Source organism: Geodermatophilus sp. SYSU D01106, from assembly GCF_054049995.1.
Genome location: NZ_JBJGYM010000002.1, coordinates 109,886 through 164,918 on the forward strand (window position 1 = coordinate 109,886; position 55,033 = coordinate 164,918).

The window sequence follows — 55,033 nt, forward strand, 5'->3', positions numbered from 1 at the left end:
CGGGAACGCGAGCCGCAACCCGCGCCGGACGGCGGCGACGGCGACCGCGCTGTTGATCGGCGTCACGCTGACCACCGCGATGGTCGTCGGGGCGGCCTCCACCCGGGCGACCGCGCAGGCGGGGCTGGACTCCGCCTACCCGGCCGACGTGGAGATCGGCGCGTACGGCGAGCTGCCGTCGTCGCTGCTGCCGCAGCTGGAGGAGGTCGACGGCGTGGCCGGCGGCACGGCGCTCGCCGGCGCCGACCTGACGGGCCCCGACGGGCAGCCGACCTGGGTCCAGGGCGTGGACCCGGCCGACGCGGGCGGGGTGGTGCGCAGCACCGCCGACCTGCCGCTGCCCGCGCTCGGCGAGGTGGTGCTGCCGCCGTGGGCGGCCGAGGTGTGGTCGGTGCGCGACGGCGACGAGGTGACGCTCACCGCCGGGGCGAACAGCCGCACGCTGACCGCCACCGTCGGCGGGGACGCCAGCACGCCGCTGCTGTACGCGGCCGACCTGCGCGGCCTGGTGCCCGACGCCCCGGCGGCGACGCTGTGGCTGCGGCTGGCCGACGGCGACGGCCAGCGGGACGCCATCGCGGAGGTCACCGAGCTCACCGGCGCGGCCGCCCCCGACGCCTACGTCACCGGCCTGGCCAGCGAGCGCGCCGCGATCGACCAGGTGCTCGACGCGATGCTCCTCGTGGTCACCGGCCTGCTCGGGGTCGCGGTGCTCATCGCCCTGATCGGGGTGGGCAACACGCTGGCGCTATCGGTGGTCGAGCGGCGGCAGGAGAACGGGCTGCTGCGGGCGCTGGGACTGACCCGCGGGCAGATGCGCGGGCTGCTGGCGTGGGAGGCGCTGCTCGTGGCCGGCGTCGCGGCGGTGCTCGGTGTGCTGGTCGGCGGGGCGTACGGGCTGATCGGCACCGCGTCGCTGCTCGGCGGCCAGGACGTCGTGGTGGTCGACGTCCCGTGGGTGCAGGTCGGCGGGATCGTCGTGGTGGCGACGGTCGCCGGGCTGCTGGCCAGCGTGCTGCCCGCGCGCCGGGCGGCCCGCACCGCGCCGGTCGCGGCGATCGCGGCCGTGTAGCTACACCGGGTCGGTGACGTCGCCGGGGGGCGCGGGCCAGCGCGCCACCCCGGCGACGTCGCCGTCGCCGAGCGGGGCCCGGAAGTCGGGGGCGCGCTTGTCGAGGAAGGCGGCCACGCCCTCGGCGGCGTCGGGTCCGCCGGCCAGCTCGGCCAGCGCCCGGGACTCCGCGCGGTGCGCGTCCCACGGCGAGGGCTGCCCGAGCATCGACCACAGCAGCTGACGCGCGGCGGCCACCGCGACGCCGGAGGTGTTACCGGCGATCTCGTCCGCCAGCGCGTACGCGGTGGGCAGCAGCTCCTCGTCGGGGACGACGCGGGAGACCAGCCGGCCGCGCAGCGCCTCGCCGGCGTCGAACACCCGCCCGGTGGCCACCCACTCCATCGCCTGGCTGATGCCGACCACCCGCGGCAGGAACCAGGACGACGCCGCCTCCGGGGTGATGCCGCGGCGGGCGAAGACGAAGCCGAAGCGCGCGGACTCCGCGGCGATCCGGACGTCCATCGGCAGCACCATCGTGGCGCCGATCCCCACGGCCGGGCCGTTGACCGCGGCGATCACCGGCTTGCGCAGCGCGGCGAACGGCAGCGAGGCCATGCCGCCCCAGTCGCGCGGGACGCCACCGACGGCGCCGCGGGCCGGGGCGTCCTCCCGCCCGCGGCCGGCGAAGGTGCCCGCGCCCGCCCCGAGGTCGGCGCCGGCGCAGAAGCCCCGCCCCGCACCGGTGACGACGACGACCCGCACCCCGTCGTCGGCATCTGCCGCCGCGGCGGCCTGCGCGAGCTCGACCGCCATCCGCGGCGTGAAGGCGTTGAGCCGCTCGGGGCGGGACAGGGTGATCGTGGCGACGCGGTCGGCGACGTCGTACCGAAGCTGCTCGAACGTCATCCCAGGGCGCCGGCCTCCGCGAGCCGGGCGACCGCGTCGAGGTGCTCGGCGGCGTCGCCCAGCAGCAGCCGGTCGGTCTTGGCGCGGCGCCAGTACAGCTGCGCGTCGTGCTCCCAGGTGAACCCGATCCCGCCGTGCACCTGCACGACCGTCTCCGCGGCCCGCTCGAACACGTCGGCGGCGTAGGCCTTCGCGGCCGCGGCGGCCAGCGGCAGCTCCTCCGGCGCCGAGTCGGCCGCCCACGCCGCCCACCACACCAGGGAGCGCAGCTGGTCCACGCCCACCCAGGCGTCGACGAGCATGTGCTTGACCGCCTGGTAGGAGCCGATGACCCGGCCGAACGCCTCGCGCTGCCGCGCGTACTCCACGCCCATGAGCACCGCGCGGTCGGCGGCGCCGAGGTCCTCGGCGGCCATCACGACGGCGCCCACCCGGCGGGCCCGCGCCCACAGCGCGCCGGCGTCCTCGGCGAGCACGCGGCGGGAGGTCAGCCGCACCCGGGCGAGGCCGCGGGTGGCGTCCAGCGGCCTGCCGGGCACCACCTCGCCCTCCCCCGCGACGAGCGTGTCGCCGTCGAGGGCGAGGAACAGCGTCGCGTCGGCGGCGTCGACCGACGGCGCCGAGCCGGTCGGCGGGCCGTCGAGCACGGCGACCGCGGCCGACCCGTCGGCGAGCTGCGCGGCGAGGTCGGGCGCGCCCTCGAGCAGCACCGCGGCGCGCGCGGCGGTGACCAGCGAGGGCCCGGCCAGCACCGCGCCGCCCTGCTCGGCGACGACGGCGAGGTCGAGCACGCTGCCGCCCGCGCCCCCGGCGGACTCGGGCACGGTGATGCCGAGGAAGCCGATGTCGGCCAGCGCCTTGCGGCCGGGCGCGGGGGCGCCGTCGCCGTCGAGCGCGCGGCGCGCGGCCGACAGCGGGACCGAGCCGGTGAAGAACTCGCGGGCGCCGGCGGCGGCGTCGCGCTGGTCGTCGGACAGGTCGAAGTTCACCGGCGGCCTCCGGAGGAGGAGAAGGGGGCGGTCTTGTCGGTGCGCGGCTCCGCGGGCAGGCCCAGCACGCGCTCGCCGAGGATGTTGCGCAGCACCTGGTCGGTGCCCCCGGCGATGGCGATGCCGGGCACGTACGCCTGCGCCTTCTGCCAGGTCTCGTCGCCGTCGGCGGTGGCACCGAGGACGGCGTCGTCGCCGAGCAGCCGGACGCCGGCGTCGGCCACCAGCCGGGCCGCGGCGGTGCCGCCGAGCTTCCCGGCGCTGGCCTCCGGCCCCGGCACGCCGCCCTGCGACAGCGTGGTGAAGCGGCGGTAGCCGGTGTAGCGGGCGGCGAGCGCGGCGACCAGCGCCCGCCCCACCGCCTGGCGGGCCAGCGCCTGCCGCTCGGGGTCCAGGTGCGGCAGCCGGTCGCGGGCGTGCGCGGCCAGGGACTCGGCGGACTGGCCGATGTCGCTGCCGGCGCCGCCGATGGCGACCCGCTCGTTCATCAGGGTGGTGAGCGCGACCCGCCAGCCCTCGCCGGGCTCACCGAGCCGCTCGGAGTCGGGGATGCGGACGTCGTCGAAGAACACCTCGTTGAAGTCCGCGCCGCCGCTCATCTGGCGCAGCGGCCGCACCGTGACGCCGGGCGCGTGCATGTCGACGACGAACATCGTCAGCCCCGCGTGCTTGGGCCTCTCCGGGTCGGTGCGGGTGAGCAGGATGCCGAAGTCGGAGACGTGGGCGAGCGTCGTCCAGACCTTCTGCCCGTTGACCACCCAGTCCTCCCCGTCGCGGACGGCGGAGGTGCGCAGCGCGGCGAGGTCGGAGCCCGACGCCGGCTCGCTGAACAGCTGGCACCAGACGTCGTCGGCGCGCAGCAGCCGGGCGAGGTAGCGGGAACGCTGGTCGTCGCTGCCGTGCGCGATGACCGTGGGGCCGCACATGCCGATGCCGATGTGGTTGATCAGCGTGGGCACCCGGGCGCGGGCGAGCTCCTGCGCCACGATCGCCTGCTGCACCAGCGTGCCGCCCTGCCCGCCGTACTCGCGCGGCCAGGTCACGCCGACCAGGCCCTCCTCGGCGAGCACGCGCTGGGTGGCGCGCAGGTCGGCCTCCCGGCTGCGCGCGTCGACCGGCTCGCCGGGCGCCACGTGCAGCAGGTCGCCGGCCCGGTCGGCGAGCACGGTGCGCACCCGCTCCCGGTAGGCGGCCTCGTCGGGGGTGTCGTCGAAGTCCACGCCGGTCCTCCGCGTCGTCGGGGTGTGGGTCGGGCGGTCCGGGCGCAGCGTGGCACCGGTCACCCGGAACGGTCAACGGTGACTGTTCGGGGCGGGCGCGGCGGCCTACCCTGCGCCGGGTGACCGCCGATCCCGTGGACAGCGCCGCCGTGCACGGGCCGCGCACCCGCTCCGCGCGGACGGCCGACAGCCGCGCGCTCATCCTCGACGCCGCCGTCGCCTGCCTGGTCGAGGACGGCTACGCCGGCGCCTCGACGCTCGCCGTCCAGGCCCGCGCCGGGGTGTCCCGCGGCCGGCTGCTGCACCACTTCCCGTCCCGCGCCGAGCTCCTGGTGGCCGCGGCGGGGCACCTGTCGACGACGCTGCTCGCCGAGGTGGAGGAGCGCGCCGCGGCGCTCATGGCCGACCAGCCGCCGGGCCAGGAACGGGTCGACCGCGCCATCGACCTCATGTGGGCGACGTTCCAGGAGCCGCCGTTCTGGGCGGCGATGGAGCTGTGGACCGCGGCCCGCACCGACCCCGGGCTGCGCTCGGCGCTGCGGGTGGAGGAGCGGCGGCTGCGCGCGGCGATCCGGCGGGTGGCCGACGGCATCTGGGGGCCGGAGATCGCCGCCGCCCCGCTGTACGCGGAGCTGTGCGAGCTGCTGTTCACGAGCATGCGCGGGGTGGCCTGCGTGTACGCCTTCACCGAGCGGCCGGCGGCCACCGACCCGCACCTGGCGCTGTGGCGGCGGCTCGCCGCGCGGATGCTCCTCGCGCGCCCGGAGGACTGACGCCGGGCGGCCGCGCGGGCCACGATGACCGGGCATGGACGACCGTGCGGCCGCCGCCCCCACCGGCTACGTGCTCGGCGACGACGACCCCGAGATGGCCCGGCTCGACGCCCTCTCCTCGCTCTACGGTCCGGCCACGGGGGCCTGGCTCGACACCGCGGGCCTCGCGCCCGGCATGGCGGTGGCCGACCTCGGCTGCGGCCCGGGCGCGGTCACCCTCGCGATCGCGGACCGCATCGGCGCGGGCGGGCGGGTGACCGGCGTCGACGCCGCGCGGCGCCCGCTGGAGGTGGCCCGGCGCCGCGCCGCCGGGCGGCCCGGCGTCGCCTTCGTGCAGGCCGACGTCACCACCTGGGAGCCGCCCGGCCCGCTCGACGCGGTGGTCGGCCGGCTGCTCCTGCTACACCTGCCCGACCCGGTCGCCCTCGTCGCCCGGGCGGCGTCGCTGGTGCGGCCCGGCGGGGTCGTCGCGTTCGCCGACGTCGTCCTCCCCACCCGGGCGGCGCACCCGCCGCTGCCGCTGCTGGACGCGTTCAACGGCTGGCTGCTGACGGCGTTCGGCCGCCTCGGCGTCCCCGTCGACGCCGGGCTGCGGCTGACCGCCGTCTACCGCTCGGCCGGCCTGCCCGACCCCGTGCTCACCTGCGGCCAGCCGCTCGAGCGGGGCGGTGGCGCGACGGGCTGGGCCGTCGTGGCCGGCGACGCGGTCAGCCTGCTGCCGGCCTTCGAGCGCACCGGCACGGCGACCGCGGCCGAGGTGGGCGCCGCCGACCTCGGGCGGCGGCTGCGCGCGCAGGCCGCCGCGGCCGACGCCGTGCTGGTCAACCCGCTGCTCGTCGGGGCGGTCGCGAGACGCCCCGGTCAGGGTTGACCGCCGCGTCAGGTCGCCACCAGCATGACGCGGGTCACACCCCGACCGAGGAGGACCCGTGAGCGTGCCGATCCCCACCCTCCAGGGCCGCGGCATGACCGCCGCCGACCAGCTCGCGCGCTGGGCCCGCCGGACCCCGGACACGTGGGCGCTGCGCTTCGACGGCGGCGGGCGCACCTACGCCCAGCTGGACGAGCGGGTCACCCGGCTGGCCAACGCGCTGGCCGGCCGCGGGGTCGGCACCGGCGACCGGGTGGCGGTGCTCGGGCTCAACTCGATGGAGGTGTGGGAGGCCTACCTGGCCGGCGTCCGGCTCGGCGCGGTCGTCGTCCCGGTCAACTTCCGGCTGGTCGCCGACGAGGTCGCCTACGTGCTCACCGACTCCGGCGCCACCGCGCTGCTGGTCGACGCCGCCCTCGCCGAGGTGGCCACCAAGGCCCGCGAGCAGGCGCCGGAACTGGCCACGGTCCTCACGCTCGGCGGGGACCTCGAGGACGCCATGGCCGCCGCCTCGCCGGAGCCGCCCGGCGTCGAGGTCGACGAGACCGCGCCCGCGTTCATCATGTACACGTCGGGCACCACCGGCCGCCCCAAGGGCGCCGTGCTCACCCACCGCAACCTGCTCATGCACGTGTTCAGCCAGGTCACCCACCTCGGCTGGGGCGACGACGACCGGGTCGGCGTCCCCGGCGCCCCGCTGTTCCACATCGCGGGCCTCGCCGGCGGGCTGCCGCCGCTGCTGCTCGGCGGCACGCACGTGATCCTCAAGAGCGGCGGGTTCGACCCGGTCGCCACGCTCGACCTCATCGAGCGCGAGCGGGTGAGCAGCATCTTCCTGGTGCCCGCGATGTGGGCCGCCGTCGTCGCGGTGCCCGGCATCGCCGACCGCGACCTCTCCAGCCTGCGGCGCATCTCCTGGGGCGCGGCCCCGGCGTCGACGACGCTGCTGCGCACGATGATCGACACGTTCCCGCAGGCGGAGGTCATCACCGCGTTCGGCCAGACCGAGTGCAGCCCGGTCACCTGCTTCCTGCGCGGCGAGGACTCGGTGCGCAAGATCGGCTCGGTGGGCACCCCGATGCTCAACGTCGAGGTCCGGGTGGTCGACGACGCGATGCAGGACGTCCCGGTGGGCGAGGTGGGCGAGATCGTCTACCGCAGCCCGATGGTGATGGCGGAGTACTGGGGCAAGCCCGAGGCGACGGCGGAGGCGTTCGCCGGCGGCTGGTTCCACTCCGGCGACCTGGTCCGGGAGGACGAGGACGGCTACTACTACGTCGTCGACCGCAAGAAGGACATGATCATCACCGGCGGCGAGAACGTGTACTGCGCCGAGGTCGAGGACGTGCTGGCCGCCCACCCCGGCGTGGCCGAGGTCGCGCTGATCGGCGTCCCCGACGCCCGCTACGGCGAGGCGCCGCTGGCGGTGATCGCGCCGCGGGACGCCGACGCGCCGCCCACGCCCGAGGAGCTCACCGCCTGGTGCCGCGAGCGGCTGGCCCGCTACAAGCACCCGCGCGAGTACGCGTTCGTGCCCGCACTGCCGCGCAACCCCAGCGGCAAGGTGCTCAAGACGTCGCTGCGCACCGAGCACCGGGCCGGCTCGCTGGTGAGCGACCCCGCCGTCTGAACCGCTGTGCACCGAGCACCGTCGGAGGGCCTCCGGTCGCTGCACGGCGCACCTCGACAGCCGGTGTGACGTGGGACACGCTGTCGTGGCCCAGGACCCGACAGGGAGGACCCGCATGACCGCCACGCAGTCCGCACCGAGCCCGACGGCCGCCAGCTGGCCGCCCGGGCTGCCGCGCTCGCTCGAGTACCCGTCGGTCCCCGTCGGCTCGATCCTGCGGGCCGCGGTGCGCCGGTGGGGCACGCGCACGGCGTTCGTCGACCACGACGTCGAGCTCACCTTCGAGGAGCTCGGCGCGCGGGCGGCCGCGGTGGCCAACTGGCTGGCCGACGCCGGGGTGGGGCGCGGCGACGTCGTGGCGGTGCACATCCCGAACTGCCGCCAGTACCCGGCTGTCTACTACGGCGTGATGATGGCCGGCGCCGTCTTCTCCCCCACCAACCCGCTGCTACCGGCCGCCGACCTCGCCGCCCAGCTCTCCGACGCCGGCGCCACCGTGCTCGTCACCTGGGACCAGGTGCTGCCGTTCGTCCGCTCGGCGCTGGCGGCCACGCCGGTGCGCACCGTCGTCGTCACCGGTGAGGCGCACACCCTCGACTTCGGCGCCCGTCTCGAGGGCCTGGAGGACGGCGACGTCGACCTCGCCGACCTGCTCGCCGCCGACCCCACCGACCGGCACCTCGACGCCGGCATCGACCCCGCCGCCGACCTCGCCCACCTGGCCTACACCGGCGGCACCACCGGGGTGAGCAAGGGGGTGGAGCTGCCGCACCGCAACGTCGTCACCAACGTCCTGCAGTCGGCGTGCTGGACGTCGGGGTCGCTGCCCGAGCTCGACGAGGCCGGCGACGTCACCGTGCGGCAGGTGCTCGGCGAGGACGAGTACCCGATCCGGCTCGGCCAGGCGCGGCTGATCAACCTCACGCCCTGGTTCCACGCGATGGGCGCGATCGGCTACCTCAACGGGATGGTGCTCGGCGGCACCACGACCGTCATCCACATGCGGTTCGACCCGGTGCGGTACGTCGAGGACGCCAAGCGGTACGAGGTCACGAGCATCGGCGGGGCGCCGCCGGTGTTCGTCGCGCTGCTGCAGGTGCCCGGCTTCACCGAGCAGGACTGGTCGCACGTCCGCGGCGTCTCCAGCGGCGCCGCGCCGCTGCCGGTACCGCTCATCGAGAAGCTGCAGGCCGTCCTGCCCAACGCCGTGATCGGCGAGGGCTACGGCCTCACCGAGGTGACCATGCAGGCCACCGGCAACCCGTCGTTCCGGTCGGGCACCCGCAAGGCCGGGTCGGTCGGCGTCCCGGTGTTCGACACCGAGATCACCATCCGCCCGCTCGGCGGCGGCGAGCCGCTGCCCGTGGGCGAGCGCGGCGAGGTGTGCATCCGCGGGCCGCAGGTCATGCGCGGCTACGCCCACCGGCCCGACGCGACCGCCGAGAGCATCGACCCCGACGGCTGGTTCCACACCGGCGACGTCGGCGTGCTCGACGAGGACGGCTACCTGTCGATCGTCGACCGCACCAAGGACATGCTGCTCTACAAGGGCTACAACGTGTTCCCGCGCGAGCTGGAGGAGGTCCTCTTCGGCGTGCCGGGCGTGGCCGGCGCGGCCGTCGTCGGCCGGCCCGACGAGGCCGCCGGGGAGCTGCCGGTCGCCTACGTCGTGCGCAAGGCCGACGACGCCGGCGCCGCGCTGACCGCCGAGTCGGTGATGGCCGCGGTCAACGACCGGGTGACGCACTACAAGCGGCTGCGCGACGTCGTGTTCATCGACGCCATCCCGGTGTCGGCGGCGGGCAAGGTGCTCAAGCGCGAACTGGCCGCCCGCGAGCGCGAGGCCGCGGCCCAGGGCTGACCCGATCGGGGGCGGTGCGCACCGGCATCCCGGTGGGCGCCGCCCCCGCTCGCTATCGTCCGCGACGTGATCGGCGGACACGGGGCGAACGAGGACCCGCACACCGGGGTGCAGATCGCCCACGAGGAGCCCACCCCGATCCGGCAGGTGGTGCGGCGTCTCGTCATCGCGACCGGCATCCTGGTGCTGACGATCCTGCTGGTCTGGCTGGACCGCGAGGGCTACCGCGACAACGCCGACGGCGACGTCACCCTGCTCGACGCCGCCTACTACTCGACGGTGTCGCTCTCGACCACGGGCTACGGCGACATCGTCCCCGTGACCGCCGGCGCCCGGCTGTTCAACTTCGCCGTCATCACGCCCCTGCGCGTCATGTTCCTGATCGTCCTCATCGGCACCACGCTCGAGGCGCTCACCGCGCGCTCGCGCGAGGAGTTCCGCATCCGTCGCTGGAGGTCCCGCGTGCGCCAGCACGTCATCGTGTGCGGCTACGGCACCAAGGGCCGCAGCGCCATCCGCTCGCTGCAGGCCACCGGCACGCCGCTCGAGAACATCGTCGTCGTGGACCCCGAGACGCGGGCGATCGACGAGGCCAACTCCATCGGGCTGACCGGCATCGTGGGCGACGCCGGGCGGACCGAGGTGCTGCGCCGGGCGCACGTCGAGCGGGCGCGGGCGGTGATCGTGGCGGCCAACCGCGACGACGCCGCGGTGCTCATCACCCTCACCGTGCGCCAGCTCAACCCGACCGTGCCGATCACCACCAGCGTGCGCGAGGAGGAGAACGCCCAGCTCCTGCGGCAGTCCGGCGCGGACACGGTGATCACGACCTCGGCGACGGCAGGGCGCCTGCTGGGCCTGTCCACCGACAGCCCCCGGGTGGTCTCGGTGGTCGAGGATCTCGTCACCGGCGGCCAGGGACTCGACCTGTCGCAGCGCGCGGTGAGCTCCGGCGAGGTGGGCCTGGGCCCGCGCGACCTGCGCGACATCGTGCTGTCGGTGACCCGCGGCGGGCGCACGCTGCGCTTCGACGACCCGCTCATCGGCACGCTGCAGAGCCAGGACGTCCTGGTGGTCGTCCGCTCGCACTGAGCACAGGCGTACCGCTCAGGCCGCGCGGTCGCGCGTCGCCCGCGCGAGCACCAGCGTCGAGACCGCGAGCGCCCAGGCCACCCGCTCGGCCGCCGAGTCCCAGGGCGGCAGCCCCGTCACCGACGCCGGCAGGAGCGGGACGGCGAGCAGGCCGGCACCGAGGACGGCGGCCGCGGCCGGCGGGCCCGGGACCGCCGCCGCGCTGCGTGCGGCAGCGGCGCCCACGGCGGTCGCGACGGCGGCGAGCGACACCCACAGCAGGACCGGCCCGCGCCCCGGCGCGGCACCGGCGAGGACCGCCAGCACCCACACGCCCGCGAGCGCGGCGGCCGACACGGGCAGGACCAGCAGCAGCCGGGCCGCCAGCCGGCGCCGAGGCCCCACGGGCGCCACCTCGGCCACGGCGGCCGAGGGGTCCTCGCCGGCGACGGCGACGCCGGTGACCAGCACCAGCACGCCGAGCACCAGCAGGAGCCCGTCACCCCCGGGCGGCACGACGGCCATCGCCCCTGCCGTCGCCAGGCCGGCACCGCCCGCCGCCAGGACCGGGCCCCAGGGGAGCACGGTGCCGGTGGCGGCGAGCAGCGCCGGCCAGCGCACGACGGCGGAGCTCACAGGGACCCCATCCACGTGCCCGCTCCGTCGTGCACGAGGAACTGCCCGGCGACGCCCAGCACGACGAGGAGCAGGCCGGCGACGAGCACCGCACGCGTCCGCCGGTCCGGGCCGCTGCGCGCCAGCGCCACCCCGGCGAGGAGCACCACAAGCCCCAGCACGTAGGTCAGGTGCAGGCCGTGGAAGCCGAGGTCGCGGGAGCCGGCGAGGTAGGTCTCCGCGAACGCGCCCGGCGGGTCCACTCCGTCCCACCGGGCCAGCTCCGCCGTCGACGGGTCCCGTCCGAGGTCGGCCGTCACGACCGAGGACCGCGAGACCGCGAAGACCCCGAACGGCGCGGTGAACCAGATCCAGAAGAACACGTACAGGAACGCCCAGCCCACGAAGCCGAGCACGCTGCCGATGGCCCGGGACCGCACCACGCGGGCCATCGCGACGCCCGCCACGAAGGCGCAGGCCACCGCCAGCGGGGCGCCCACCAGCTCCAGGGGCGTCGGGGTGACGGTGCTCGACCACCGGCCCTGCCCGATGCGGACCCCACCCTGAGCGACCACCGCGGTCCACTGCGCCGCCATGAGCACCAGCGCGAGGATCGCGGGCACCCCGGCCGCGGCGAGCAGGCCGAGCGTCCGGTCCCACCGCCGGGCGGGGGTGCTCGTGAACATCTCCGCCGTGGTGGCCGGCCGCTCCCGGAGGGCCGCCCAGTTGCCCACCAGGAAGGCGGCGAGCGCGAGCGGAGCGGCGGCCAGCTCCCAGGTCCCGTAGCCGTCGGTGACCGACCGGCCCTCGGTGAAGGTCCCGTCGGTGCTCACGTACCAGGTGCCCACGGCCGACAGGGCGGCCCCGGCCCAGAGGACCGGGTTGCGCGCGGTGTAGCGCACCTCCGCGCGGGCCAGCGCGGCGACGGTGTCCCGTCCGACGACGACGTCGCGGCCGGCGACCGCCGCGGTCACGACGCCACCTGCTCGGCGGCCGTGGAGCCGGTGAGCAGCAGGTACCCGTGCTCCGGCCCGGCCGGCACGAGGGCGGCCCCGGGCGGTGGGGAACCCACGTTGCGGAAGCGGCCCTCCGGAGTGCGCCACGAGACGGCGGCACGTGGGTCGGGCGCCTCGGCGTCCCACACCCGCCCGTCGGCCAGGGCGGCCAGGGCCGTGGTCTCGCCGTGGAAGAGCACCCGGCCGGAGTCGAGGACGACGACGGTGGGACACAACGCGGCGACGTCCTCGGTCAGGTGCGTGGACAGCAGCACCGTCGCGTCGTCGGGCAGCCCGGCCAGGACCTCTCGGAAGCGCAGCCGCTGCTCGGGGTCCAGGCCCACCGTCGGCTCGTCCAGGACCAGCAGATCCGGGTGGCCGAGCAGCGCCTGGGCCAGCCCCACCCGGCGACGCATCCCACCCGAGAGCGCGCGGATGCGCTGGTGCGCACGGTCCCCGAGGCCGACGGCGTCGAGCACGCGGCGGACCTCCGCATGCCGGGCCGACCGGTCGGTCATCTCCTTGAGCACCGCGACGTAGTCGACGAAGGAGAAGGCCGTGAAGCCGCTGTAGGCGCCCGACTCCTGCGGCAGGTAGCCCAGCCGCCGCCGGATGGCGAGCCGCCCCGCGGGATCCGCCGGGTCCGCGCCGAGCACCCGCACCGTCCCGGCATCGGGTGACAGCGCGGTCGCCACGATCCGCAGCAGGGTGGTCTTCCCCGCCCCGTTCGGGCCGAGCAGCCCGGTCACACCGGGCCGGAGCTCCAGCGTGACGTCCTGCAGCGCGGTCGTGCCGCGGAAGCGCTTGCCGACGCCGGCGAGCGCGACGGGGAGGGTCATCTCCTGCTCCTGTCCTCGAAGCTGGTGCGGCGGGTGACGGCGGCCAGGGCGGCCAGCACGGCGACGCAGAGCAACGCCGCCTGGCCGGCCGGGCGGAAGGCGAGGGAGCGGTCGAGCACCCCGTCGACCGCGAGGGGGAGGCGCGAGGGGCGCAGCACGTTCCAGGAGACGGCCAGCCACAGCAGCGTCAGGACGGCCGCGACCCGGCGAGGATCGGCACGGGCCGAGAGCGCCAGGGTGAGCGCGCAGAGCGCGAGCGCGGGGGCCAACCAGAGGGTGGCGGCACGGGAGCCCCCCGGCAGCGCCAGGGCCAGCACTGCGGTGACCGGCAGGGTGACCGCCGCGACGGCCACCGTCCGCAGGAGCAGCAGCCGGAACCGTGGGTACGGCGTCGTGGTGGCCACGTCGCCGGCGAGGTCGTCGACGGCGGCGTAGGCGAGGGCCACCCCGCCCAGGGGCAGCAGCGGCGCGGTCACCACGAACAGGACCGTCCCCACCGTGCCGGTGCCCAGGTGGGCGGCGAGCAGGGCCAGTGCCAGCAGCGCGGTCCCCGCGGCCCACCAGGCCCGCCGCAGGGCGGGCGCGGCCGCCAGCAGCCGGACCACGTGCGGCGGCAGCACCCGCCCCAGCAGCCCCTCGACCGCGGACGCCGGCTCCCGGTCGACAGCGGAACCCAGTGCGTCCCAGCTGCGCTCGTGCAGGGCCCGTTCCTCCGGCGTGGCACCGGAGGCGGGCACCTCCCGGCAGGCCGCGCACGCGAGGAGGTGCGTCTCGACGGAGGCCGCCGCGGCGTCGGACAGGGCACCGGCGCGGTACCCGGTCCACGTCCTCGCGTCGACGTGCCAGCTCATGGGAGTGCCTCCTGGGTCAGTGCCGCCTGCATCTGGGCGCGCGCCCGGGCCATCCGCGTGCGGACGGTGCCGGGCGGGACCCCCAGCAGCCGGGCCGCCTCGCGGCTGGTCAGTCCGTCCAGGACCACGGCGCGCACGACGGCGCGCAGCTCCGGCGAGAGGCCGTCGACCGCGGAGGCGAGGTCGCCGTGCTCGACGGCGACGAGCACCTCGTCCTCCGCCGACGGCGCGGGGGGCGGGACCAGCAGACGCAGTGGCAGCGGACGACGCGGCCGGACGGCGGCCAGCAACCGGCGGATCCCGATGCCCCACAGCCAGGCGGGGACGTCCCCGGAACCCCGGTAGCCGGTCGGGGTGCGCCAGACCGCGAGGAACGTGTCCTGCAGGACCTCCTCCACCACGCCCGGGTCGCCGCACCGGCGGGCCAGCCGTGCCCGCAGCCAGGGGGCGTGCCGGTCGTACAGCTCGCGCAGCGCCGACCGGTCCCCGTCGGCGACGGCCCGCAGCAGGTCCCCGTCCGAGCGCGGTTCCTGCCTCATGCTGCACCTGTAGCTCCGGAGGCCTCGAGCTGTTCACCGGTCCGGCAGCAGCTCCGGTCCCGGAGTGTCCCGGCGCCGGCGCCCTCCAGGAAGTGCCGGCGCACCGGGGTGCGTGCCTCGTCAGGTCCGGCGCACCCAGGTGCGGGTCGGCTCCCCGCGGCCGCGCAGCTCCACCTCCGCGGCGGGCCGCCAGTGCGCGGCCTCGCCGCCGGCCGCCCGCACCACGGCCTCGCTGGCCACCGCCCGTCCCGGGTCGTCCTTGGCGAGCTCGGTGAGCCTCGCGGCCTCGTTCACCGGGTCGCCGATCACCGTGTACTCCAGCCGGCTGGCGGTGCCGACCTGCCCGGCCCACACCGGCCCGCAGGCCACTCCCACCCCGACGTCGACCTCGCCGGCCGCCCGGACGGCGTCGCAGATCCGCCGAGCCGCCCGCAGCGCGGCGCCCGGCGGGTCGGGGTGGGCGGTGGGTGCGCCGAACACGCACAGCGCCGCGTCGCCCTCGAACTTGTCGACCAGCCCGCCCTCGGCCTCGATCGCCTCGACGACGACGGCGAAGAAGCGGTTGAGCAGGCCGACCATCTCCTCCGGGCCGGTGCGCCGCGCCAGCGAGGTGGAGCCCGCGATGTCCACGAACAGCGCCGCCACCGTGCGCAGCTCGCCGCCCAGCGACGCGCCCTCGGCCAGCGCCCGCGCGGCCACCGGGGTGCCCACGTGCCGGCCGAACAGGTCGCGCAGCCGCTCCCGCTCGGCCAGCCCCGCGGCCATCGTGGCGACGCCCGCCTGCAGCAGTCCGATCTCGCCGGCGTCGTCGACGGTCACCGCGGCCGCGTAGTCGCCGTCCCCCACCCGCTGCACCGCCTCGCGCAGGTCGCGCAGCGGCGCCCCGACGGCGCGGGCGAGCAGCACGGTGGCCAGCCCGCCGACCAGCAGCGCGACGACGGCGAGGAAGACCACCGCGGTGCGCCCGGGGCCGCCGGGGTTGCTCGGGTCGACGAACAGCAGGACCACGCCGAGCAGCGGCACGGCGCTCGTGAGGCTCCAGGTGAGCAGCAGGCGGGGGCGCACGCCGAGGGCGAGCCGCCCCGACGGCGGGTGCGCGGCCAGCGCGCGGGTGGTGACGCCGCGCGCGGCGCGCGCGACGAGCAGGTAGACGACGCAGGCGGTGGCCGCGCCGCCGAGCAGGGTGGCGACGCCGACCCGCAGGCCGACGAGCGGTTCGGGGAACGTGAGCGCGGCGACGACGCCGACGAGCACCGCACCGAGCAGCCAGACCGAGCCGGCGATCAGCGCGGTGTCCACCGGCAGGCGCAGCGCGGAGGCCGCCTCGGCGGGGGTGGGCGTGCGGCGGGCGACCAGCCAGGCGGTCGTGGCGCGCTGGCGGCGCAGGCCGGCCAGGGTGGCCAGCGGGAGCGCGAGGAGCAGGTAGCCGAGCGCGGCGAGCAGCACCGGCGCGCGGCCGGCGCTCGCCCCGTCGTCGGAGACGCCGAGCAGCAGCAGGGTGACGGTGCCGACACCGACGAGGTCGGCGACGACGACCAGCGCCACGATGAGCGGGACGGCGACCCGGCCGCTCGGCGCCCAGGCCAGCACGTCGTCGGCCCGCCGGAGGGCGGTGCTGCGCGTGCCGGTCGGGACCACGACCGGCTCAACGACCCCGCGCGGGCGGGGACACGGTCAGACGGGCAGCTCGGCCAGCGCCTCGGCGACGAGACCGTCGGCGAGCACGAGGTCGACCGCGGTGGAGTGCCAGCCGGCCACGAGCAGCAGCGGCCAGGGGCGCTCGTCGTCGGCCGAGGCGGTGGCGGCCACCAGGCCGGCCTGCGCCACGGCGCGGCACGCGATGGGGTTCATGAGGGGGACCTCCTGTCGTCCGTGCACAGGAGATCGGCAGGTGGGTGTGGTCGCTCCAGCCAGGCGGCGCATCTCACCCCTCCGAGGGGGGACGGCGGATCCTGCCGCGCGCGCGGGCCGGCCCTGCGGTAGCGCGCGGCCGCCCGGGGGCGAGCCCGGGCGGCCGCGTCCGGGCTCAGCCGCGGGCGGCGCGCAGCGCGTCGGCCAGCGGGGTCGCCGGGCGGCCGAGCAGGGCGGCGAGGTCGGCGTCGCCGGTGTCGAGGTCGCCGCGGGCGATCGAGGCGTCGATGCCGGCGACGAAGCCCGCCGTCCCCTCGTCGAGACCGGCGGACCGCAGCGCGGCGGCGTACTCGTCCACCGGCAGGTCGCGGTACGCGACCGGCGTGCCGGTCACCTCGGTGACGGCGGCGGCGAGGTCGGCGAGCGTGACGCCGGGCCCGCCGACCTCGTGGACGCCGCCGTCGCCGTCGGCGAGCAGCGCGGCCGCGGCGGCGACGGCGAAGTCCTCGCGCGCGGCGATCGAGACCCGGCCGTCGCCCGCGGCGCCGAGGACCTCGCCGGTGGCCAGGTACTGGTCGACCTGGGCGGCGTAGTTCTCGGCGTACCAGCTGTTGCGCAGCACCGTCGCCGGGACGCCGGAGCGGGCGAGCACCCCCTCGGTCTCACGGTGCTCGGGGGCCAGCGGGTTCGTGGACGTGTCGGCGTGCGCGATCGAGGTGTAGACGATCCGCTGCACGCCGGCCGCCGCGGCCGCCTCGATCACGGCGGTGTGCTGGGCGACCCGCTGCCCCGGCTCGCTGCCGGAGACCAGCAGCAGCCGGTCGACGCCGGCCAGCGCGGCGGGCAGCGTGCCCGGCTGCGAGTAGTCGCCGTGGCGGACCTGCACGCCGCGGCCGGCCAGGTCGGCCGCGGCCTCGGGACGGCGGGCGACGGCGACGACGTCGCCTGCCGGCACGCCGCGGTCCAGCAGCTCCTGGACGGCGCGGCGGCCGAGGTGGCCGGTGGCTCCGGTGACGGCGTAGGTGGTCATGCGGGGACTCCTCGATCGGGAACTCGGTCGGGGGCACTAACCAGGAGAAAGTGCCCTCCATTCCGCCGGTGGTCCTACGCTGGCGGCATGAGCGAGCCGGGCCCCTCCCCCGCGCTGGTCGCCGACGTCTTCGCCCGCGACTGCACGTCCCGCTCGGCGTTCGAGGACGTCACCGCCAAGTGGGCGTCGCTGACCCTGATCGCGCTGCACGAAGGCGGGTACCGGTTCAACGCGCTGCGCCGCCGGGTCGACGGCGTGAGCGAGAAGATGCTGTCGCAGACGCTGCAGGCCCTCGAGCGCGACGGCATGGTCAGCCGCGACGTCGTCACCACCATCCCGCCGCGGGTCGAGTACGCGCTCACGCCGCTCGGCGCCCGGGTGGCCACGGGCCTGCGCGACCTCGCCGACGTGCTCGAGGAGGCCGCGCCCGAGGTCGAGCGGGCCCGGGAGGACCACCGCCCGCGCTGACGCCGGGCGGGCCGCTCAGGTCGAGCGCCAGCCGCGGCCGTGCAGCCGCGCGACGCCGTCGAGCAGCAGGTCCAGGGCGAACTCGAACTCGAACTGCTCGTCGCACCCGCCGCCGACGGCGGACAGGTCCCCGCCGGTCGCCGCGGTGGCGATCTCCAGGACGTACGGGAAGCGCCGGCCGAACTCCTCGGCCGTCGCCCGCTGCTGCTCCGCGGGAGGCGGCGGCGCCGACGGGTCGGCCGGCGCGTCGAACAGCTCGGGGCTGAACCCCCAGATGCGGTTGCCCAGCGCGTGCATCACGTGGTGGGTCAGGTCGACCGAGAGGCCGCCGCGGCGGAAGGTGCCGGCGACGGCGTCCATGTAGCCGAGCACCGCGGGCGTGCGCCGGGTGCGCGACTCGATGGCCCGCCGCGCCCAGGCGTGCCGCAGCACCGCCCGGCGCGCGGACAGCAGCCGCGCCCGGACGGCGTCGGGCCAGTCCAGCGCGGGGTCGGGCGCCTCGAACTCGCCGATGACGGCGTCGACCATCCCGTCGAGCAGCTCGTCCTTGTTCGCCACGTGCTTGTAGAGGGCCATCGGGACGACGCCGAGCACCTGCGCCAGCCCGCGCATGCTCACCGCGTCGAGGCCGGACCCGTCGGCCAGCTCGACGGCGGCCCGGAGCACCCGCTCACGGGACAGCGGCTCACGTGCCACCCGACCTCCCCTCCTTGACAGGCGTACACCGTACACCTAACGTCCGCGGCGTTGGTGTACGCCGTACACCACGGAGCAGAGGAGCTGGTCGTCCATGCGGGAGTCCCGCGCAGCCGCCGTCGTCACCGGCGTGTTCTTCCTGGTCGCGGCCGTCGCCGCGGTCGTCGCCCTCGCGCTGTACCAGCCGCTGCTGGGCGACCCGGGCTACGTCCTGGGCCCGGGTGCGGACACCCGGGTGCTGTGGGGGGCGTTCCTCGAGGTGGTGCTCGCCGCCGCCGTCATCGGGACCGCCGTCACGGCCTTCCCGGTGGTCGAGCGGCACGGCCGCGCGCTCGCGTTGGGCTACGTCGCCGGCCGCCTGCTGGAGGCCGCCGTCATCACCGTCGGGATCGTCGCCGTCCTCGCCGTGGTCACGCTGCGCCAGGACGCCGCGGGGACCGACGGCGGTCCGCTCGTGGGCGTCGCGCAGGGCCTGGTCGCGCTGCACGACGCGACGTTCCTCGTCGGCCCCGGCCTCGTCATCGGCGGCAACACGCTGCTGCTCGCCGCACTCGTGTACCGAGGCCGGCTCGCGCCCCGGCCGGTGGCCGTGCTCGGCCTGGTCGGCGGCCCGCTGGTGACCCTCTCGTCGACGGCCGTCCTCTTCGGCGTCTACGAGCAGGTCTCGGTGTGGGGCATGCTCGGCGCCGTCCCGGTGGCCGCGTGGGAGATCTCGCTGGCGGTGTACCTGATCGCGCGCGGCTTCCGCCGGCCGGCCGCCGTCCTGCCGGCCCGGTCGGAGCTCGTCCCCGCCTGACCCGTGACGGGCGGGCGGCGCCGGGACGCCGCCCGCCCGCGCGTCACACCCGGGCCTCGAGCAGCTCGGTGAGGTTGCGGTCGACCTCGTCGAGGTAGGTCTTCTCGAAGCCGAACAGCCCGAAGTGGCCGGCGATGCTCGGCAGCACGCGCAGCTCGCTCCCCGGGATCAGCGCCTGCTCGGCGGCGCAGTCGCGGACGGGGAAGAACATGTCCTCGTCGATCGGCATGACGAACGTCTTCGCCGTGATCCGGCCCAGCGCCTCGGCGAGGTCGCCGCCGGTGAAGCGGGTGACGTCGCCGCGCTGCCACTTCCAGCCCATGGTGAGCAGGGCGTTGGGGTCCATCGCGAGGAACGTGGCCTGCACGAACCGCTCCTGGAACTCCTCGAACGTCGACCAGGTGACGTCGGGGATCTCGATGGTCCGCCAGTACTCGGTCTTCCAGAACTCCGTGGACAGGCCGAGCACGGCCCAGATGTCGGCGTGCCGGCGCAGGCCGTCGGCGACGTCGGTGTGCGAGCGGTACTCACCGCCGTTCCAGCCGGGGTCGGAGGTGATGGCGTCCATGAGCGAGCGGGTGAACAGGAAGTCGTGCGGGGTGTTCTGCGCGGTGCCGGCGATGGGCGCGGCGCGCAGCACCCGGTCGGGGAAGCGCACCGCCCACTCGTAGGTCTGCTGGGCGCCCATCGACCCGCCGACCACCAGCGCCCACCGCTCGATGCCGAACAGCTCCGCGGCGAGCTGCTGCTGGGCGCGGACGTCGTCGCCGATCCGCACCCGCGGGAAGCGCGACATGGCGATCTCACCGTCGGTGTTGTGCGGCGAGGTGCACAGCCCGTTGCCGATCTGGTTGACCACGACGATGAACCAGCGGGAGGGGTCCAGCGCCCGGCCGGGGCCGATGTAGGTCTGCTCCCAGGTGGCGTGCGTGCCGCTGAACCAGGTGGGGATGAGGATCGCGTTGTCCTTGGACGGACTGAGCTCGCCGTAGGTGGCGTAGGCCAGCCGCAGGTCGGGGATGCGCCCGCCCTCCTCGAGGTCGAACCCGCCGAGCGCGTGCAGCTCGTAGGCACCCTGCACCTCGGGCGTGTAGAAGGCGTTCTCGATCACGGCGGCTCCCCTCGTCTGGGTGACCCGGCTCACTCTGGCCGACCGGGCGGCCGCTGACCAGGGGCGGGTTGACACCCGTGTCAGAGTCGACCGGTGGCACCGGTGCCCGACGGACTCGTCGCGGTCGTCAAGCGCGACTGCCCCACGTGCGCGCTGGTCGAGCCCGTGCTGCAGCAGCTGGCCGGCGCCGGCCCGCTCACCGTCGTCAGCCAGGACGACCCGGGCTTCCCCGCCGGGCTGCCCGTCACCGACGACCGCGAGCTCGAGGTGAGCTGGCGGCTGCGGATCGAGACGGTGCCCACGCTGCTGCGCGTCGACGGCGGCACCGAGACCGGCCGCGTCGAGGGCTGGCTGCGCAGCGCCTGGGAGACCTTCACCGGCGTCGAGGACCTCGGGCCCGGTCTGCCCGAGCACCGGCCGGGCTGCGGGTCGCGCAGCGTCGAGTGGGGCGTCGAGGAGGAGCTGGCCCGCCGCTACGGCGGCTCGGTGCTCACCGCCCGCCGGGTCGAGCTCGCCGACCTGGAGGACGACGTCGAGGCGGTGTACGCCCGCGGCTGGAGCGACGGCCTGCCCTGCGTGCCGCCCACCGAGGAGCGGGTGCTGCGCATGCTCGGCGGCACGAGCCGGGCGCCGGACGAGGTGGTCGCCGTCGTCCCGCCCGACCTCGTCGAGTGCACGGTGGAGAAGGTCGCGGTCAACGCGGTCCTGGCCGGGTGCCTGCCCGAGCACCTGCCGGTGGTGCTGGCCGCGGTCGAGGCGGCCTGCCGCGACGAGTTCGCGCTGCACGGCGTGCTGGCCACCACCTGGTCGGCGGGGCCGGTGCTGGTGGTGAACGGCCCGGTCACCCGGCGGCTGCGGATGAACTCGGGCATCAACGTGCTCGGCCAGGGCGACCGGGCCAACGCGACCATCGGCCGCGCGCTGCAGCTCGTCGTCCGCAACGTCGGCGGCGGGCGGCCGGGCGAGGTCGACCGCGCCACCCTCGGCAACCCCGGCAAGGTCGGCTGGTGCTTCGCCGAGGCCGACGACGGCCTGCGCCCCTTCCCGCCGCTCGCGGAGTCCCGCGGCGTCCCGGGCTCCGCGCTCACCGTCTTCGCCGGCGCCGGGCTCGTCCCGTTCCTCGACCAGCTCAGCCGGACGCCGGAGTCGCTGGCCCGCACGCTCGCGCTGGTGCTGCGCACCGTCGGGCACCCCAAGGCCGCGCTCGGCATGGACGCCCTCGTCGTCCTCGGCCCCGAGCACGGCCGGGTGTTCCGGGAGGCCGGGTGGGACCGCGAGCGGCTGCTCGCCGAGCTGGAGCCGCTGCTGGTCCTGCAGCCCGACGAGCTGCGGCGCGGCGCCCTCGGCATCGCCGAGGGGATGCCGGACGCGCTGCTCGACCGGCCGCTGCCGAAGTTCCGACCCGGCGGGCTCCTGCTCACCTACGCCGGCGGCCCGGCCGGCATGTTCTCGGCCGTCATCGGCGGCTGGGCCAGCGGCGCGACCGGCAGCACGCCGGTCACCGTCCCGATCGAGGAGGCGTGATGGCACGGGTGCTGCTCGACCCGACGTCGGAGCGGCGGCCGGCGGAGCGCGCGCTGACCGCGCGGCCGGCGTCGCTGGAGGGCCGGACGGTCGGCCTGCTCGACATCTCGAAGAGCCGCGGCGACGTCGTCGTCGAGGAGCTCGAGGAGCTGTTGCGGGCCGACGGCGTGCGCACCCTGCGCTACCGCAAGCCGACGTTCGCCCGGCCGGCGCCGGTGGACCTGCGGCACGAGATCGCCACCCACTGCGAGGTGGTCATCGAGGCACTGGCCGACTAGGGCTCGTGCACGTCGTGCAGTGTGCACGACATCGCCGACCTCGAGGCCCGGGGCGTGGTGGGGGTCTTCCTCGCCTCGGCGGAGTTCGCCGACGCCGCGACCGCCCAGTCGCGCGCGCTCGGCCTGGCGGTGCCGCACGTGCTCGTACCGCACCCGATCCAGGACCGCACCGACGACGAGCTGCGCCGGCTGGCCCGCGACGCCTACCCCGCGGTGCTGGCCGCGGTCACCGCGGCGACCCGGCCCGGCGGCTGAGCGGGACACCCGCGGGGGCCCGGGGACGACGTCCCCCGGGCCCCCGCGGAGCCGGCGTCAGCCGAGCGAGCAGGTGTCCAGCAGCAGCGGGTCGGTCCCGGCCCCGGCCGGGCGCGGGACCGTCGTGCTCACCGGCGGCTGCGCCCCCTCCTCGACCCACGCGGTGAGCGCGTCGAACGCGGTGCGGAAGCAGGGCAGCATCGGCCGCAGGTGCGCCGGGTCGAGCGGCACCAGGCTGTCGACGTGGTTGCCGCCCTCGACGCGGTAGTAGCGGTGCAGCCGGTCCCGGTTCCGGTCGGCGACCATCTCGGCGTAGACGTCGCTGTCGGTGCTGATGGGCAGCAGCGTGTCGAGGGTGCCGTGCAGGGTGAGCAGCGGCTTCTTGATCTTCCCGGTGAGGCTGACCCGGGCCAGCGCGTCGTGCGCGGCCTGCGAGCGCGGGTCGGCGAACCAGGCGTCGTAGCCCGCGTCGCTCGGGCAGGGCGCCAGGATCGCGGGCAGGGTCGTGCCGGCGGTGGCCCCGGGGCAGGCCGGGTCGTACCCCGGGTCGAACTCGGCCCGGTAGGTCTTCTGCGTCAGCCCCCAGTACACCGTCCGGTGGTACTCCCACAGTGGCTCGGACCCGCGGGCGAAGCCGGCGGCGTACATGTCCGCCGCGGTCGCCTGCCCGAGCGTGTACCGCACGGCGGTCGGCAGGTAGGTGAACAGGTTGGGCCCGTCGGGGGTGAACAGGGTGCCCTCCCAGTCGACGCCGCCGTCGTAGAGGTGGGCCCGGTTCTCCAGCTGCCACCGCACCAGGTAGCCGCCGTTGCTGATGCCGGCCATGTAGGTCCGCTCCGGCGCCCGGCCGAGGTGCTCGCGGATGGCGCCCTCGGCCGCGACCGCGAGCTGTGTGACCCGGTCGTGCCACTCCATGACGGCGTCCCCGGGCGCGACGCCGTCCCGGTAGAAGTCGACGCCGTTGTTGCCCTTGTCCGTCGAGGCGTAGGCGAAGCCCTGGGCCAGGACGAAGTCGGAGATCAGGAAGTCCGAGGCGTACTGCTTGCGGGTCCCGGGCGCGCCGCTGACCACGAGGCCGCCGTTCCAGTCGTCCGGGATGCGCAGGACGAACTGGCTGTCGTGGTCCCACCCGTGCAGCGTGTTGGTGGTGGAGGTGTCGGGGAAGTAGCCGTCGACCTGCAGGCCCGGCACCCCGGTCGGGTTCCGCGTGCCCGGCATGTGCAGGCCCGTCCAGTCGGCGGGGTCGGTGTAGCGGCCCGGGGCGGCGGCCTGCAGGCCCGCGGTGGTGAGGTCGGGCAGGCACGCGGTGACGCTGAGCTCGGCGCCCGGGACCTCGACCGTGTCGTCCGCGGCGCACGGCCGGGGTCCGGCGCCCGGGCCGCCCGGGCCGCCCGGGCCGCCCGGGCCGCCCGGGCCGCCCGGGCCGCCCGGGCCGCCCGGAGCGGCCGTGGCCGGGGACGCCTGCAACGCCAGCGCCGCCGCGATGCCGAGGGTGATCAGGGGGACGGTTCTACGTGGTGTCACGAGGGCTCCTCCGTGCGCGACGATCGGCCGTGGTCCACGTCACATGCTGGGACCGGGCGGGCGACGGCGACAGGTGGCGGGCCCACCGCTCTGGCCGCCCGGGATGTGCTGTGCCCACACCCCCGCCGCACGGGGTGCCGCCCGCCGCCGCGGCGAGGATGATCGGGCGCCGCCGGGACCGCGGTCCCCGAGCCACCGGGAGGAACGGATGAGCGACGACGTGCGGCTGGTGCGCCCGGAAGACCGCTCGGAGGGGCACCCCACACCGGGCATGCACCGCGAGCAGGCGGTGGCGACGGGCGGGCTGTGGGCCGGGCACGTCACCACCGAGGCCGGGGTGACGTCGGGGTGGCACCACCACGGCGACCACGAGTCGACGATCTACGTCGTCTCCGGCGCGCTGCGGATGGAGTTCGGCCCCGGCGGCGAGGAGGTCCTCGAGGCGCGGGCCGGCGACTTCCTGTACGTCGCGCCGCACGCGGTGCACCGCGAGGGCAACCCGGCGGGCGAGCAGTCGGCGATCGTCGTCTTCCGGGCCGGGTCGGGCGAGGCCGTCGTCAACGTGGACGGCCCGTCGCCCGCCTGATCCCGGCGGCGGCCCGTCGGTAGCGTCCGGCGGCGTGGACCAGGTCGACCGCAGCATCCTCGTCGAGCTCCAGCGGGACGCGCGCCAGCCCGTCCGCGACCTGGCCCGGGCGGTCGGCGTCGCGGCGTCGACGGCCTTCCAGCGCATCCGGCGGCTGCACGAGACGGGCGTCGTGCGCGGATACCACGCGGACGTCGACCTCGCGGCCGTCGGCCGCCCGGTCCAGGCGCTGGTGTTCACGCAGGTGCGGCCGCTGAACCGGGAGCTGATCGACGACTTCCTGCGCGACGCGGCGGCCATGCCCGAGGTGATGGCGGTCTTCGTCCTGGCCGGCGGCGACGACTTCCTGCTCCACATCGGGGTGCGCAGCGTCGAGGAGGTGCACGCCTTCCTCGTCGACACCCTGAGCCGCCGGCGCGAGGTCGTCAGCTTCCGCAGCAGCATGGTCTACCGGCACAGCCGCAACCCCGCCGTCACGCCGCTCGTCTGAGCGCCGGACCCTGTTCGGCCGGAGGCCCCTCGATCGGGACCGTGTGCGGACTTCCACGCCGCGACGCTCCCGGACGACGGAATCCTCCCGGCATCCCGCACGCCTTGCCTAGCGTGCCGCCATGACCGCCACCCCGGAGCAGCTGCTCGACCGGACCGGCCCGCGCAGCGGCCTGACCATCGCCGTCGCCGTCGACTCCACCACCCTCGGCCCGGCCATCGGCGGGATGCGCCTGCGCCCCTACCCGGGCCGGGACGACGCGGTCGCCGACGTCCTGGCGCTCGCCCGGGCCATGACGCACAAGTGCTCGCTGGCCGGCCTGGACCACGGCGGCGGGAAGACCGTCGTCCGGGTCCCGCCCGGGCCCCTCGCGCCCGGTCTGCGCGCCGCGGTCCTCGCCGACGTCGCCGACCTGCTGACCGAGCTCGGCGGCGCCTACCTCGCCGGCCCCGACATGGGCACCGGACCCGACGACATGCTCGTCCTGCACCGGCTGACCGGCTACGCCTTCTGCCGCCCGGCCGAGGCCGGGGGCGCCGGGGACTCCGCGCCGGGGACCGCGGCGGGTGTCCTGCACGCCCTGCGTGCGGGCGCGCGGCACGCCCTCGGCAGCGCCGACCTGGCCGGCCGGACCGTCGGGGTGCTCGGCTACGGCGCGGTCGGCCGGCGGGTGGCGGACGCCCTGCTCGCCGACGGCGCGGAGGTGCACGTGGCCGACGTGGACGGCGCGCTGGAGGAGCGGGCGACCCGGTCCGGCGCCCGCTGGCGCACCGTCGCGGAGCTCCTCGACGCCCGGCACGACGTCCTCGTCCCGGCGGCCGGCGGCGGCCTCCTCGACGTCGACCGGGCCGGGCGGCTGCACCACCGCCTCGTCGTCGGCCCGGCGAACAACCAGCTCGCGACGCCGGAGGCCGGCGCCGTCCTGGCCGCGCGGGGGGTCACCTGGGTGCCCGACCTGGTGGCGAGCGCGGGCGGCATCGTCAGCACCGTCGCCCGGGAGGAGCTCGGCCTGGACGGCGCCGCCGTCGAGGACCGGCTCCGCCGGATCGACACCACCACGGACCTGGTGCTGGAGGAGGCCGCCCGCAGCGGGGCGGACCCGCTGACCGTGGCGCTCGAGCTCTCCTCCCGGCGGCTGTCCGGGGCCGTGGCGTGACCCTGGGGACGGCGGCACCACGCACGTCCGGCCCCGGCCGGGGTTGACTGTGCGCGCGCCCGGAGCCGCACGAGGCCTCCCCCGGGACGGAACCGGGAGGTCCGGCCGATGAGCACCGACGCGGCGCCGGCGACGGGCCTGGACCCGGCCAGCCGGGAGGCCTGGCGGTCGCTGCCGGCCCGGCGCCCGGAGTGGACCAGCCCCGGCTCCTGGAGCACCGTGCTGGTCCGCCGGTACGCCGAGCCCGCGGTGGCCGAGGAGTTCACCACCGCGCCCACCCGCGACAGCCTGCTGGTGGTGCAGCGGTCCGGCGCCTACCGGCTGGAGAGCCGGCGCGGCCAGCGGTGGGTGGGGGCCGACTACCGGCCCGGGGCGATGGGCGTCACCGCTCCCGGCGCCACCTCCACGCTGCGCTGGCGACCGCTCGAGGACGGCGGCCGGCCGGCCAGCACCGTGCAGGTCCACCTGGGCGCGGGGCTGATGGAGGAGGCGTCCCGGTCGCTCGGGGTGGCCTGGGACCCCGCCCGGCACCCCGACGTCCTCGTCCTGGAGCACCCCGGGGTGCTCGCCTCGGCCCGGGCCCTGGCCGCCGCGTCCGAGGGGGGCGCGCCCCGGCTGGCGGGCGAGGCGCTCGCACTCGCCGTCGCCACCCAGCTGGTCAGTGCGCAGCCGCGCGACGGGCGGACCCTCGCGCCGGCCCCGCGCGGTGTGCGCCCGCTCCCCGACGCCGCCGTCCGGCGGGTCGTCGACCACCTGCACGCGCACCTGGGCCGGGAGGTCGGCCTGGACGAGTGCGCCGCGCTGGTGCACCTGTCGCGGGCGCACTTCCTGCGCGCGTTCACCGCCGCCACCGGCCTGACCCCGCACCGCTACCTCGTCCGGCTGCGGATGGACTCCGCCGCCCGGCTGCTGCGCAGCACCGACCTGCCGGTCCTCGACGTCGCCGTCGCCGTCGGCTACGCGGGCACCAGCCACTTCGCGGAGGCGTTCCGGCGGGACCGCGGCACCTCGCCGTCGGCCTACCGGCGGGCGGTCCGCGGCTCCTGAGCCGGCCCGTTCCGCCCAGCGGCGCACTCCCCGGGACGGAACCGCGCACTCCGCGGGTCACGTGCACCCCGGCGGCCGCCCGACGATGACGGGCGTCCCCACGACGAGGAGTGAGATGAGTCAGAGCACCAGCACAGGGCCCGACCGCACACGTCGCGTGGCGGTGGTGACCGGAGGGTCCGGCGGCATCGGCCGGGCGTGCGCCGAGCGTCTCGGCGCCGACGGCTTCGCCGTCGTCGTGCACTACGCGGGAAACCCGCAGCGGGCGGAGGAGGTCGCGCGGGCCGTCGTCGCCGCGGGCGGCCTCGCGACCACCGCGCAGGCCGACGTCGCCGCCGAGGACCAGGTGGCGGCGGTCTTCACGGCGGCGGAGAGCGAGTTCGGCGGCGTCGACGTCGTCGTCAACACCGCCGGGATCATGCGCCTCGCGCCGCTGGCGCAGGCGGACCTGAAGGAGGGCGGGGAGGTCGACGGCATGGTCCGCACCAACCTCCGCGGCACGCTGGTCGTCTCCGCGGAGGCGCTGCGCCGGCTGCGCGACGGCGGGGCGCTGGTCAACGTGTCGACGTCGGTGACCCGCCTGGCACTCCCGACCTACGCCGCCTACGTGGCGACCAAGGGCGCGGTGGAGGCGATGACCCCGATCCTGGCCAAGGAGGTCGCGGGGCGGGACGTCACCGTCAACACGGTGGCCCCCGGGCCGACGGCGACGCCGCTGTTCCTCGACGGCAAGGACGAGGAGACCGTCGCCCGGATGGCGTCGATGAACCCGATGGGCCGCCTCGGAGAGCCCGCGGACATCGCCGAGGTCGTCGCCTTCCTCGCCGGCCCCGGCCGGTGGGTCAACGGCCAAGTCGTCTTCGCCAACGGGGGTGCGGCATGAGCGGGGACCCGAGGGTCGTGCTCGTCTCGGGCGCCTCCAGCGGCTTCGGGCGGATGATCTCCCGCGAGCTGGCCGCGGCCGGGCACACCGTCTACGCCGGCATCCGGGACACCGCCGGGCGCAACGCGCCCGCCGTCGAGGAGGCGCGGGCCGAGGCCCGGGACGCCGGGATCGACCTGCGCACGGTCGAACTCGACGTCGGCGACCAGGACAGCACCGACGCGGCGGTCGCCCGCGTGCTGGCCGAGGCGGGGCGGATCGACGTCGTCGTGCACAACGCCGGGCACATGGTCCTCGGGCCGACCGAGGCCTTCACCCCGGAGCAGCTGCACGACGTCTTCGACACCAACGCCGTCTCCACCCAGCGCCTCAACCGGGCCGTGCTGCCGCACCTGCGGGCGCAGCGGGACGGGCTGGTGGTGTGGATCGGCTCGACGAGCACGCGCGGCGGCACCCCGCCGTACCTGGCGCCGTACTTCGCGGCGAAGGCGGCCGAGGACTCCCTGGCGGTGTCCTACGCCGCGGAGCTCGCGCGGTTCGGGGTGGACTCGGTGATCGTCGTGCCGGGCTCGTTCACCACGGGCACGAACCACTTCGCCCACGCGGGGAGCCCGCGCGACGAGCAGGTCGCCGCCGCCTACGAGACCGAGTACTCGGGGTTGCTGGACCAGGTCGGCGCCCGGCTCGCGGAGCTCTCGCCACCCGACGCCGACCCCGCCGAGGTCGCCCGCCAGGTGGCCGCCGTCGTCGGGATGGAGAAGGGCACCCGGCCCTTCCGCGTCCACGTGGACCCCGCCGACGACGGCGCCGAGCGCGTGAACCACCTCGGCGACCAGGTGCGGCGGGAGTTCTACGAGCGGATCGGGCTGGAGGACCTGCTCCGCGTCCGGACCGACGGGGCACCCGCCCGCGGCTAGACGCACGAGAGCCCCGGTCGGACACCCGACCGGGGCTCTCGCACGGGGTGGAGGTGGCGGGAATCGAACCCGCGTCCTGCGACGCATCACCAGGGCTTCTCCGAGCGCAGTCCGCTCTGCCTCTGCTCGGCCCTCCCGATCGCACGAACACGTCGAGATGACAGGCCCAGTCGCTGTTTGGTTTCCCGTGGGCGCCCGCGACCGGCGCTCACGGTGAGTCATCTAGCTGATGCCAGGATCCGGGCCGATGACGAACCCGGGCTGACAGAGTCGCCTCGCTACTTAGGCAGCGAGGGCGAACTCGCGCTGACTGGAGTCGGCGCTTGTGTGTTTTCCGACGCGTGGTTAACGAGCTCATCGTCGGCTTCCTCGGCTCGCTTCCCCTGGTCACCCGACCGCAGTCGAGACCATTCACCCCCTGTGTAGTTGTGCACCCATCGTAACCGGGACGGCTCCCCGGTTGTTCCCCCGCCGTCCCGGCGCGTTGGCGGCGCGGTGGCCCTAGATCCAGTCGCGCCGCTTGAACACCGCGTACAGGGTCAGGCTCACGCCCAGCATCAGCACCAGCGCGAACGGGTAGCCGAGGTGCCACGACAGCTCGGGCATGTCGTCGAAGTTCATCCCGTAGACCGTGCCCACCAGGGTCGGCGCGAACAGGATGGCCGCCCAGGCGGAGATCTTCTTGACCTCCTCGCCCTGCGCGATCGAGGCCTCGGTGAGCTCGCGGATCTCGTCGTTCTGCCGCTGCGCCACCAGGGTCGCGTTCACGGTGAGGATGTCGCGCAGCTGCAGCCGGAACGCCTCGATGCGCTCGGTCACCTGGGTGACGTGGTCGGCGACGTCGCGCAGGTAGCTGCGCAGCTCCTCGTCGACGCCGTACTTGTCGAAGCCGGCGGTGATCGCGGCGAGGATGCCGGTCAGCGGCTGCGCGGCGCGCTGGAACTCCAGGACCTCCTGCGACAGCTCGTAGATGCGCCGGGAGACGCCCGGGTCCCCGCGGAAGACCTCGGTCTCGATCTCGTCGATGTCGTTGGCCAGGCCCGCGACGACCGGGGAGTACCCGTCGACGACGGCGTCGAGGATCGCGTAGAGCACCGCCTCGCTGCCCCGGCCGAGCAGGTCCGGCTCGCTCTCCAGCCGGCGCCGCACCCGCGCGAGGTCGGGCGACTCGGAGTGCCGGACGGTGATCGCGAACTGCCGGCCGAGGAACAGGTGCAGCTCGCCGAACTCGACCTCCTCCGCCGCGTCCAGGTAGCGCGCGGCCTTGAGGACGACGAACAGCGTGTCGCCGTAGCGCTCGAACTTGGGCCGCTGGTGGGCCTGGATGGCGTCCTCGACGGCGAGCTCGGGCAGCCCGTACTGCTCGGCGAGCTCCCCCAGCTCGGCGGGCTCGGGCCGGTAGAGGCCGAGCCACACGAGGCGGTCGTCGAAGCCCTCGGTCAGCCAGTCGTGGCTCTCGGCCGCCGACGGCGGGGTCGCGATGCGCCGGCCACCGGCGTAGACGGCGTTGTCGATGAGCTTCGACTGCCGCACCACCGGCGCCGGTGGGGGCGGCGGCGGGACGGGGCGCACCACCGGCGGCCGCGGGCGGCGGCCCAGGGTGGACAGGGCGGTGAGGGGCGCGAGGCGACGGTCGGCCATGACGGGCTCCCGGGAGGACGCTGGGCGGAGGACACAGCAGTGGTCCTCCACGCGGGCACCGGGGCGCGGGGCGGCGCCGGGAGCTAGGCGGGGAGGACCTCGGGACTGGGACTGGGGGGTTCGCTGCGCATGCGCTCGCCCTCCCTCCGTCGACCGGCGCCCGTCGTCGTCCGGGCCGTCGTCCATCGTGACACGCCGCCGGGCGTGCGGGCCCGCCGGAGACGGAGACTTCCCTCTCCGTTCACCCGGAGGATCAGACCTCGAGGACGAGACCCACCATCACCGGCAGCAGGACGACGATGAGCAGCGCGCCGAGCACGTCGAACGAGATGCCCGACCGGATCATCTTCGTGATCGGCACGACGCCGGAGCCGTAGACGATGGCGTTCTGCGGCGTGGACACCGGGAGCATGAACCCGAACGACGCCGCGAACGTGGCCGCCAGTGCCGGGACGAACGGGTTGATCCCCGCCGCCACGGCCACCGGGATGATGATCGGCACGACGACGGCGGCCGACGCGGTGTTCGACGTCGTCTCCGAGATGACGATCGCCAGGATGACCGCGAAGACGGTGATCGCGAGGGTGCTGCCGAGGCCGAGGGTGTCGGCGGACGCGTTGCCGATCGTCTCGGCCAGGCCGGTGTCGGCCAGCAGCGAGCCGAAGACGATGCCGGTGCCGAAGAGCAGCACCGTGCCCCAGTCGATCGTGGCGGCGTCGGACCAGCGGAGGGTGAACTCCCGCTTCTTCCAGTCGGTGGGCAGCAGGAACAGCAGCGACGCCCCGAGGATCGCGACGATGCCCTCGTCGATCCGGTCGCTGATCGTCGTGTAGAGCTCGGACTCGGTGCCGGCGGTGAGCGCGATGACGCCGGGGAAGATCCACAGCGCCACGGTGATCCCGAACGCGACCAGCGTGTTCTTCTCCGCGCGGGAGACCGGGCCGAGCTCCGCCCGCTCGGCCTGCACGTACTCGTGCACGCCCTCGATGCGCTTGATCTCCGGCTTGTTGAGCAGCAGCAGGACGGCGGCCAGCGCCACGAACATGAGCGCGCAGATGGGCAGCGCCATGAGCATCCACTGCAGGAAGCCGATCCGCTCCCCCGTCGCCTCCTCGATCAGGCCGCGGCCGATCAGGTTGGGCGGCGTCCCCACGGGGGTGATGAGCCCGCCGACGCTCGCCCCGTAGGCCAGCATCAGCATGAGCGCGACGCCGACCCGCAGCCGGAGCGGGTCGAAGTCGGGCTGCACCAGGCCCTTGTCCTGCAGCAGCTTGGCGATGACGGAGAGGATGCCGAGCGCCGTCGGCAGGAGCATCGCCACGGTGGCGGTGTTGGACACGAACGCCGACAGCAGCGCGGTGATCAGCCCGAAGGCGATGACCAGGCGCGACGTGGAGCCGCCCACCCAGCGCAGCGACAGGATCGCCATGGCGAACCGGCGTGCGACGCCGTGCTTGAGCATCGCGGCGGCGAGGATGAACGCGCCGATGAAGGTGAACACCGTCGTCGACCCGAAGGGCGCCACGGCGTCGTCGGCCGGGACCACCCCGAGGACGACGATCGCCGCCAGCCCGATGAGACCGCCGATCGGGATGGGCACCGGCTCGGTGATCCACAGGACGATGACCCCGAGCAGGATCGCGGCCAGCAGCTGCTGCTGGTCCTCCATGCCGAGCGGCAGCAGCGCGAAGACGACCGTCACGAGCGGGGCGAGGAACAGCCCGACCGTGCGGCGCCCCTTCTCGAAGCGCTCCTCCGCCGGGCTGAGCTGCTGCTCGCCGAGGCTGCGGTAGGTGGCCGAGCCGCGGAACGCGGCGTCGACGTCGGTGCGCTGTGCGGGACGGTCGGTCGTCGTCATGGCAGCTCCCAGCCCGGTGTGATCCACACGATAGGGAGGACGGCGCTACCCGGCGACCTCGCCGTCCGACGGCGGCACGCGCATCGCCACGAGGAACCGCGACACCATGCAGTAGCCGCCGACCAGCACGGTCAGCTCCACGACCTGCCGGTCGTCGAGGTGCTCCCGCACCGCGGCGAACACCGCGTCGGAGACGTCGACGGCGCGGGCGGAGGCGTCGGTGAAGGCGAGGACGGCGGCCTGCGCGGGCGTCCACACCGGCTCGGCGGTGGGCTCGGCGGCGCGCAGCCGGCGCAGGTGACGGTCGGTCAACCCGGCGCGGCGGCCGATCGGCTCGTGGGCGGTCCACTCGAACTCCGCCCCGGTGAGCACGGCGACCCGCAGGACGACGAGCTCGCGCAGGTCGGCCGGCAGCGTGCTGCCGCCGCGCAGTGCGCCGAGCAGCGCGTTCCAGCCCTCGGCCACCGGCGGGCTGTGCAGCAACAGCCGGTCCAGCACGGTGAGCGTGCCGCCGCGCCGCGCGCGCAGCAGGTCGGCGGTGGGCCCCTCGTCGGACGCCTCGGGCAGCCGGACGGTCACCGGCCGGCGAAGACGCCGGCCGGGTAGGCGCCGTTGGCCACCAGCGTGCTCGACAGCGCCTTGCCCAAGGCGATCACGCGGGCGGTGCGCTCGGGGCCGAGGTGCGCCCAGGGCGCGGTGGACAGCGCGTCGGTCTCGGTCTCGAGGTCGGCGCGCAGCTGCAGGCCGGCGTCGGTGAGCCGGTCGCCGTCGAGCAGGCCGCGGCCGGCCAGCCGCGCGGCGGCGGCGTCCCACTCCTCGTCGCTCCAGCCGCGGGTGGCCTTGGCCGAGGAGGGCAGGAAGCCGCGGCCGGTGGCGGTGTGGCTGACCAGCGCCTCCAGGCCCGACAGCTCGTGGCGGACGAGGACGGCGACGTGCCCGTCGCCGCGCCACTCGCGCAGCAGCGAGGCGGCGTGCCAGAGCCGGCTCACCGGGTCGGCGGGCCACGCGAGGTCGGCGTGGCCGGCGTAAAGCGGGCGGCCCTCGGCGGTGAGCACGGTGCAGGCCTCGACGAGCAGGTCGCCCAGCTCGCCGACCTCGGGCGCGGCCGCGGCCTCCTCGCCGCCGAGCAGCCGGGTGAGCGAGGCGCGGGCGGCGGCGAACCGGGCGGCCACGACCTGCTCGGGGGTGGCCAGCGTCCACGCCCGCGGGACGTGCCGCGCGACGATCGCCGGGGAGAAGTTGGAGAAGGTCGCCGTCACCACGCCCGGGCCGACGGCGCCCATCGGCGCGGCGCGGCCGGCGAAGTAGACCATCCGCCCCGGCCGCAGCCCGGCCGCCGTCAGGTGCTGGTCGGTCTCCGGCACGAAGTACACGTGGTTGTGCAGGGGCTCGACGGCGCGGTACGCGCGGGCGACGAGGGCGGGGTCCAGGACGGGCTGATCGGCGCTGACCATGCCGGCGACCCTAGGCCGGGGCGGCCGGGCGGCGGAACAGCAGGTAGGCGGCGTCCTCCCCCGCGGGCAGGAAGCCGGCGGCCTCGTACAGCGCCCGGGCCGGGTTGTCGCGGTGCACGCCGAGGCGGACCTCGGCGAGCCCCGCCGCGCGCGCCTGCGCGGCGACCACCTCCAGCAGCCGGCGGCCGTGCCCGCGGCGGCGGTGCGGCGGGAGCACCTGCACGGTGACGACGAGCGCGGCGTCGCCGTCGGGCGTCCACATGACGAACCCGGCCGGCGCGCCGCCGTCCTCCAGCACCGTGGTGCGCGCCAGGTTCTCCCGCCACAGCGCCCGGTTGCGGTCGAGCGCCGCCGTCCAGCCGGCCTCCTGGTCGGGCTCGACGTCGCGGACGTAGGCCCGCTCGGCGTCCTCGACCAGCGGCAGGTCGTCCTCCCGCGCCGGGCGGGTCACCCCGCGGCCGGCGGGACGACGTACGCCCAGGCGTGGTGGGTGCGGGCCACCCGGAAGCCGACCCGCTCGTAGAGGGCGAAGGCGCCGGTGGTGTTCTCGGTGTCGACGTCGAGGGCGGCCTGCGCGTACCCGGCCTCCTGTGCGGCGGCCAGCGCGGCGGCGATGGTGGCCGAGGCGACGCCGCGGCCGCGGGCGGACGGGAGGACGCCGATCTGGCCGAAGTGCGCGGTCCGGATGCCGGTGGCGCGGGTGTCGGCCTCGTACTCGTAGGTGAGCACGTAGCCGGCGACGGCGCCGTCGGTGAGCGCGAGCACCGACAGGTCGGGCCGGAACGCCTGCCGGCCGGTGAACCAGTTGCGCCAGGCCTGCTCGTCGCGCTCGGTGGAGCCGTGGTGCTCGGTGAAGGAGGCGTTGTGCGCCCGGCGGACCTCGTCGTCGCGGTCCCAGGTGAAGGGCACGAGGTCGACGCCGGGCGGCGGGGCGACGGCGGGCAGCCCGGTGAGCGGGCGCTCCATCGAGGCGAACAGCCGCTCCACCTCGAAGCCGGCGCGCCGCAGCATCGACTCCAGCGACGTCATCGCCGGCCAGACGGAGGTGACCAGCCGGGCGGGGAGGCCAGGCGGGCCGAACTCGGCGTGCTGCTCGGCGCCGCGGCGCAGCTGCCAGGCCAGCAGCGCCCGGCCGACGCCGCGGCCGCGGACGTCGGGGTGCACGCGGCCCTCGGTCCAGATGCGGAAGGCGTCGCGGCCGCCGCGCGGGGCGATCGACGTCGCCCAGGCCACCAGCCGGCCGTCGGCGTCGACGACCGCCCGGCCGTCGCGGGGCAGCTCGACCAGCTCGCGGTCCCACCACTCGGTCAGGTCGGCGGCGTCCTCGTGTTCGCCGGTGTCGTCGACGGCCTCGGCCGCCTCGAGCAGCTCGGCCGCGGCGGGGGCGTCGTCGAGGGTGAGCGGGCGGGCGGTGAGGCCCTCGGGCAGGCCGGTCACGTCGCCGGTCACGTCGGCGGGCAGCAGGTCGGACACGGTGCCCGAGGTTAGGCGGGGCCGTCCGGTCCCGGCGACGCATTTGCGACCCGGACGAACAGGCAGAACGGGTGCCCGGCCGGATCGGCGTAGACCCGCACGATCTCCTGCGGGTCGTCGTACCCGCCGATCCGCCGGGCGCCGGCCTCCTCGGCCAGCGCACAGGCGGCCTCGAGGTCGTCGACCAGCAGGTCGAGGTGGGTCTGCATCTGCTGGGTGCCCGGCTCCGGCGGCCAGACCGGCGGCACGTGGTCGCGCTCGAGCTGGAAGGACAGGCCGGTGCCGCCGTCCTCGGGACGCAGCGTGGCCCAGTCGTCGGTGTCGTCGCGGACCGGCCAGCCGAGCAGCCGCTGGTAGAAGCGCGCCAGCCCGCGCGGGTCGGGGGTGCCCAGGACGGCGGCGGCGAGTCGGATGGTCACGGGCTGCCGCTACCCCGCCGGCGGGGTGGTGAAGACGACCGCCCAGTGCCCGTCGACGACCCGCTCGAGGTCGGGCCGGCGCACCAGCCCGGCGGCGAGCGCGGTGCGCCGCGACCCGGTGTCGTCCACGGTGGTGAAGGCCAGCACCGGCACCCCGTCCCACGCCGACGTCCGCACGTCGGAGAAGCCGACGACCCTCCCCTCGTCCGTCTCGACGGCGGAGTAGCCGAACCCGTGCCGCTCCCAGTGGTCGAGCCACTCCCGCAGGCGGTCCCGGCCGGCCGCGACGTCGGCGTCCGGGCCGGCCGGGTCGTGCCGGTTGGTCCGCGGGTCGCCGTGGACGGCCCGCACCGCGGGGAGGTCGTCGGCCCCGGGACGACGCAGGAGCAGCGGGCCGATCACGGTGTCCACCCGCAGGTGGTCCTGCGCGGCGGGCATCAGGCCGGCAGCCCGAACAAGCGGGCGCCGTTGTCGTGCAGCACCGCGCGCAGCCAGTCGTCGCCGAGGCCGAGCCGGGCGAGCGCGGCGAGCTGGTGGGCGTAGGGGTACGGGATCGACGGGAAGTCGCTGCCCAGGAGCACCCTGTCCCGCAGCGCGCCCAGCCGCGGCCGCAGTGCGGGGTCGAAGGGCATCAGCCGCTCGGTGAAGTCGGTGGCGAACATCGTGGTGTCCAGGTGCACCCGCTCGTACCGCTCGGCGAGGTCGAGGAACTCCCGGTACTCGGGCATGCCGAGGTGGGCGATCACCAGCTGCAGGCGCGGGTGCCGCTCGAGCAGCCCGGCCATGGGCGCCGGCCCGGTGTGCTCGCCGCGCAGCGGGCCGGAGCCGCAGTGGATGACCACCGGCGTCCCGGTCTCCTCCAGCCGCGCCCACACCGGGTCGAGCAGGACGTCGCGCGGGTCGAAGGAGCCCACCTGCACGTGCACCTTGAACACCCGGACGCCGGCGTCGAGCGCCTCGGCGACGTAGTGCGGCGCCTCCGGCTCGGGGAAGAACGTGGCCGAGCGCAGCACCTGCGGGTGCGCCGCGGCGAAGTCGGCCGACCAGTCGTTGAGCCAGGCCGCCATCCCCGCCTTGTGCGGGTACGGCAGCGTCGGGAACGCCCGGACGCCGAGCCGCGCCAGGACGGCGAGCCGCTCGTCCTCGGGAAGCGGGTACGCCACCGGCCACTCGGCGCCGTAGTGCGTCCGCGCCGCCTCGAAGTACGCCCACACCTTCGCCTGCACGCGCGGCGGCAGGAAGTGCACGTGGACGTCGACCAGGCCGGGCAGGCCGAGCTCGCGCCAGAACCGCGGGACGTCGTCGTCGTCGACCGGCGGCGGGACGCTCATGCTCCGCTGCTCATCGCAGGGTGACGACGACCTTGCCGCGCACGTGCCCGCCGGCGACCAGGTCGTGGGCCTCGGCGGTGCGCTCCAGCGGGAACGCCTTGGCGATCGCCACGCGCAACTGGCCGGCGTCGGCCATCCGGCCGAGCTCCTCGAGGTCGTGCCGCTCGGGCCGGACGAACACGTAGCGCCCGCCCATCTCGTTGACCGCCGGGTCGACGACGCTCGCGACCCGGGCGACGTCGCGCACCTGCTGCGGCGCGTCGGCGAGCGCGTCGCCGCCGTTGAGGTCGAGGACGGCGTCGACCGGCTCCGACAGCTGCGCGCTGACCGGCCCGGCCGCGTAGTCGAGCACCTCGGCGGCGCCGGCGTCGCGGAGGAAGCCGTGGTTGCGCGGGCTCGCGGTGCCGATGACGTGCGCGCCGAGCGCGACGGCGATCTGCACGGCGAAGAACCCGACGCCGCCGGCCGCGCGGTGCACCAGCACCCGGTCGCCCTCGCCGACGTCGAGCGCCTCGGTGAGCGCCTGGTAGGCGGTGAGCCCCGCCAGCGGCAGCGCCCCCGCCTCGGCGAACGACAGCGACTCCGGCTTGCGCGCGAGGCAGCGCTGCGGCGCCGGGACGAGCTCGGCCGCCGTCCCCCACTGGACGTCGTCGCGGCGCAGGTAGCCGAACACCTCGTCGCCGGGCGCGAGGTCGTGGATCGCCGGCCCGACCGCCTCCACCGTCCCGGCGAGGTCCCAGCCGGGCACGATCGGGAAGCGGTGCGGGAAGAACCCGGACAGGTGCCCCTCGCGGATGCCGACGTCGACCGGGTTCACGCCCGCGGCGTGCGTGCGGACGAGCACCGTGTCCGGCCCGACGGGCGGCTCGGGGAGGTCGTCGCGCAGCTCCAGGACCTCGGAGCCCCCGAAGCGGTCGTACGCGATGCCCCTCAACGACGTCCCTTCACGTAGCGGCCGAAGGCCTTCTGGATCTCGCGGCGAGAGTCGCGCTCGGCGAGGTCGTGGCGCTTGTCGTAGGACTTCTTGCCCTTGGCCAGCGCGAGCGTGGCCTTGACCTTGCCGTCCTTGAAGTACAGGTCCAGCGGCACGAGCGTCAGGCCGCCCTCGCGGGTCTTGCCGATCAGCTTGTCGATCTCCTCGCGGTGCATGAGCACCTTGCGCTTGCGCCGCGGGGCGTGGTTCGTCCAGGTCCCCTGCGTGTACTCGGGGATGTGCACGTGCTGGAGCCACACCTCGCCGTCGTCGACGGTGGCGAAGCCGTCGACCAGCGACGCCCGGCCGGCGCGGAGGCTCTTCACCTCGGTGCCGGTGAGCACCAGGCCGACCTCGAACGTGTCGAGGATCGAGTAGTCGTGCCGCGCCTTCTTGTTCTGGGCGATGAACTTGCGCCCCTGTTCCCGCGGCATGTCCCCAGGTTACTGCCGCACCCCGGCGGCCGTGATCTCCCGGCGGAGCTGGGCGACGGTGGGCGCCTGCACCGGCAGGAAGGCCGCCTCGCGCACCCGGCGGGCAGTGTCGCTGCCGGCCCGGTAGCCCTCTCCCCCGGCCACCGAGCACTCCAGCCGCACCGCCTCGGCGGCCACGTCCATGGCGGCCAGTCGAAGCCGGGCGAGGTCGCCGGGCCCCAGTCCCACCCGGTCGCCGGCCAGGTCCTCGGTGCGGCGGGCGACGTCGTCGCGCTGGTCGGAGAGGTCCTGGGCGTCACGGCGCAGCAGCGCGCCGGGCACCAGGTGGGTGTCGACGGCGGCGAGCGCGGCGTCGGCCAGGCCGAGGGCGAGCGCGGTCTGCATGAGCAGCATCGCCGGGCGGCAGGTGCCGAGGAACGCGGCCAGGTCGTCGCTCAGCACCCGGTCCGGCCCGACCGCGACGCCGTCGAGGTGCAGGCCGCCGGTGCCGGTGCCGTTGAGGCCGAGCAGGTCGTAGGGCCCCTCGGGCGTGACGCCGGGGTCGGTGCGGCCGAAGAGCACCACGAGCCGGCCCTCGTCGGACGTGCGCGCCGGGGCGACGACGACGGCGTCGTCGAAGAGGTTCGACGCCCACGCGACCGTGCCGGTGAGCCGCCAGCCGGCGCCGTCGCGGGTGGCGGTGACCGGGATCGTGCCGGTACCGGCGAGGTCGGCGATCGCCGGCGCGAGCGCGGTCGCGCCGGTCACCTCGGCGGTGCGCAACGCCGCGGACAGGCCGTCGTCGGGCAGCCGGGCGGCGCGCAGGTACTCCACGACCATGCGCTGCGACCAGGCCGAGAAGGCGGTGGCGAGGCTGACCGCGGCCACCTCGCGCACCAGCCGCACGGCGGCCAGCAGCCCCGTCGTCGGGTCCTCGCCGTCGTCGCCGAAGGCGCCCACCGCACCCAGCCTGCGCAGGGCGGCTCGGACGTCGGCCCGCCCGCTGTCGACGTCGCCTGCCGGGGCCACCTCGTCGGTCGTCATGCCCCGGTCCTACCCCTGCCTCCCGCGCCGCGCGCGCCGATGTCGGACCCGGCGTGGGGCCCGGAGGGCTCCCGACGGGTTCGACGGGCGGGCTCCACGCGACCGGGGACGGCACGTGGTGGCGGTGTCGGCCGGGAGGCCGACGATGTCACAGCCGGACGTAGAGGCGCAGCGTCACGTAGGCGGCGATGCCGGCCAGGCCGACGCCGGCCGCGGCGATGATCGGGCTGATCGTGGCGATCGCGCCCCAGTCGACCGGCGGGATGATCCCGGCCTTGATCGGCCCGGCCAGCGTCTTGTCGACGAACAGCACCTTCGCCAGCACGAGGCCGCCGACGGCGAGCAGCGCGCCGATCAGGCCGGCCAGCGCCGCCTCGAGGATGAACGGCAGCTGGGTGTACCAGCGCGAGGCGCCGACCAGCCGCATGATGTTCGTTTCATTGCGCCGGTTGAACGCCGCCAGCTGGATCGTGTTGGAGATCAGCAGCAGCGCCGCCAGCGCCTGCACCACCGCGACGGCGATGGTGGCGTTGCGGGCGCCGTTGAGCAGGCTGAACAGGCGGTCGAGGAAGTCGCCCTCGTCGCGCACCTGGTCGACGCCGTTCTGCCCGTTCGGGAACTCCGCGGCGATGACCTCGTAGCGCTCGGGGTTCACCAGCTCCACGCGGAAGCTCTCCGGCAGCGCGTCCGGCGGGGTGTTCTCGACCAGCTCGGGCTGCTGGGAGAACTGCTGCCGGAAGCGCTCGTAGGCCTCCTCCTTCGACTCGTAGAGGAAGGTGGCGACCTCCGGCGAGTCGGTCAGCTGGGTCTCGATCGCGGTCCGCTGCTCGTCGGTGACGTCGTCGGCCAGGAAGATGGAGACCTGCACCTTGTCGTAGTAGATCTCCTTCATGTCGGAGATCATCCCGGCGATGAGCAGGCCGGTCCCCATGAGACCGAGCGAGATGGCCGTGGTCAGGATCATCGCGACCGTCATGGTCAGGTTGCGACGCAGCCCGGTGGCCACCTCGGAGAGGACGAAGTTGACGCGCATGGGTTCCCTTGCGTGAGGTGCAGGTGAGGGGTCAGGACCGTCAGCGGCCGACGCCGTAGACGCCGCGCGACTGGTCTCGGGTGATCTGGCCCCCGTTGAGCTCGATCACGCGACGGCGCATCGAGTCGACGATGTGGTAGTCGTGGGTCGCCATGATCACCGTGGTGCCGGTGCGGTTGATCCGCTCCAGCAGCAGCATGATCCCCTCGCTGGTCTCCGGGTCGAGGTTGCCGGTGGGCTCGTCGGCGAGCAGCACCAGCGGCCGGTTGACGAACGCGCGGGCGATCGCGACCCGCTGCTGTTCACCACCGGAGAGCTCGTGGGGCAGGCGGGAGGCCTTGCCGTCGAGGCCGACCATCTCCAGCACCTCGGGGACGACGCGCTTGATGGTGCGGTGCGGCTTGTTGATGACCTCGAGGGCGAACGCCACGTTCTCGGCCACCGTGCGGTTGCGCAGCAGGCGGAAGTCCTGGAAGACGCAGCCCATCGTGCGGCGCAGCTTCGGCACCTGCCACTTGCTCATGCCGTTGAGGGTCTTGCCGTTGACCGTCACCGTGCCGCGGGTCGGGTCGTCCTCCTTGAGCAGCAGCCGGAGGAAGGTCGACTTGCCGGAGCCCGAGGAGCCGATCAGGAAGACGAACTCGCCCTTGTCGATCTCCGTCGACACGTCATCGAGGGCCGGCCGAGCGCTGGCCGGGTAGAGCTTGGTGACGTGTTGCAATTCGATCACGAGGGGCCACGGTACCTGCCCGGGACCGCACCATGAGCGGTTCGCGGCGAGACGCACCGGGCGCGTTGCGCGAATCTGCTGCACTACCCCGGAGGTGCGCCCGCCGAACCCCCGCCGACTGTGACGGGGTCGACGCCGTCAGGACGCCGGGACGCTCTCCTGCTGGCGGCGCCAGCGGATGCCGGCCTCGATGAACGAGTCGATGTCGCCGTCGAGGACCGCCGTCGTGTTGCCGGTCTCCTGCTCGGTCCGCAGGTCCTTGACCATCTGGTACGGGTGCAGCACGTAGGAGCGCATCTGGTTGCCCCAGCTGGAGCCCTCGCCCTTGAGCGCGTCCATCTCCGCGCGCTGCTCGGCCTGGCGGACCGCGAGCAGCCGCGCCTGCAGCACCCGCAGGGCCGCGGCGCGGTTCTGGATCTGGCTCTTCTCGTTCTGGCAGGACACCACGATGCCGGTCGGCAGGTGGGTGATGCGGACGGCGGAGTCGGTGGTGTTCACGCTCTGCCCGCCGGGGCCCGAGGACCGGAAGACGTCGATGCGGATCTCGTTCTCGGGGATGTCGACGTGGTCGGTCTGCTCGACGACCGGCAGCACCTCGACGCCGGCGAACGACGTCTGCCGGCGGCCCTGGTTGTCGAACGGCGAGATGCGCACCAGCCGGTGGGTGCCCTGCTCGACCGACAGCGTGCCGTAGGCGTAGGGCTGCTTGACGGCGAAGGTGGCCGACTTGATGCCGGCCTCCTCGGCGTAGGAGGTGTCGTAGACCTCGATCGGGTAGCGGTGGCGCTCGGCCCAGCGCAGGTACATCCGCATGAGCATCTCGGCGAAGTCGGCCGCGTCGACGCCGCCGGCCTCCGAGCGGATGGTCACCAGCGCCTCGCGGGAGTCGTACTCGCCGTTGAGCAGCGTGCGGACCTCGAGCTCGTCGATCTCGGTGCGCAGGGCGGCCAGCTCGCGCTCGGCCTCGGCGGCGGTGGCCTCGTCGGACTCCTCCTGCGCCATCTCGTGCAGCACGCCGACGTCGTCGAGCCGGCGGCGCAGCTCCTCGACGCGGCGCAGGTCGCCCTGCAGGTAGGACAGCTTCGACGTCAGCGCCTGGGCGGCCTCGACGTCGTTCCACAGGTCCGGCGCGGCGGCCTGCTGCTCGAGCTCGGAGACCTCGCGGCGGAGCTTGTCGACGTCGAGGACGGACTCGATGCTGGAGAGGGTCGTGTCGAGTTCGTCGAGGACGACGGAGAAGTCTGCGGCCACGTCGATCCAGGGTAGTGCGCCGCGGGGTCAGCCGGTCGGTTCGCCCATCCAGCCGGGCACGGCGCCGGGCGGGCGCGGGTAGGCGCGCAGCTCCGCGGCGACCGCCCCGGGCGGCAGCGGCGGTCCGGGCGGGGCGGCCTCGGCGTTGAAGATCGGCACCAGCCGGCCGCTGGCCAGGTCGAGGACCATCTCGGTCTGCAGCCAGGTGCCGCGCTCCGGCGTCCACATGGCGCGCTTGAGCTCCTCGGCCGCGCGGCGCACGGCGGCGGGCACGGGCAACTCCTCCCCCGTGCCCGGCTCGGCGGTGAGCTGGTCGCGGCGGACGTCGCCGACGACGACGGCGCGGTAGCGCAGCCGGGCGGCGCCGGCCGGCGCGGCGGCCCGGAGGGCGGCGCCGAGGTCGCGCAGGACGGCGGTCGAGTCGCGGGCGGGCGGCGTCACCCGGCCATCCTCACCCGGCCGTCCTCACAGCGGCCGATCCGGGTGGCCGGGGCCGGCACCGGGTACCCCCCTCCCATGAGCGAGCCGCGGCGGAAGCTGACCCGCGAGGACTACGAGCGGGGCCTGCCCGACCACCACGACCCGACGGCGGGGCTGCTCGGCGCGGCCCCGGCGCAGTCGGCGCTGACCCTGCGGCTGGTGCTGGCGGCGTTCGGCCTGGTCGTGTGCGTGGTGTTCGGGGTCCTGTGGTTGCGCACCGACCTGCCCGCGTGGCCGGCGGTGCTGCTGTTCGTCCTCGGCGCGGTGGCGCTGGTGGACCTGGTCGTCGTCGCCCGGCGGAAGCTGCGCGGCGAACCCGGCTGACCCACCCGTCAGGGCTCGCGGGTCTCGGCCACCACCCAGCGCAGGTAGTCCTCGTTGCCGCCGGACACCGGCAGCGCGAGGACGCACGGGACGTCGTAGGGGTGCAGCTCCGCGGTGCGCGCGACCAGCTCGGGGACGAGGGCCGCGCGGGTGTGCAGCGCGACGCGCGCCTCCGGCTCGTCGTGCACCGCGCCCTGCCACCGGTAGACCGAGCGGATCAAGGCGAACTGGTGGCCGCAGGCGGCCAGCCGCTCCTCGACCACGGTGCGCGTGTAACCGGCCAGCCAGCCGGCGTCCGGCCCGGTGACCACCACCTCGACGACGTCCACCCGCCCATCCTGGGTGCGTGCCACGGGCCGCGCCGGGTAGGGGCCGCCCATGAGCGACGACCTGACGATCGAGATCGACAGCGAGACCTACGTGGTCCGGCACGGCGGTGAGGCACTGCAGATCGGCCGCCGCAACGGCGACGACGTGGCCTGGCTCGACGACGTCGACCCCGCGCTGCTGCCCGAGGACGCCCGCGCCGCGCTGGCCGAGGGGGACACCGGCAACGAGGCGCTGCGCACCGCGATCGGCGGGATCGTGCAGGCCGAGGTCGAGCGCGGCGGCTGACCCGCGGCGGGGACGGCCGCCCGGGTGCTCCGCGGCGGCCGTCCCCCTCCTCAGCGGTACACGTAGGGAGCCAGCGCCGGCTCCTCCGGGACGTCGGGCGCGTTGCCGTCCGAGTTCGTGGCGTAGGCGAGGAACCCGGCGTAGGTGGGCCCGAAGGTGAGCGGGTCGACGCCCGGCTGGAACGGCTGCAGGCAGGTGCCGAGCGGGATGCGCGAGCGCACCGCGGGCCCGTCGTGGGTGAGCGCGTCGAGGGCGATCGCGTAGCCGACCGGGTCGTGGCTGCCGATGGCGAAGTGGTCGGCCGCGTTGGCCGGGCAGACCTCCTGGGTGGCGATGTTGCTGATCGCGCCGTCGCCGGTGCGCAGCGCGGAGCTCGCGATGCCCGGGGTGTTGGGGACGACGACCTCGTCGAGCGCCGTGTAGGCCACCGTGTAGTCGACGCCGGCGAAGGTCTCCGCGCCGCTGTTGAGCGCGGCGAGGAACGCCGAGCCCGCGGCCTGCTGGTGGAAGGCCGGGTTGCAGTCGCCGCAGGTCACCTGCGACAGCGCGGTGCCGTGGTTGGACGGCGAGAGGCCGACGAGGTCGTCGACGAGCGCGCGGGTGTCGGGCCAGAAGCGCAGCGCCCAGCGCGGCACCATCCCGCCCTGGCTCCAGCCGACGACGTCGACGTCGCGGCGTGACTGCTGCGCCATCGAGCGGACCGCGTGCACGACGTACTCGCCGGCCACCTGGATGTCGCCGGTGGCGTCGAAGGGCAGCGTCACGGTGCACCACCGCAGACCGCGCTGGTCGAAGGCGCGGGCGTAGTTCCAGTCGAAGCCCACGTGCGGGTCCATCGTGGTGCCGGGCACCAGCAGGACCGGGTCCTGCGCGACGCCGCGCAGCGGGCCGTTGCAGTCGAGGCTCGCGTCGAGGGCGTCGCGCGGCACCGACAGACGAGGCCCGGGCCGGTCGAGCGGGGCGAACGCGCCGGTGTCGGCGGTCGCGGACGCCGGGGCGGCGCCGGCGGTGCCGCTCCCGAACAGGACGGCGGCGGTGGCGCCGGTGAGGGCCGCGGTGAGGGCGGCCAGCAGTCGGGACCTCGTCATCGCGGGTCGCGTCTCCTCGCGGTCGGGCGCCCGCGTCGTCGCGGGCGCTCGTGCAACACAACGACCGACTGTGCCTGGGGATGTGCTCCGCGCCACCCGGGCTAGGTTCCCCGGCGTGACCGCCCCGGTGGAGGACGCGACCCTGCGCGGCGAGGACTGGTGGGGCGAGGACCTCTCCGGCCGGTCGTTCGTGCGCTGCACGCTGCTCGGCGTCGACCTGTCGGAGACGACGTCGGTGGGCGCCACGTTCGAGGACTGCGCGTTCACCGACTGCCGGCTGTCGGCCGGGCGGCACGAGGCCTCGGCGTTCCGCGGCTGCCGGTTCACCGCGTGCTCGTTCACCACCGCCGAGTTCACCGACTGTGCGGTTCTGGGCAGCGTCTTCTCGTCCTGCTCGCTGCGCCCGCTGCGGGTGAGCGGCGGCGACTGGTCGTTCGTGTCGCTGGTCGACGCCGACCTGCGGGGCACTCAGTTCGCCGGTGTGCGGCTGCGCGAGGCCGACCTGCGCGGGGCCGACCTCACCGGCGCCACGGTGACGGACTGCGACCTGTCGGCCGCCGCCCTCGACGGCAGCCGCTGGTCGGGTGCCGACCTGCGCGGCAGCGACCTGGCCGCCTTCGACCCGCGGGAGGTGCCCCTCGACGGCGCCCGGATCCGCGCCGAGCAGGCGGTCGTGCTGGCGCAGGCGCTCGGCCTCCGCATCGGTTGAACCGGCCCCGACCAGGGACCTCCGACCCTCCGGGAGCACCCGCGGCCGCCCTAGCGTGGCGGCACAGGCGCACCCCCGGGAGTCGTCATGACCGCACCCGTCGACCATCCGCCCACCGAGCAGCCGGCCGAGCAGGCCCCGTCGCCCAGCCCTGCGGAGAAGCCCGGCATCGAGGACCGCAGCTGGCTGCTGTTCGCCGCCGTCGTCCTCTTCATCGCGCTCGCCTTCATCGGCATGGTCGTGCTGACCGCCCTCGGCGGCGGCACCACCTACGTGCGCTGAGCCGCCTCCGGCGAGCCGGGTCCCGACGGCACCCACGGGCCGCCGGGCGGCCCTACCCTGCCGCGCGTGAGCGACCGCACCCCGCCCGGCGACCCCTCCGGCCGGCCGCTGCCGCCGCGTCTCGACCCGCGCGCGGGCCGGTCCGCCCGGCACGCGGCGCCGCCGGCCTCCGCGGCGGCTCAGCCACGGGTCCGCTCGCACCGCGGGGTCGTCGTCGCCCGGGTGGTGGCCGCGCTGCTGTCCGTGGTGCTGCTCGCCGGCAGCGGGTGGGGCTGGTACCTCGGCCAGGTGGCCGAGGCCGGGGTCAACCGCACCGACGCCATCCCCGACGACGGCAACGCCGACTCCGGGGACGCGCCGGAGGCGATGAACCTGCTGCTGGTGGGCAACGACAGCCGCGCGGACCTCACGCCCGAGCAGCTCGCCGAGCTCAGCGCCGGCGTGGACTCCGGCGTCAACACCGACACGATGATCCTGGTGCACCTGCCGGCCGACGGGTCGAGTGCGTCGTTCGTCTCCTTCCCCCGTGACTCCTACGTCGAGATCCCCGGCTACGGCATGGACAAGCTCAACGCGGCCTACGCCTACGGGTACTCGGAGGTCGACGAGTCGGCACCGCTGACCGAGCGGCAGGCCGGCGGCGCGCAGCTGCTCATCCAGACGATCAACGAGCTCAGCGGCCTGCGCATCGACCACTACGCCGAGGTGGACCTGCTCGGCTTCTTCGAGCTGACCAGCGTGATCGGCGGCGTCGAGGTGAACCTCTGCTACGCCGTCGACGACTCGCAGTACTCCGGCGCGGTGTTCCCGGCCGGCGAGCAGACGATCTCCGGTGTCGACGCGCTGCGGTTCGTCCGGCAGCGGCACGGGGTGCGGCCCGACGGCACCGACGCGCTCCCCCGCGGCGACCTCGACCGGATCGTGCGCCAGCAGGTGTTCCTCAGCGGGGTGCTGCGCAAGCTCCTGTCGCAGGACGTGCTGCTCGACCTCGGCACGCAGCGCCGGCTGGTGCAGGCGGCGTCGGAGTCGCTGACCGTTGACCAGGACCTCGACCTGCTCGACCTCGCCGCGCAGATGCAGGGGGTGACGGCGGGCAGCATCGACTTCCAGACCGTGCCGATCGAGAACCCGGACGCCCGGGACGAGAACGGCAGCTCGATCGTGGCGCTCGCCGACGACGCGACGCTGCACGCGTTCTTCGCGAACCTGTCAGCCGAGCCGGAGGCGCCCGCGTCCGACGCCCCGGCGCCGGACCCGGTGGAGCCATCGGAGGTGTCGGTGGCGGTCTACAACGGCTCGGGCATCGGCGGGGTGGCCGCGTCGGCCACCGCGGCGCTCGAGGCGGCGGGCTTCCCCGTCGTCTCCACCGGCAACGCCGACTCCAGCGACTACGACCGCACGGTGATCCGGCACGCCGCCGGCGACGAGGCGCTCGCCGCCACCCTCGCCGCGCAGGTGCCGGGGGCGGTGACGGAGGTGGCCGACGACGCGACCGCGGGCACCGTGCAGCTCATCCTGGGCGCGGACTTCACCGCGATCGGTCAGCCCACGGAGCCGACGACGTCCGCGCCCGCGGAGGACGCCGGGCCCGCCCGCACCGCCGACGACACGAGCTGCATCAACTGACCGCGGTCAGTCCAGCTGCCAGCCGACCAGCGCCTCCGCGAAGGGCGTGAAGAACCAGGCCGCCGTCGCGACGCACCCCAGGACGACGACGGCGTGGGCAGCCGTGACGGTCCAGGCCCGGCGAGTGCCCGCCCACACCGACGCGAAGCCGGAGGCGAAGGCCACGCACACGAGCGTGGCCGGCGCGAACGCCATCGACAGCACGCCGAACAGGTGCAGCCAGCCGCCGACGTACGGGACCGTGGCCGGCCACAGGTCCTTGGGATCGTGGTAGCCGACCGCGACGTCAGCGAGCGGGAAGCGGTCGAGACCGTTGACGAAGTACGGCAGCACGACGAGCGCCGCGTAGACGACCACCCCGGCCAGGGCGACGACGCCCAGCGACACCGCCCCGCGCACCGTGGTCACGGACCCTCCCCGTCGTCGGTCGGGCGTCAGTGTGGGGCAGGGCGGGTCCCGCCGTCAGCGGTCGACGTAGCGGTCGGTCTCGACGACGAACTGCCCGGTCGCTGTGTTGGCGTCGATCCACTCCGGCAGCAGCGGGATCCGCACGGTCACCGTGGCGCAGACGGAGAACTCCTCGCCCGGCGTCAGAGTCGGCGTCCACCCGCCCGCCGAGGCGCAGTCCGCACCGGCGGGCGCGAAGGACAGCCGCACGTCGGTGGCCTCCACCGACTGGTCGGCCACCGCCAGCTGCGCCGCCCGCTCCGCCCGGGCCAGCCCGGAGCCGAGATCCGGCGCGGTGGCCAGCGCCCGACCGGCCTCCCGCGCGGCCGCCGTCGCGGCGAACACCCCGCGCTGGACCGCCGAGAACCCGGCCAGCACGTAGACCAGCGGCACGAACACCACCAGCGCGACGAAGACGAACTCCACCAGCGCCGACCCGCGCTCGCCCTCGACCTGCCCGAGCCGGGCGCGCAGCCACCTCACGGCGCCTCCTCCACCGCCCGGCCGGTGACGTCCAGCGGCAGCAGGTCACCGAGCCCGGCCAGCAGCGTCGGCACCGCGCCGCGGCAGCGCACGGTCACCAGCACCAGTCCGGTGGCGTCGACCTCCTCCGCCGCGGTGCACACCAGCCCCTCTGCGGTGCCGGCCGACGTCGCCCGGGCCACCGCCTCCAGCGTCCGGCCGGTGGCGGCCGACGCCGCCACGTCGGCGTTCGCCCCGTACCGGGCGCCGTCCTGCGCGCTCGCGGTCACCACGTTGCGCACGTGCACGTAGACCGCCACCTGCAGCACCGCGAGCAGCAGCACGACGACGAGGACCGACACCAGCACGAAGTCGACGACGGCGCTCCCGCGCTCGGCGTCAGGTGAGGTGATGGAACGGCCCCGTCCCGGGGCCCGCCGCGAGCGAAGCGAGGGGTGGGGAGGACGGGGTCCTTCGTCAGCCACCGGCCGTGACGGAGGCCAGCGCGTTCTGCACCGCCGCCACGATCGCCTCGCGGAACGGCACGAGGATGGCCAGCACGAGCGCCGCCGTCATCACCGTGATCATCACCCAGCCGGGGACGTCGCCCCGCTCGGGATCACCGCCGCTGCGCAGCCGTGCGGCCAGGGCCGCCGTGAGCGCGAGAAGCCAGGCCAGGGCCCGCATCCGTCGTCCTCCTCCGTTGATACCGGCGCTCAGCGCGCCAGCGAGACGATGCTGATCAGCCCCGGGAACAGGGCGAACAGGACGGTGACCGGCAGCACCAGGAAGACGACCGGCACCATCATGGCGATCTCCTTGCGACCGCCGGCCTCCAGCAGCCGGCGCTTGCCGGCCTCCCGGACGTCGGCGGCCTGGGCGCGCAACACCTCCGCGAGCGGGGTGCCGCGCTCGATGGCCACGAGCAGGCCGTCGACGAAGCGCGCCAGGGCGTCGACCGACGTCCGGTCGGCCACCTCCTGCAGCGCCTGCACCAGCGGGACGCCGGCCCGCGCCCGGCCGAGCGCCCCGCCGAGCTCGCGGGCCAGCTCGCCGCCCGACAGCCGGGTGACCCGGGCGATGGCCGCCGTCGGGCTCTCCCCCGCGGTCACCGCGAGCGCCAGCAGCTCGGCCACGACGGGGAACTCCGCGAGCAGCAGCTCCTCGCGCCGGCGCACCTGCTGGGTGAGCCACCAGTCGCGTCCCAGCACCCCGCCGAGCAGCCCGGCCAGGCAGAGCAGCGCCACCGACAGCACGTTGACGCTCCCAACCACCAGCGCGCCGGTCCCCGCGAGCAGGGCCGCGCCGAGCAGGCCGATCCCGCCCCACACCACCTGCTCGACGCGCAGGTCCTCCACGGTCTGCTCGGCGCCCAGCGCGGCCAGACGACGGCGCACCGCGGACCGGCCGCCGAGCACGCGGTCGACGAACCGGGCGCCGTCGGCCACCAGCGGGCCGAACACCCGGCGGACGGCGACGAGCAGCCCCGGCTCGGTTGCCGTCCCGAGCAGCCGCGACGGCGGCGGGGCGTCGTGCACGTAGGGCGCGAGCCGGTCGACCAGCCGCACCGCGCGGAACGGCGGCGCGAAGGTGACGGCCAGCAGCAGCCCGACGGCGGCCGCGAGCCCGAGGAGCATCCCGGTCAGCGACGCGCTCACTGGAGCACCCGCACGTCCTGCGGCAGCCGCCCGATCCGCAGCATCAGCCGGTAGGCGACCAGGCAGACCGCCCCACCGCCGATGAGCAGCGCCGTCCCCGCCGGGCTGTCGTAGGCGGCCAGCGTCGTCGACTGGGTGGCGAGCAGCAGCAGGACCACCCACGGTGCCCCGACCGCCAGCCGCGCGGCCTGCACCACCCAGCCCTGCCGGGTCTCGAGCTCCGCGCGGGCGCGGGCGTCCTCGCGCAGGAAGGTAGCCAGCGTCCGCAGCACCCGGCCGAGGTCGGAGCCGCCCACCTCGCGGGCCACCCGCAGCGTCTCGACGATGCGGTCGCCCACCGGGTCCGCGAGGTCGGCCTTGAGCCGGTCGAGGCCGTCACCGAACCGGCCGCTCGAGCGGTGGTCGGCGGCGAACCGCGCGAACGGCGGGCGCAGCACCTCGGGCCCGCGGACGGCGAGCGCCGACAGCGCCTCCGGCAGCGAGAGCCCGGCGCGCACGGCGGACGCCAGGTTGTCGACCACCTCCGGCCACACCTCGCGCAGGTCGGCGCGGCGGCGGGCGGCCAGCCGGCGCACCTGCACGTGCGGGAGTGCGGCCGCGAACACCCCGAAGGCGACACTGACGCTGACCGTCCCGGTGGTCAGCAGCACGACGACGGTGGCCAGGACCGCGAGCAGGACCTGCAGCGCGACCAGCTGCGCCGGGTTGATCCCGGTCAGCCCGGCCTCGGCCAGCAGGCGGGCCCGCCGTCCGGGCGGGCGCGGCGTCGCCGGCCGCTGCGGCGCCCGCGGCCCGCTGCGCCAGACGAGCAGCAGCCCGACGCCGAGCAGCAGGCCGAGGAGCGCGCCGGTCACCGGCGGGCCTCCAGCAGCGCGGGCAGGTCGAACCCGGCGGCGGCGAAGCGCTCCGCGTGCGGCGGGAAGCCCTCGGCGCGCACCAGCCGGCCCTCTCGGGTGGTGAAGACGTCGGCCAGCTCGACGACGCCGTCCTCGGCCCGCCCCGGCACCGCGACGACCTCGCGCACCCGCCGCTGACCCGACGCCTCGGTGGCCACGTGCACCACCAGGTCGACGCTGGCGGCCACCGTGGGGACGACGAACGCGTGGCCGATGTTGTCGCCGGCCAGCAGGGGCAGCGTGCACATCTTCACCACCGCCTCGCGGGCGCTGTTGGCGTGCAGCGTGCACATGCCGGGCAGCCCCGAGTTGAGCGCGATGAGGAGGTCGAGGCACTCCTCCTGCCGCACCTCGCCGACGACGATCCGCGAGGGCCGCATCCGCAGCGCCTCCTTGACCAGCCGGCGCAGCGGGATCTCCCCGGCGCCCTCGAGGTTGGGCTGGCGCGTCTGCATGGCGACGACGTCGGGCAGCGGCACGCGGAGTTCGAACACCTCCTCGCAGGTGATCACTCGCTCGCGGGCCGGGACCGCGGCGACCAGGCAGTTGAGCAGCGTCGTCTTGCCTGCCTGCGTGCCGCCGGAGACCAGCACGTTGAGGCCCGAGGCGACGGCGGCCTCGAGGAACCGGGCGGCCTGGACGGTCAGCGTGCCGGTGGCCACCAGCTCGTCCAGCGAGTGCGCCTGCAGCACGAACTTGCGGATGTTGACCGCCATGTGGCGCCGGGTGATGTCCGGGATCACCACGTGCAGCCGCGAGCCGTCGGGGAGCATCGCGTCGACGAACGGCTGACTCATGTCGATGCGCCGGCCCGAGGTGCGCAGCATCCGCTCGACCAGGTCGGCCAGCTCGCCGGCGCCCAGGATCGTCGTCGTCAGCTCCGACCGGCCGCGGCGGGCGACGAACACCCGGCCCGGCTCGTTGACCCAGATCTCCTCGACCTCGGGGTCGTCGAGCCAGCGCTGCAGCGGCCCGTAGCCGGCCACCCGGTCCAGCACGTCGCGCACCACCGAGTCGGCGTCGCCGATCGGCGGCAGCGCCGAGGTCAGCGACCGCTCGGAGTAGTCGGCCACCACGTCGCGCACCAGCACCCGCACCGGCCCGGGGTCGGTGAACGGGTCGAGGCCGCGGCGGCGGATCAGCTCGCGCACCTCGCCGTCGACGACGTCGAGCGCGCTCGTCGCAGTCGGCACACACACCCCCGTTCCCCGGTCCGCCCCCGTGCGGACGCCGGGACCATAGGGAGACGCCACCGTTCCGCGGCAGGTCGCTCAGCCGATCTGTGGACAGCGGGTACGCACGGTCGGCGCCGATCCACCCGCCCGGGTGACCACCGAGAGGGCGACGCGCTTCGGGCCGGTCAGGCCGGGCGCACCGGCTCGCCCACCCGCGAGCGCGGCGCCGGCACCTGCGGCCGGCGCACCGCCGCCTGCTCCAGCAGCAGCGCCTCGGCGTCGGTGCGCTCCAGCGGCTTGGCGAACAGGTAGCCCTGCGCGGTGTCGCAGCAGCCCTCGGCCAGCAGCCGGGCCTGGTGCTCGTGCTCCACTCCCTCGGCCAGCACCTCCAGGCCCAGCGTGCGGCCCAGGTCGATGGTGCCGCGCACGATCGCCGGCAGCGGCTCGCCCTCGGCGATGCCGCTGACGAACGAGCGGTCGATCTTGAGCACGTCCACGGTGAACTGCCGCAGGTGCGCCAGCGACGAGTAGCCGGTGCCGAAGTCGTCCAGCGCCAGCCGCACGCCCAGCGCCCGCAGCGCCGCCAGGCACGCCGCCGCCCGCTCCGGGTCGCCGACCAGGGCCGTCTCGGTCACCTCGAGCACCAGGCACCGCGCGGGCAGGCCGCTCTCTGCCAGGGCCGCGGCGATCGAGGCGACCAGGTCCGGCGAGCCCAGCTGGGTGGCCGACACGTTGACCGCCATCGAGAACTCCCCGGCACGGGGGTGGTCACGCAGCCAGGCCGCGGCCGTCGCGCACGCCTCGCCCAGCACCCACGCGCCGATCGGGCCCATGAGACCGGCCGCCTCGGCCACCGGCACGAACCGGTCGGGGCCGACCGGGCCCAGCCGCGGGCTGTCCCAGCGCAGCAGGGCCTCGAAGCCGGTCACCCGGCGGTCGCCCAGGCCGACGACGGGCTGGTAGACCAGCCGGAACTCGCCGCCGTCCAGGGCGCCGCGCAGCTCCTGCTCCAGCTCCCGCGCCTCGCGGGCCTGCGCCCGCATGCACGGCGTGAAGGTCTTCATCCGGTCGCGGCCGTCGAGCTTGGCCGCGTACAGCGCGAGGTCGGCGTCGCCGATGAGCGACTCGGCGCCCACGTCGCCGCGGCCCACGGCCACGCCGACGCTGGCGGTCACCGTCACGGACGTACCGGCGAGGGTCATCGGGGCGGCGAGCACCTCGCGCACCCGGGTCGCGGTCGCCACGGCCTCGTCGTCGCCGGTCTGCTCCACGAGCACGGCGAACTCGTCGCCGCCGATGCGGGCCACGGTGTCGTCGGCGCGCACCGCGGCGCGCAGCCGGGCCGCCACCTCGCGCAGCAGCGCGTCGCCGGCGGCGTGGCCGAGGCCGTCGTTGACCGCCTTGAAGCCGTCGACGTCGACCGAGACGACCGCGGCCGAGCCCCCGCCGCGCACCGTGCGCCGCAGCGCTTGGCCGACGCGGTCGGCGAACAGCGTGCGGTTGGCCAGGCCGGTGAGTCCGTCGTGCAGCACGGAGTGGGCCAGGGCGTCCTCGGCGCGACGGCGGCCGGTCACGTCGGTGACGTGCACGACGACGCCGCCGACGTCGGGGTCGCCGGAGAGGTCGGTGAGCCGGACGCTGATCCAGCGCTCCTCGCCGCGGTGGCGCACGGGGATCTCCGCGTCGACCGTGGCGCCCTCGGCGACCAGGGCCTGCGAGAACAGGTCGGCGGCCACCCGCGGGTCCACGCCGGCCAGCCGGACGGCGTCGGCCGTGCTCTCCAGCCCGGCAGTCGAGGTGCCCAGGACCTTCGCCAGCGACGCGGCGTCGCTGAGCAGCCGGCCGTCGCGGGCGACGACCAGGACGGCGTCGGAGGAGTGCGCGGTCAACTTGGCGGCGTACCGCTCGCGCGACCGGACGAGCTCCCGGGCGGTGGCCTCGCCGCGCAGGATGATCGAGCAGCGCACGAACAGCAGCACCGTGAGCACGGCCGTGGTGACGAACACCGCGTGCGACGTCCCCTCGCCGCCCGCGGCGTGCCGGAGCACCTCCACCGTCGACGGCACCAGGAGAGCGCCCAGGGCGACGGCGAGCCGGGTGAGACCCGACCGCCGGCGCTCGGCGAGCGAGCCGTCCGGGGTGCCGGTCTGCGGCCAGGCGGCGACGGCGAGCAGGACGCTGCCCAGGAGCCAGCCGGCGTCCAGGTACGAGCCGAAGGAGTCGGCGTCGGCGTCGAGCAGGTAGGCCATGTCGGACACGAGCCAGCAGGCGCAGGCGGCGGCCACGGCCAGGGAGGCCCACTCACCCTGCCGGCGGGAGAGCAGCAGCCGGACGACGAGACCGATCAGCGCGGCGTCCATCGCCGGGTAGGACGCGAACACCACCCGGGACAACGGGTCGAGCGAACCGTCGTGGATGGTCGCGGCGATCGACACCTCCCAGACCACCAGCAGTGCGGCGACGAGGACGACGAGGGCGTCGAGCCAGCCGGCGAGGCGCTGGTCGCGGATGTGGGTGGCGCGGCGCGCGAGCAGCGCCAGTCCGGTGCCCAGCGCGACGTAACTGGCGAGGTAGACGGCGTCGGCGGGGCCGACGTCCGCGCTGTCGCCGGCGACGGCGACCTGCACCTCCCAGAGCACGTCGGCGGCGGCGGAGAGGGTGACGCCCGTGGCGATGCAGACGGCGGCGGGGCGGCGGGTGCCCTGCGCGACCCCGATCCAGGCGGCGACGACGCTCAGCCCGACGACCGTGAAGTAGAGCGCGGTGCCGGTCGACGTGCCGGAGTGCGCCGCCTGCGCCCAGAGCAGCAGGGCGACCACGACGGC

General features: G+C 75.6%; 60 protein-coding genes, 1 other RNA gene and 1 pseudogene (2 of these 62 cut by a window edge). 21 read left to right on the top strand and 41 right to left on the bottom strand.

Annotated elements, in window-relative coordinates:
- Positions 1–1,072, top strand: the final stretch of a protein-coding gene (locus tag ACI78R_RS02695) for an ABC transporter permease (protein ID WP_457039572.1). The gene continues 1,394 nt to the left of window position 1, outside the view; 1,072 of the gene's 2,466 nt are visible here — the last part of the coding sequence; its start codon lies off the left edge, out of view; the stop codon is at positions 1,070–1,072.
- Here the strand turns inward: ACI78R_RS02695 and ACI78R_RS02700 are convergent, their stop codons facing one another.
- Genes ACI78R_RS02700 through ACI78R_RS02710 form a run of 3 tightly spaced genes read right to left on the bottom strand, consistent with a single transcriptional unit; the run spans position 1,073 to position 4,169 of the window.
- On the bottom strand, positions 1,073–1,960 hold the full coding sequence (locus ACI78R_RS02700; protein WP_457039573.1) for an enoyl-CoA hydratase-related protein: 888 nt from the start codon (positions 1,958–1,960) through the stop codon (positions 1,073–1,075). It abuts the gene before it with no gap.
- A complete protein-coding gene (locus ACI78R_RS02705; RefSeq protein ID WP_457039574.1) occupies positions 1,957–2,949 on the bottom strand; it encodes an acyl-CoA dehydrogenase family protein in 993 nt (330 codons plus the stop codon). Before ACI78R_RS02705 ends, ACI78R_RS02700 begins: the two co-directional genes overlap by 4 nt.
- A complete protein-coding gene (locus ACI78R_RS02710) occupies positions 2,946–4,169 on the bottom strand; it encodes an acyl-CoA dehydrogenase family protein (RefSeq protein ID WP_073418907.1) in 1,224 nt (407 codons plus the stop codon). The genes ACI78R_RS02705 and ACI78R_RS02710 overlap by 4 nt, the downstream gene beginning before the upstream one ends.
- 119 nt (positions 4,170–4,288) lie before the next feature.
- Here ACI78R_RS02710 and ACI78R_RS02715 point away from each other — a divergent pair, with 119 nt between their 5' ends.
- The 5 genes from ACI78R_RS02715 (at position 4,289) to ACI78R_RS02735 (ending at position 10,396) form a co-directional block, all read left to right on the top strand.
- Positions 4,289–4,942 carry a TetR/AcrR family transcriptional regulator gene (locus tag ACI78R_RS02715; RefSeq protein WP_217651125.1) on the top strand — a complete coding sequence of 218 codons (654 nt, stop codon included), beginning with the start codon at positions 4,289–4,291 and terminating at the stop codon, positions 4,940–4,942.
- A 34-nt stretch (positions 4,943–4,976) separates the two neighbouring features.
- Positions 4,977–5,813 carry a class I SAM-dependent methyltransferase gene (locus tag ACI78R_RS02720; RefSeq protein ID WP_457039575.1) on the top strand — a complete coding sequence of 279 codons (837 nt, stop codon included), beginning with the start codon at positions 4,977–4,979 and terminating at the stop codon, positions 5,811–5,813.
- Positions 5,814–5,871: 58 nt separating this feature from the next.
- Positions 5,872–7,443, top strand: a complete 1,572-nt coding sequence (locus ACI78R_RS02725; RefSeq protein ID WP_457039576.1) for a long-chain-fatty-acid--CoA ligase — start codon at positions 5,872–5,874, stop codon at positions 7,441–7,443.
- A gap of 115 nt (positions 7,444–7,558) precedes the next feature.
- Positions 7,559–9,304: a class I adenylate-forming enzyme family protein gene (locus tag ACI78R_RS02730; RefSeq protein WP_457039577.1), complete on the top strand. Its 1,746-nt coding sequence runs from the start codon at positions 7,559–7,561 to the stop codon at positions 9,302–9,304.
- A 66-nt stretch (positions 9,305–9,370) separates the two neighbouring features.
- Entirely contained in the window at positions 9,371–10,396 is a 1,026-nt protein-coding gene (locus tag ACI78R_RS02735) for a potassium channel family protein (RefSeq protein WP_457039578.1), read from the top strand.
- 15 nt (positions 10,397–10,411) lie between these two features.
- On the opposite strand, the gene ACI78R_RS02740 is transcribed toward ACI78R_RS02735, so the two are convergent.
- From ACI78R_RS02740 to ACI78R_RS02775, 8 genes are all read right to left on the bottom strand, one after another.
- Entirely contained in the window at positions 10,412–11,011 is a 600-nt protein-coding gene (locus tag ACI78R_RS02740) for a hypothetical protein (protein ID WP_457039579.1), read from the bottom strand.
- Positions 11,008–11,964: a hypothetical protein gene (locus ACI78R_RS02745; RefSeq protein WP_457039580.1), complete on the bottom strand. Its 957-nt coding sequence runs from the start codon at positions 11,962–11,964 to the stop codon at positions 11,008–11,010. Before ACI78R_RS02745 ends, ACI78R_RS02740 begins: the two co-directional genes overlap by 4 nt.
- Positions 11,961–12,824: an ABC transporter ATP-binding protein gene (locus ACI78R_RS02750; protein ID WP_073418900.1), complete on the bottom strand. Its 864-nt coding sequence runs from the start codon at positions 12,822–12,824 to the stop codon at positions 11,961–11,963. Before ACI78R_RS02750 ends, ACI78R_RS02745 begins: the two co-directional genes overlap by 4 nt.
- On the bottom strand, positions 12,821–13,675 hold the full coding sequence (locus ACI78R_RS02755) for a hypothetical protein (protein WP_457039581.1): 855 nt from the start codon (positions 13,673–13,675) through the stop codon (positions 12,821–12,823). Before ACI78R_RS02755 ends, ACI78R_RS02750 begins: the two co-directional genes overlap by 4 nt.
- Positions 13,672–14,214 (bottom strand): RNA polymerase sigma factor, encoded by a 543-nt coding sequence (locus ACI78R_RS02760; RefSeq protein WP_073418898.1) that lies wholly within the window; start codon positions 14,212–14,214, stop codon positions 13,672–13,674. Before ACI78R_RS02760 ends, ACI78R_RS02755 begins: the two co-directional genes overlap by 4 nt.
- Before the next feature lie 120 nt (positions 14,215–14,334).
- Entirely contained in the window at positions 14,335–15,852 is a 1,518-nt protein-coding gene (locus ACI78R_RS02765) for an adenylate/guanylate cyclase domain-containing protein (RefSeq protein WP_457039582.1), read from the bottom strand.
- Between the two features lie 36 nt (positions 15,853–15,888).
- Positions 15,889–16,065 (bottom strand): hypothetical protein, encoded by a 177-nt coding sequence (locus tag ACI78R_RS02770; protein WP_175562787.1) that lies wholly within the window; start codon positions 16,063–16,065, stop codon positions 15,889–15,891.
- Between the two features lie 175 nt (positions 16,066–16,240).
- On the bottom strand, positions 16,241–17,095 hold the full coding sequence (locus ACI78R_RS02775; protein ID WP_457039583.1) for an SDR family oxidoreductase: 855 nt from the start codon (positions 17,093–17,095) through the stop codon (positions 16,241–16,243).
- A gap of 87 nt (positions 17,096–17,182) precedes the next feature.
- Here ACI78R_RS02775 and ACI78R_RS02780 point away from each other — a divergent pair, with 87 nt between their 5' ends.
- The gene (locus ACI78R_RS02780) at positions 17,183–17,563 is read left to right on the top strand and encodes a winged helix-turn-helix transcriptional regulator (protein WP_457039584.1); all 381 of its coding nucleotides are present in this window, start codon (positions 17,183–17,185) and stop codon (positions 17,561–17,563) included.
- Positions 17,564–17,578: 15 nt separating this feature from the next.
- On the opposite strand, the gene ACI78R_RS02785 is transcribed toward ACI78R_RS02780, so the two are convergent.
- Complete coding sequence (locus ACI78R_RS02785; RefSeq protein WP_457039585.1) at positions 17,579–18,259, bottom strand: TetR/AcrR family transcriptional regulator; 681 nt, start codon at positions 18,257–18,259, stop codon at positions 17,579–17,581.
- A 94-nt stretch (positions 18,260–18,353) separates the two neighbouring features.
- Between ACI78R_RS02785 and ACI78R_RS02790 the strand changes: the two genes are divergently transcribed.
- Positions 18,354–19,055, top strand: coding sequence for a DUF4386 domain-containing protein (locus ACI78R_RS02790; protein WP_457039586.1), 702 nt, complete (start codon positions 18,354–18,356; stop codon positions 19,053–19,055).
- 43 nt (positions 19,056–19,098) lie between these two features.
- Here ACI78R_RS02790 and ACI78R_RS02795 read toward each other — a convergent pair whose 3' ends face one another.
- Positions 19,099–20,166, bottom strand: a complete 1,068-nt coding sequence (locus tag ACI78R_RS02795; protein WP_457039587.1) for an alpha/beta fold hydrolase — start codon at positions 20,164–20,166, stop codon at positions 19,099–19,101.
- 93 nt (positions 20,167–20,259) lie between these two features.
- Between ACI78R_RS02795 and ACI78R_RS02800 the strand changes: the two genes are divergently transcribed.
- Together ACI78R_RS02800 and ACI78R_RS02805 are read left to right on the top strand one after the other, a co-directional pair.
- Positions 20,260–21,690 (top strand): thioredoxin family protein, encoded by a 1,431-nt coding sequence (locus ACI78R_RS02800; protein WP_457039588.1) that lies wholly within the window; start codon positions 20,260–20,262, stop codon positions 21,688–21,690.
- Positions 21,690–22,223, top strand: a pseudogene (locus ACI78R_RS02805) (UGSC family (seleno)protein). Before ACI78R_RS02800 ends, ACI78R_RS02805 begins: the two are co-directional and overlap by 1 nt.
- A gap of 57 nt (positions 22,224–22,280) precedes the next feature.
- Here the strand turns inward: ACI78R_RS02805 and ACI78R_RS02810 are convergent.
- Positions 22,281–23,747, bottom strand: a complete 1,467-nt coding sequence (locus tag ACI78R_RS02810; protein WP_457039589.1) for a tannase/feruloyl esterase family alpha/beta hydrolase — start codon at positions 23,745–23,747, stop codon at positions 22,281–22,283.
- A gap of 208 nt (positions 23,748–23,955) precedes the next feature.
- Here ACI78R_RS02810 and ACI78R_RS02815 point away from each other — a divergent pair, with 208 nt between their 5' ends.
- The 6 genes from ACI78R_RS02815 (at position 23,956) to ACI78R_RS02840 (ending at position 28,826) form a co-directional block, all read left to right on the top strand.
- A complete protein-coding gene (locus tag ACI78R_RS02815; protein ID WP_073418887.1) occupies positions 23,956–24,333 on the top strand; it encodes a cupin domain-containing protein in 378 nt (125 codons plus the stop codon).
- 34 nt (positions 24,334–24,367) lie between these two features.
- Positions 24,368–24,823 carry an Lrp/AsnC family transcriptional regulator gene (locus ACI78R_RS02820; RefSeq protein ID WP_457039590.1) on the top strand — a complete coding sequence of 152 codons (456 nt, stop codon included), beginning with the start codon at positions 24,368–24,370 and terminating at the stop codon, positions 24,821–24,823.
- A gap of 121 nt (positions 24,824–24,944) precedes the next feature.
- On the top strand, positions 24,945–25,979 hold the full coding sequence (locus ACI78R_RS02825) for a Glu/Leu/Phe/Val dehydrogenase dimerization domain-containing protein (RefSeq protein WP_457039591.1): 1,035 nt from the start codon (positions 24,945–24,947) through the stop codon (positions 25,977–25,979).
- 108 nt (positions 25,980–26,087) lie between these two features.
- Positions 26,088–27,026 (top strand): helix-turn-helix domain-containing protein, encoded by a 939-nt coding sequence (locus tag ACI78R_RS02830; RefSeq protein ID WP_457039592.1) that lies wholly within the window; start codon positions 26,088–26,090, stop codon positions 27,024–27,026.
- A gap of 166 nt (positions 27,027–27,192) precedes the next feature.
- Positions 27,193–27,909, top strand: a complete 717-nt coding sequence (locus ACI78R_RS02835) for an SDR family oxidoreductase (protein WP_457039593.1) — start codon at positions 27,193–27,195, stop codon at positions 27,907–27,909.
- Positions 27,906–28,826 carry an SDR family oxidoreductase gene (locus tag ACI78R_RS02840; protein ID WP_457039594.1) on the top strand — a complete coding sequence of 307 codons (921 nt, stop codon included), beginning with the start codon at positions 27,906–27,908 and terminating at the stop codon, positions 28,824–28,826. The genes ACI78R_RS02835 and ACI78R_RS02840 overlap by 4 nt, the downstream gene beginning before the upstream one ends.
- A 45-nt stretch (positions 28,827–28,871) precedes the next feature.
- Here ACI78R_RS02840 and ssrA read toward each other — a convergent pair.
- From ssrA to ACI78R_RS02925, 17 genes are all read right to left on the bottom strand, one after another.
- Positions 28,872–29,245, bottom strand: a transfer-messenger RNA (tmRNA) gene (gene ssrA, locus ACI78R_RS02845).
- An 82-nt stretch (positions 29,246–29,327) separates the two neighbouring features.
- Positions 29,328–30,467, bottom strand: a complete 1,140-nt coding sequence (locus ACI78R_RS02850) for a magnesium and cobalt transport protein CorA (protein ID WP_457039595.1) — start codon at positions 30,465–30,467, stop codon at positions 29,328–29,330.
- 253 nt (positions 30,468–30,720) lie between these two features.
- The gene (locus ACI78R_RS02855; RefSeq protein WP_073418877.1) at positions 30,721–32,325 is read right to left on the bottom strand and encodes an SLC13 family permease; all 1,605 of its coding nucleotides are present in this window, start codon (positions 32,323–32,325) and stop codon (positions 30,721–30,723) included.
- A gap of 45 nt (positions 32,326–32,370) precedes the next feature.
- Positions 32,371–32,904: a carboxymuconolactone decarboxylase family protein gene (locus tag ACI78R_RS02860; RefSeq protein WP_457039596.1), complete on the bottom strand. Its 534-nt coding sequence runs from the start codon at positions 32,902–32,904 to the stop codon at positions 32,371–32,373.
- Complete coding sequence (locus ACI78R_RS02865) at positions 32,901–33,779, bottom strand: SCO6745 family protein (RefSeq protein WP_336029140.1); 879 nt, start codon at positions 33,777–33,779, stop codon at positions 32,901–32,903. Before ACI78R_RS02865 ends, ACI78R_RS02860 begins: the two co-directional genes overlap by 4 nt.
- A gap of 10 nt (positions 33,780–33,789) precedes the next feature.
- Positions 33,790–34,230: a GNAT family N-acetyltransferase gene (locus ACI78R_RS02870; RefSeq protein ID WP_457039597.1), complete on the bottom strand. Its 441-nt coding sequence runs from the start codon at positions 34,228–34,230 to the stop codon at positions 33,790–33,792.
- Positions 34,227–35,252 carry a GNAT family N-acetyltransferase gene (locus tag ACI78R_RS02875; protein ID WP_457039598.1) on the bottom strand — a complete coding sequence of 342 codons (1,026 nt, stop codon included), beginning with the start codon at positions 35,250–35,252 and terminating at the stop codon, positions 34,227–34,229. Before ACI78R_RS02875 ends, ACI78R_RS02870 begins: the two co-directional genes overlap by 4 nt.
- A gap of 11 nt (positions 35,253–35,263) precedes the next feature.
- Positions 35,264–35,671, bottom strand: coding sequence for a VOC family protein (locus ACI78R_RS02880; RefSeq protein WP_457039599.1), 408 nt, complete (start codon positions 35,669–35,671; stop codon positions 35,264–35,266).
- A gap of 9 nt (positions 35,672–35,680) precedes the next feature.
- On the bottom strand, positions 35,681–36,109 hold the full coding sequence (locus ACI78R_RS02885; protein ID WP_457039600.1) for a GNAT family N-acetyltransferase: 429 nt from the start codon (positions 36,107–36,109) through the stop codon (positions 35,681–35,683).
- Positions 36,109–37,002 carry an amidohydrolase family protein gene (locus ACI78R_RS02890; RefSeq protein ID WP_457039601.1) on the bottom strand — a complete coding sequence of 298 codons (894 nt, stop codon included), beginning with the start codon at positions 37,000–37,002 and terminating at the stop codon, positions 36,109–36,111. The genes ACI78R_RS02885 and ACI78R_RS02890 overlap by 1 nt, the downstream gene beginning before the upstream one ends.
- Positions 37,003–37,012: 10 nt before the next feature.
- A complete protein-coding gene (locus ACI78R_RS02895; RefSeq protein ID WP_457039602.1) occupies positions 37,013–37,936 on the bottom strand; it encodes an NADP-dependent oxidoreductase in 924 nt (307 codons plus the stop codon).
- Positions 37,933–38,409 (bottom strand): SsrA-binding protein SmpB, encoded by a 477-nt coding sequence (smpB, locus tag ACI78R_RS02900; RefSeq protein WP_073418869.1) that lies wholly within the window; start codon positions 38,407–38,409, stop codon positions 37,933–37,935. Before smpB ends, ACI78R_RS02895 begins: the two co-directional genes overlap by 4 nt.
- Before the next feature lie 9 nt (positions 38,410–38,418).
- Positions 38,419–39,432 carry a hypothetical protein gene (locus tag ACI78R_RS02905; RefSeq protein WP_457039603.1) on the bottom strand — a complete coding sequence of 338 codons (1,014 nt, stop codon included), beginning with the start codon at positions 39,430–39,432 and terminating at the stop codon, positions 38,419–38,421.
- Positions 39,433–39,580: 148 nt separating this feature from the next.
- Positions 39,581–40,465, bottom strand: a complete 885-nt coding sequence (ftsX, locus tag ACI78R_RS02910) for a permease-like cell division protein FtsX (protein WP_073418865.1) — start codon at positions 40,463–40,465, stop codon at positions 39,581–39,583.
- Positions 40,466–40,505: 40 nt separating this feature from the next.
- Positions 40,506–41,195: a cell division ATP-binding protein FtsE gene (gene ftsE, locus ACI78R_RS02915; protein ID WP_073418863.1), complete on the bottom strand. Its 690-nt coding sequence runs from the start codon at positions 41,193–41,195 to the stop codon at positions 40,506–40,508.
- A gap of 138 nt (positions 41,196–41,333) precedes the next feature.
- Complete coding sequence (gene prfB / locus ACI78R_RS02920) at positions 41,334–42,446, bottom strand: peptide chain release factor 2 (protein WP_073418861.1); 1,113 nt, start codon at positions 42,444–42,446, stop codon at positions 41,334–41,336.
- 27 nt (positions 42,447–42,473) lie between these two features.
- Complete coding sequence (locus ACI78R_RS02925) at positions 42,474–42,887, bottom strand: hypothetical protein (RefSeq protein ID WP_073418859.1); 414 nt, start codon at positions 42,885–42,887, stop codon at positions 42,474–42,476.
- A 75-nt stretch (positions 42,888–42,962) separates the two neighbouring features.
- On the opposite strand from ACI78R_RS02925, the gene ACI78R_RS02930 reads away from it, so the two are divergent.
- A complete protein-coding gene (locus ACI78R_RS02930; RefSeq protein ID WP_073418857.1) occupies positions 42,963–43,250 on the top strand; it encodes a DUF6343 family protein in 288 nt (95 codons plus the stop codon).
- A gap of 8 nt (positions 43,251–43,258) precedes the next feature.
- Here ACI78R_RS02930 and cutA read toward each other — a convergent pair whose 3' ends face one another.
- On the bottom strand, positions 43,259–43,579 hold the full coding sequence (gene cutA / locus ACI78R_RS02935; RefSeq protein WP_457039604.1) for a divalent-cation tolerance protein CutA: 321 nt from the start codon (positions 43,577–43,579) through the stop codon (positions 43,259–43,261).
- 49 nt (positions 43,580–43,628) lie between these two features.
- Between cutA and ACI78R_RS02940 the strand changes: the two genes are divergently transcribed.
- Complete coding sequence (locus ACI78R_RS02940; RefSeq protein ID WP_457039605.1) at positions 43,629–43,865, top strand: hypothetical protein; 237 nt, start codon at positions 43,629–43,631, stop codon at positions 43,863–43,865.
- 50 nt (positions 43,866–43,915) lie between these two features.
- Here the strand turns inward: ACI78R_RS02940 and ACI78R_RS02945 are convergent, their stop codons facing one another.
- Positions 43,916–44,953, bottom strand: coding sequence for an esterase/lipase family protein (locus ACI78R_RS02945; protein WP_457039606.1), 1,038 nt, complete (start codon positions 44,951–44,953; stop codon positions 43,916–43,918).
- A 115-nt stretch (positions 44,954–45,068) separates the two neighbouring features.
- Between ACI78R_RS02945 and ACI78R_RS02950 the strand changes: the two genes are divergently transcribed.
- The 3 genes from ACI78R_RS02950 (at position 45,069) to ACI78R_RS02960 (ending at position 47,570) form a co-directional block, all read left to right on the top strand.
- Positions 45,069–45,662, top strand: a complete 594-nt coding sequence (locus tag ACI78R_RS02950) for a pentapeptide repeat-containing protein (RefSeq protein ID WP_457039607.1) — start codon at positions 45,069–45,071, stop codon at positions 45,660–45,662.
- Positions 45,663–45,749: 87 nt separating this feature from the next.
- Complete coding sequence (locus ACI78R_RS02955) at positions 45,750–45,944, top strand: hypothetical protein (protein WP_457039608.1); 195 nt, start codon at positions 45,750–45,752, stop codon at positions 45,942–45,944.
- A 66-nt stretch (positions 45,945–46,010) separates the two neighbouring features.
- The gene (locus ACI78R_RS02960; RefSeq protein ID WP_457039609.1) at positions 46,011–47,570 is read left to right on the top strand and encodes an LCP family protein; all 1,560 of its coding nucleotides are present in this window, start codon (positions 46,011–46,013) and stop codon (positions 47,568–47,570) included.
- Positions 47,571–47,576: 6 nt separating this feature from the next.
- Here ACI78R_RS02960 and ACI78R_RS02965 read toward each other — a convergent pair whose 3' ends face one another.
- The 8 genes from ACI78R_RS02965 to ACI78R_RS03000 all read right to left on the bottom strand — a co-directional run.
- The gene (locus ACI78R_RS02965) at positions 47,577–47,978 is read right to left on the bottom strand and encodes a hypothetical protein (RefSeq protein WP_457039610.1); all 402 of its coding nucleotides are present in this window, start codon (positions 47,976–47,978) and stop codon (positions 47,577–47,579) included.
- Positions 47,979–48,032: 54 nt separating this feature from the next.
- The gene (locus ACI78R_RS02970) at positions 48,033–48,500 is read right to left on the bottom strand and encodes a hypothetical protein (protein ID WP_457039611.1); all 468 of its coding nucleotides are present in this window, start codon (positions 48,498–48,500) and stop codon (positions 48,033–48,035) included.
- Positions 48,497–48,892 (bottom strand): TadE/TadG family type IV pilus assembly protein, encoded by a 396-nt coding sequence (locus ACI78R_RS02975; RefSeq protein ID WP_457039734.1) that lies wholly within the window; start codon positions 48,890–48,892, stop codon positions 48,497–48,499. Before ACI78R_RS02975 ends, ACI78R_RS02970 begins: the two co-directional genes overlap by 4 nt.
- 64 nt (positions 48,893–48,956) lie before the next feature.
- Positions 48,957–49,166, bottom strand: a complete 210-nt coding sequence (locus ACI78R_RS02980) for a hypothetical protein (RefSeq protein ID WP_454553048.1) — start codon at positions 49,164–49,166, stop codon at positions 48,957–48,959.
- 29 nt (positions 49,167–49,195) lie between these two features.
- On the bottom strand, positions 49,196–50,137 hold the full coding sequence (locus ACI78R_RS02985; RefSeq protein ID WP_457039612.1) for a type II secretion system F family protein: 942 nt from the start codon (positions 50,135–50,137) through the stop codon (positions 49,196–49,198).
- Complete coding sequence (locus ACI78R_RS02990) at positions 50,134–50,991, bottom strand: type II secretion system F family protein (protein WP_457039613.1); 858 nt, start codon at positions 50,989–50,991, stop codon at positions 50,134–50,136. Before ACI78R_RS02990 ends, ACI78R_RS02985 begins: the two co-directional genes overlap by 4 nt.
- On the bottom strand, positions 50,988–52,226 hold the full coding sequence (locus tag ACI78R_RS02995) for a CpaF family protein (protein WP_457039614.1): 1,239 nt from the start codon (positions 52,224–52,226) through the stop codon (positions 50,988–50,990). Before ACI78R_RS02995 ends, ACI78R_RS02990 begins: the two co-directional genes overlap by 4 nt.
- A 167-nt stretch (positions 52,227–52,393) precedes the next feature.
- A protein-coding gene (locus ACI78R_RS03000) for a putative bifunctional diguanylate cyclase/phosphodiesterase (protein WP_457039615.1) crosses the window boundary here: on the bottom strand, positions 52,394–55,033 show its 3' portion. It continues 75 nt past the right edge of the window; 2,640 of the gene's 2,715 nt are visible here — the last part of the coding sequence; its start codon lies beyond the right edge, outside the window — the gene reads right to left on this strand; its stop codon occupies positions 52,394–52,396.

Excerpts from the sequence above, each read along its gene's own strand:
- ACI78R_RS02730 (WP_457039577.1), top strand. The coding sequence starts at position 7,559 with ATGACCGCCACGCAGTCCGCACCGAGCCCGACGGCCGCCAGCTGGCCG.
- ACI78R_RS02850 (WP_457039595.1), bottom strand. The coding sequence starts at position 30,467 with ATGGCCGACCGTCGCCTCGCGCCCCTCACCGCCCTGTCCACCCTGGGC.
- ACI78R_RS02700 (WP_457039573.1), bottom strand. The coding sequence starts at position 1,960 with ATGACGTTCGAGCAGCTTCGGTACGACGTCGCCGACCGCGTCGCCACG.
- ACI78R_RS02755 (WP_457039581.1), bottom strand. The coding sequence starts at position 13,675 with ATGAGCTGGCACGTCGACGCGAGGACGTGGACCGGGTACCGCGCCGGT.
- ACI78R_RS02940 (WP_457039605.1), top strand. The coding sequence starts at position 43,629 with ATGAGCGACGACCTGACGATCGAGATCGACAGCGAGACCTACGTGGTC.
- ACI78R_RS02955 (WP_457039608.1), top strand. The coding sequence starts at position 45,750 with ATGACCGCACCCGTCGACCATCCGCCCACCGAGCAGCCGGCCGAGCAG.
- smpB (WP_073418869.1), bottom strand. The coding sequence starts at position 38,409 with ATGCCGCGGGAACAGGGGCGCAAGTTCATCGCCCAGAACAAGAAGGCG.
- ACI78R_RS02885 (WP_457039600.1), bottom strand. The coding sequence starts at position 36,109 with ATGCCCGCCGCGCAGGACCACCTGCGGGTGGACACCGTGATCGGCCCG.
- ACI78R_RS02905 (WP_457039603.1), bottom strand. The coding sequence starts at position 39,432 with ATGACGACCGACGAGGTGGCCCCGGCAGGCGACGTCGACAGCGGGCGG.
- ACI78R_RS02980 (WP_454553048.1), bottom strand. The coding sequence starts at position 49,166 with ATGCGGGCCCTGGCCTGGCTTCTCGCGCTCACGGCGGCCCTGGCCGCA.
- ACI78R_RS02770 (WP_175562787.1), bottom strand. The coding sequence starts at position 16,065 with ATGAACCCCATCGCGTGCCGCGCCGTGGCGCAGGCCGGCCTGGTGGCC.
- ACI78R_RS02750 (WP_073418900.1), bottom strand. The coding sequence starts at position 12,824 with ATGACCCTCCCCGTCGCGCTCGCCGGCGTCGGCAAGCGCTTCCGCGGC.
- ACI78R_RS02825 (WP_457039591.1), top strand. The coding sequence starts at position 24,945 with ATGACCGCCACCCCGGAGCAGCTGCTCGACCGGACCGGCCCGCGCAGC.
- ACI78R_RS02815 (WP_073418887.1), top strand. The coding sequence starts at position 23,956 with ATGAGCGACGACGTGCGGCTGGTGCGCCCGGAAGACCGCTCGGAGGGG.
- ACI78R_RS02775 (WP_457039583.1), bottom strand. The coding sequence starts at position 17,095 with ATGACCACCTACGCCGTCACCGGAGCCACCGGCCACCTCGGCCGCCGC.
- ACI78R_RS02890 (WP_457039601.1), bottom strand. The coding sequence starts at position 37,002 with ATGAGCGTCCCGCCGCCGGTCGACGACGACGACGTCCCGCGGTTCTGG.
- ACI78R_RS02865 (WP_336029140.1), bottom strand. The coding sequence starts at position 33,779 with ATGGTCAGCGCCGATCAGCCCGTCCTGGACCCCGCCCTCGTCGCCCGC.
- ftsX (WP_073418865.1), bottom strand. The coding sequence starts at position 40,465 with ATGCGCGTCAACTTCGTCCTCTCCGAGGTGGCCACCGGGCTGCGTCGC.
- ACI78R_RS02945 (WP_457039606.1), bottom strand. The coding sequence starts at position 44,953 with ATGACGAGGTCCCGACTGCTGGCCGCCCTCACCGCGGCCCTCACCGGC.
- ACI78R_RS02830 (WP_457039592.1), top strand. The coding sequence starts at position 26,088 with ATGAGCACCGACGCGGCGCCGGCGACGGGCCTGGACCCGGCCAGCCGG.
- ACI78R_RS02790 (WP_457039586.1), top strand. The coding sequence starts at position 18,354 with ATGCGGGAGTCCCGCGCAGCCGCCGTCGTCACCGGCGTGTTCTTCCTG.
- ACI78R_RS02760 (WP_073418898.1), bottom strand. The coding sequence starts at position 14,214 with ATGAGGCAGGAACCGCGCTCGGACGGGGACCTGCTGCGGGCCGTCGCC.
- ACI78R_RS02930 (WP_073418857.1), top strand. The coding sequence starts at position 42,963 with ATGAGCGAGCCGCGGCGGAAGCTGACCCGCGAGGACTACGAGCGGGGC.
- ACI78R_RS02720 (WP_457039575.1), top strand. The coding sequence starts at position 4,977 with ATGGACGACCGTGCGGCCGCCGCCCCCACCGGCTACGTGCTCGGCGAC.
- ACI78R_RS02780 (WP_457039584.1), top strand. The coding sequence starts at position 17,183 with ATGAGCGAGCCGGGCCCCTCCCCCGCGCTGGTCGCCGACGTCTTCGCC.
- ACI78R_RS02855 (WP_073418877.1), bottom strand. The coding sequence starts at position 32,325 with ATGACGACGACCGACCGTCCCGCACAGCGCACCGACGTCGACGCCGCG.
- ACI78R_RS02840 (WP_457039594.1), top strand. The coding sequence starts at position 27,906 with ATGAGCGGGGACCCGAGGGTCGTGCTCGTCTCGGGCGCCTCCAGCGGC.